This is a genomic window from Halomonas ventosae, assembly GCF_004361885.1.
GTDB classification, from domain to species: Bacteria; Pseudomonadota; Gammaproteobacteria; order Pseudomonadales; family Halomonadaceae; genus Halomonas; species Halomonas ventosae_C.
Genome location: NZ_SNWH01000009.1, coordinates 56,102 through 110,283, shown reverse-complemented (window position 1 = coordinate 110,283; position 54,182 = coordinate 56,102). Strand labels below are relative to the sequence as shown.

Below are 54,182 nucleotides of genomic sequence, written 5' to 3'. Positions count from 1 at the left end.
ACGAAGCAACAGGGCAGCGCTGTGCCGCTGCGAACATGGCCGAGGCATTAGCTTAAACTCAGGCAAATTCTGTCTTGACCGTGGGGTCCACTTTAGTCATGCCGCCCGCTAGCCTGCCAGGGAGCGCCATGAACTTCTGCAGTCATTGTGGCCATCGCGTGCGCTTCGCAATCCCCGAGGGGGACGACCGGCCGCGCTATTTCTGTGACGCATGCGGCACCATCCACTACCAGAATCCGCGCATCGTCGCCGGCACCCTGCCGGTCAGCGGCAGCCGGGTGCTGCTGTGTCGCCGGGCCATCTCCCCGCGCAAGGGCTATTGGACCCTGCCGGCGGGCTTCATGGAGAACGCCGAGACCACCGTCGAGGCGGCCGCCCGCGAGACCCGTGAGGAGGCCTGTGCCGAAGTTACGATCCACGGGCTCTATACCCTGATCAACCTGCCGCACATCGACCAGGTTTACATGATCTTTCTTGCCGATCTCGCCGGCGGCTTCGCGGCCGGGCCCGAAAGCCTCGAGGTGGCGCTGTTCGAGGAGCACGAGATTCCCTGGGACGAGCTCGCCTTCCCGACCATCGAGCGCACTCTTCGGCATTTCTACGATGATCGGCGGGATGCCAGCTTTCCGCTGCACGTCAGCGACATCACCGCCGAGGATCGCGAACGCTACGTTGGCAGTGCCTGACGGGGGCAGCGCCTGATCCCCCTCAGTCCCGATCGATGGTGAAGGGCGACCAGGTCTGGCGGGTAGGCATGACTTCCAGCCGGTTGATGTTGATGTGGTCTGGCAGTGTCGCCACGTGGAAGATCTGCTCGGCGATGTCCTCGGCCTGCAGCGGCGTGGTGCCGCGGTAGAGGGCATCCGAGGCGGCCTGGTCGCCCTTGGTGCGCACCAGCGTGAACTCGGTCTCGGCCATCCCCGGCGCAATGTCGGTGACCCTGACCCCGGTGCCTTTCAGGTCGCAGCGCAGGTTGTAGCCGAACTGCTCGACGAAGGCCTTGGTGGCGCCGTAGACGTGGCCGCCGGGATAGGGCCAGCTGCCGGCCACCGAGCCGATGTTGATGATGCTCGCCCCGGCGCCGGTGGCGATCAGGCGCGGCAGCAGGGCATGGGTGACGTTGACCAGCCCGGTGATGTTGGTGTCGATCATGGTGTGCCAGTCGGCGAGGTCTACCTCCTGGGCTGGCTGGGGCGCCAGCGCCAGGCCGGCATTGTTGACCAGGCAGGTGACCTGGCCAAGTTCGTCGGGCAGCGTCTCGACCGCGCGGGCCACCGCCTCGGCGTCCCGCACGTCCAGGGTGAGGGTCAGCACCTCCACGCTGTCGCCGAGTTCCTGCTTCAGAGCCTCCAGCCGCTCGCTGCGGCGGCCGGTGAGAATCAGCGACCAGCCGGCGGCGGCGAAGCGGCGGGCGGCGGCGCGACCGAAGCCGGAGGTGGCACCGGTGATCATGGCGATGGGCATGGGGACTCCTCCTCGAAGTAATGGTGTCTTAAATCCTCCATCATAGGCCGTATATCAAGGTGTCTCCAGCACCCGCAGGTCATGCCCGGCCAGGGAGGCGAGCCTTGTGCTGGCAGTGGCCCCGGTATCATGCACGTGGTCTAATGGGACATGATTACCTCAATTTATGGCTCGCCGGTTTCGGCACCTCGGGTAGCATCTACGCCCATTCCCCTGCGTCAGTGGTGTACGACACTGTCATGGGGCTAACTTATACGCCAGCCTTGACGGCCTCATCAGCGTCAACAGCCCCCGGCCAACCTCTACCCGGGCGGTGGAAGCCGGCACCCTGAGCCTGCGCTTCGGTCCCAGGCCGGCGACGGCGAGCTGGCCGAGCTCTGCACGCGCCTGGTGCATCTCGACACAGCTCGCAAGCCGATCCCGACCCGGCCAGTGTCGCCGCCTACGATGAGGTCCATGACCGCTATCGCCGGTGCCTGGCCGAGCGTCATTCCATTAGCTGATTCCATGGCACGATGCCTTGCACCGCAAGAGAGGAACCCCCCATGACGACCAAACTCGACAGCCTGAAGAGCCACTCTCTGGTGGTCGCGGATACCGGCGACCTTGACGCCATCAAGCGCTATCGGCCGCATGACGCCACCACCAATCCCTCGCTGCTGCTCAAGGCCTTCGACCTGCCTGGCTACCAGGCGTTGATCGACGAGGAGCTCGCCGCCGTGAAGGCCGAATACCCGGACCGGCAGGCCCCGGTCGAGCACGCCGTGGATCGCCTCGCCGTGGCCATGGGCGCCGAGATCGCCCGGCACATTCCTGGGCGCATCTCCACCGAGGTGGCCGCGCGCCTCTCCTTCGACGAGGAGACCAGCGTGCGCAAGGCCCATGAGCTGATCGAGCACTACGACCGGCGCGGCGTGAGCGGAGATCGCGTGCTGATCAAGCTGGCTTCCACCTGGGAGGGCATTCGCGCCGCCGAGCGCCTCGAGCGCGAGGGCATCCAGTGCAACCTGACCCTGCTGTTCAGCGACGCCCAGGCCCAAGCCTGCTTCGACGCCGGCGTATTCCTGGTCTCACCCTTCGTCGGACGGGTCACCGACTGGTACAAGCAGGTGACCGGCCGCGACTACCCGCCAGAGGAGGATCCGGGTGTGCGCTTCGTACGTAGTGTCTGCGAACGGGTCGGTCACGGTGGCTACGACACCGTGGTGATGGGAGCGAGCTTTCGCACCGTCGGCCAGGTGCTGGCGTTGGCCGGCTGCCCGCGGCTGACCATTTCACCGGCACTGCTCGAGCAGCTGGCAGCGGAGGAGGGCGAGGTGGCCCCGGCGGTGACGATTCCCACTGCCGGGGAGCGCCCCATGCCTCTCGACGAGCCCACCTTCCGCTGGCGCCACAATCAGGATGCCATGGCCAACGACAAGCTGGCCGAGGGGATCCGTCGCTTCGACGAGGACCAGCGCACCCTGGAGGCGCGCCTCGCCGAGCGTCTGAGCTGAGCGGTAGGCCGTCAGCTTCCGCCGACTGGCAAGCGGTGATCGAGCATCAGGAGGTCCGGGCGGGCGATCCGCTCCTCTGTGACCGTGTCGTTCACAGCGACTCCAGCCGCCAGAGGTCGAAGGCTGGCTCCTGGTAGGGGTGGGCGAGGCGCAGCGCCGCCACTGCCTCGCGGATCAACGCATCCTCGCAGACCAGCTCCACTTTGAGCTCTTCCACGTGTTTCAGGTCGCCGACCCGTCCGATATGCGGGTCGGCCCCATCCAACGGCCTGAACTGACCCGTGCCCCGGGTCTGGAAGCAGCACGCCTCATAGTCGCCGATGCGCCCGGCGCCGGTGGCGAAGATGGCGTCCTTGACGGCCTCGGCGTTGGCCAAGGGGACGAAAAATGCCAGCTTGTACATGGTTCCGGCTCTTCTCTGCTGTGGGTGTACCCTCCTTGTGCCATATCAAGGCAAAATCGTCAGCCTTTGCGACCATCACATCGGCAAGCGCGGGTCACGACTACGTGGCGGTGGATATGGCCATGCTGAGGTCGTGAACCACCGGGAAGTCGCGATGCTGATTGTCTGTAAAAAGAAGTGAGCGGTAACCAATAGGACATTGACCCTCATGGGCGGTGTTGCTAGGTTTACTGAACATACATTCATGGTTGTTTGTTACGGGTGCCGGGTAGGGACATTGCATGCAAACCAGGGGAGCGGTGTGGTGGTCAGTGTTGTTGGTGGCATCAATGCCGCTCTCGGCTGTTGGGTCGGGGCTCTTGACGCTCAAGTCCGAGAACGATGTCTACTCCAATAGTGGCGATGACGGTCATTATTCCAACGGGGTCGAGCTTATCTGGTCGTTTGAGCCGGGCAATAATCACTGGCTGCGCAGGCTAGCCGAACGGTTGCCCGGCTGGCGAGGAAGTCACGTGGAGAGTGGGGCATACCGGCTTACCCATCAGATATATACGCCGAATGATATCAGCACTCCGTCGCTGATAGAGGATGACCGCCCCTATGCAGGGCTTCTTCTCGCAGGAGTCTCGCTGTTCGATCAGATCTCGCACCGTGGTTGGCGCGAAGTCAGAGGTCTCAACATGGACGTGGGCATCGTTGGACCAGCCTCCGGTGCCGAGTGGATCCAACGTGAGTTTCATGAGTTGGTCTCGTCCACCGAACCGCGGGGCTGGGATCACCAACTCGATAATGAGCCGGTCGTCAACCTTGCCTACAAGCACGCCTGGCTCGACAGGTTCAGTATTGATGGTTATCAGGTGGAGTATGGGCCTACAGCCGGTTTTTCTCTGGGGAACCTGTATACCTATGCGTCGACCGGACTGGGGCTGCGTTTCGGAGAGAACCTCGAGCGCAGTCTGGGAATTCCCGCCATTGCCCCTGCCCAAGGGAGTTGGAGTTCTTTCCGTCCCGGTCAGGACGTTAGCTGGTATGCCTTTGCTTCGCTTGAAGGCCGCTACATGGCCCACAATCTTCTGCTCGACGGCAATACCTTTACGCAAAGCCATTCGGTGGAACGTGAGGAGTGGGTAGGCGATGCTCTTGCCGGCTTGGCGTTGACCTGGGACCGCTGGCAGCTTTCCTTTTCCTATGCCTTGCGCACCGATGAATTCACCCGGCAGGAGTCACAAGACACCGTCGGCTCCTTTATGCTGTCGCGCTGGTTTTGAACTGGAACCATTAGGGCTCGCAAGCTCCCGTGGCTAGGTCGGCCCTGAGAGCATTTCCAAGCAGGCAAGCAGGATTGTCGGCCTCTTCAGGCCATCTGGCTAATGGTTTTACGGAAACGGGTCAGTGAGATGGTGAATAGCACGCTGCCAATCACCCATAGCATTAGAAACTGTTCCCAGACCACATCAATGCCGGCACCGCGAAACAGAATGGCCTGGCTCAGCTCGACGAAATGGGTCGTAGGTGCTAGCAACATCACGTTCTGAACCAGTTCAGGCATACTTTCGCGCGGCGTGGCGCTACCAGAGAGCATCTGCAGCGGTAGCAGGAACAGGATCATCAGCATGCCGAACTGGGGCATGCTACGGGCCAGTGTCGCCAGGAAGATGCCCATTGAGGTGGTAGCGAACAGATGAAGGGCCGCACCAGCCAGGAACAAGGCTACCGAGCCTTCTATCGGTACCTGAAGCAGGCCGCGTACGATGAAGGTCAGTGATAACGTCACCGCCAGCAAGACCACGACCCCCATCGACCACACCTTGGCCAGCATGATCTGCGTTGGTGTCACTGGCATCACCAGCAGGTGCTCGATGGTACCGTGTTCGCGCTCGCGGATCAGCGCCGCCCCCGTCAGAATGATCGAGAGCATCGTGACGTTGTCGATGATAGACATCAGCGAGCCGAACCAAGATTGTTCCAGATTTGGGTTGAAGCGCGCCCGTAGTGCCAGTTCGACGGGAGGGGCAGTGCTAGCGCGATAACCCTTCACGAACTCGTTGATCTCTCCCATGACGATCTGTTGGACATAATTGTTGCCTGCGAAGGCTTGGCTCATGCGCGTGGCATCGATATTGAGCTGAAGGTCGGGCGTACGTCCCGCCAGTACATCACGCTGGAAATTGGCCGGAATGACCAGCGCGAAGGTGAAGTTTCCGGCATCCAGTCCGGGATCCATTTCCTGGAAGGTGATAATTTCCGGATGCACGAACTGCGGCGGGTAGAAGGCCGAGACGATCCGGGTAGAGAGCGGTGAGTCGTCCTCGTCGACGATAGCGATAGGCGCGTTGTTCAGCGTCTCGGGCATTGCCGTGGCGGTCGTGTAAATATCAAGGGTGAATACGTAGACGATCAGCACCAGCATTATCGGGTCGCGCCACAGGCTCCAGAATTCCTTGATGCCCAGGCGGTAAATGTTTGCAATCCTGCGCATGTCAGCTCTCCTGTTTCTTCAGCAGGACGATCGCCATTCCCATGATCACCGGTACCGCCAGCAGCATCGGCAGGAACGACCCGATAAGGTCACCTAGCCCTAGGGACTTGCTGAATACGCCGCGGCTAATGGTGAACATGTAGCTGGCTGGATAAATATTGCCGATGAAGCGTCCGGTGCCTTCCAGCGACGAGACCGGATCGATTAATCCCGAAAACTGGATGGCGGGAATCAGCGTGCCGATCATAGCGAAGAACATGGCGGCAATTTGGCTGCGGGTGATGGTCGAGGCCAGCAGGCCCATGCCGGTGGCGATGATGGAAAATACCAGGGCCGACAGCGCTAGGGTCGGGAAGCTACCGGTGATCGGTACGCCGAACAATGTGATCGCCAGCCCGGTCATCAATAAAAAATTGACCATTGCCAAGCCGATGTAGGGAATTTGCTTGCCGATCAGAAACTCGGCGCGGGTGACAGGGGTGACATAAAGGTTGATGATTGAGCCCATCTCTTTTTCACGCACCACCGAGAGTGCCGTGAGCATTGCTGGCAACATCAGCAACAGCAGTGGAATCACGGCAGGAACCATTGCTGGCAGGCTCTGAATGTCGGGATTGTAACGGTAGCGGTTCTCGATATTGACAGTTGCGGCTTCCATCGCCGCTCCAGATTGCCTTGCCCGCTCTTGAAGCCAATGCTGGTGAATGCCCTGTACATAGCCTTGCACGGTTTCGGCGCGCTGAGGCATGGCGCCGTCGATCCAGGCCCCGATCTCGACGTGACGGCCGCGCACCAGGTCGCGACCGAACCCCGGGGGAATCTCGATCGCCAGGGCCAGCTCTCCGCTGCGCATACGCCGATCCAACTCCGCATAGTCCTCAAGCGGTGGGCGTTCGCTGAAATAGTAGGGCGAACCCGATAGGTTCAGCGCGTAATCGTGACTGAGGGAGCTCTGGTCCCGGTCGAGGATGGCATAGTTGAGATCCTCGACATCCAGGCTGATGCCGAACCCTATCACGAACATCAGGATCAATGAGCCGACCAGCGCCAGGGTGGCGCGCACCGGGTCGCGGCGCAGCTCCAGGGTTTCGCGCCACATATAGCTGAGCAACCGCTGCAGGCTGAAGCGTCGGTGGCGTGGTGCGCCGTGATGCGTCTCTTTGGCGATGAGTGGGGTATCCGAGGGGGAGACGGCTTCTTGGGGCGAGGTCTCCTGTGTGGAACTCTCCTGATCGGCGCCAGCCTCGAGCAGATAACCGATGAAGGCGTCCTCCAGCGTCGCCGCTCCGCGCTTTTCGACCAGCGCCGCCGGGGTGTCACTGTCCAGAACCTTACCTGCGTGCATCATCGACATACGATCGCAGCGCTCGGCCTCGTTCATGAAGTGGGTGGAGATGAAGATTGTTACCCGGTCGTGGCGCGACAGTTCAATCAGTAGGCGCCAAAAAGCATCCCGGGCAATGGGGTCAACCCCAGAGGTGGGCTCGTCAAGAATCAGTAGCTCGGGTTTGTGAACCATCGCGACCGCTAGAGAAAGCCGTTGACGAATTCCTAGTGGCAGGTTTTCCGGCAGGGCATTGAGAACATTGCCGAGACTGAAACGCTCGACCATCTCGGCGACTCTTGCGGGTATATCTTGTGTTGCGATCTGGAATAGGCGTGCATGCAGCACGAGGTTCTGGTGGACCGTGAGTTCGCCGTACAGCGAGAAGGCCTGCGACATATAGCCGACTCGTCGGCGGGTGGCGATGTCGTGAGGATCGACCTCTTGACCGAATAGCCAGGCTCGCCCCTCGCTGGCGGCCAGCAGTCCGGTGAGCATCTTCATGGTGGTCGACTTGCCACAGCCGTTGGAGCCGAGGAAGCCGAATATCTCGCCGCGCCGGATACGGAAACTGACATGGTCGACGGCGGTGAAGTCGCCGAAACGCATGGTGAGTTCCTGAGCCTCAATGGCGGCTTCACCGTCATCCAGTTCCAGCGGTGGGATATCCACCGGCTTGTAGCCACGCTTTTTCTCTTCCGGCAGCAGCTCGATAAAGGCGGTTTCCAATGAGTCGCTGCCGGTGCGTGTCAGTAGTTCCTGGGGAGAACCGGTGGCGAGTATCTTGCCGGCGTCCATGGCCACTAGCTGGTCGAAACGCTGGGCTTCGTCCATGTAGGCGGTAGCGACGATCACGCTCATCTGCGGGCGATCGCCGCGGATGCGGGCGATCAGCTCCCAGAACTGGGCGCGGGCCAGCGGGTCGACCCCGGTGGTGGGCTCGTCGAGAATCAGCAGGTCAGGGTCGTGGATCAGCGCGCAGCATAGCCCCAGTTTCTGTTTCATGCCGCCGGAAAGCTTGCCGGCGGGGCGCTCGAGGAAGGGGAGTAGCCCGGTGCTGCGGGTCAGGTCGTCGATGCGACGCCGACGTTCTTTGGCACCGTGGCCGAATAGACGGCCAAAAAACTGCAGGTTCTCCTCGACGGAGAGTGTCGGATAGAGGTTCTTGCCTAAGCCTTGTGGCATGTAAGCAATGCGCGGGCCGACCTCGTTGCGATGGCGTTTGTTGCTCATCTCTCCGCCCAACACCGTGACCGTGCCTTCTTGGATTTTGCGGGCGCCAGCAAGCAGCGATAGCAGGCTGGATTTGCCGACGCCATCCGGGCCGATCAACCCGACCATGCATCCGGCCGGCAGGGCCAGGTCCAGCGCATCCAGGGCTATGGTGCGGCCGTAGCGCAAGGTAAGCGTGCTGACTTGGGCGACGAGCTGCGTCTCTTGGTTCATGGAATGACATTGACCTTGAGGTGTTCGGGCCAGGTGGCGTCACTGTCGAGCTTCAGGTAAGCCATACCGGGCAGGCCCGTCTTGACCTGATCGATATGCTCGAGCAGCAGGTTCGGATCGATCTGGGCGCGAACGCGAAACATCAGCTTCTGCCGTTCGCTTTCGGTTTCCACGGTCTTGGGGGTGAACTGGGCCACGCTGGATACGAAGCTGACCCTGGCGGGAATTACATAGTCCGGGGCAGCATCCAGCACCAGGTGCACTTCGTCGCCGATGGCAACCCGGCCTACCTCGCGAGTGGGCAAGAAGAAGGTCATGTAGACCTTGGTGAGGTCGACCAGATTGACTACCTTGCCCCCGGCACCCAGCACCTCGCCGGGTTCGGCCACGCGGAACTGTACGCGGGCCAGGCGGTCGCTTTTGAGCTTGCTGTCCTCCAGGTCGGCCTCGATACGTTGGATCGCGGCCTGGGTGGCTTCCACCTCCGACTCGGCCTCGATGACCTGAGATTCGGCAGCGCGGATAGCGGCCTGGGCGGAGAGCACCTGGGCATTGGCCGAGGCCAGGGCGGCCTGCTGGCTCTGGTAGTCGGCCAGGGTGTCGTCGAACTGTTGCCGAGAGATGGCATTGCGCTCCACCAGGCTGGCTGAGCGCTCGTAGCGCTTGCGTGCGGCGTTCAGCTCTGCCTGGCGCTGGTTGACCACGGCTCTTGCGGTTTCAAGTTCGCTCTGGCGCATGGCGACCATGGCTCGGGCTGTCTCCAGGGCATTCTCGGCTCGGCGGTTCTGTGCTCTGGCTTGGGCCAGCTCGGCCTCAAGTGTGTCGGTATCCATGCGAGCGACGATCTGGCCAGGCTCCACGAAATCTCCTTCGTCGACCAGTACCTCGTCGAGGCGGCCGGCGACCCGGGTGGCGATATCGATCTCGGTGGCTTCGATGCGCCCATTGCCGCTGGTGATGCCCTCACCGGGGCCCTCGGGCTGCAGTTCCCGCCAGACCAGCCAGGCCGCGATGCCAACAGCGGCAATGGCCGCCAGGCCCTTGATCAGCTTGCTTTTATGGCTTGTCTTCATATTGTCGCATCCACGATTGATGGTTGGTTAAGCGGCTAACGTTACGTATCGAGACTCTGCATCGATGGGATGGCCATCATGACGTGGCAAGCTGGGCCAGGGTCCAGTCGACCAGCTCGAAGGCAGCCCGGTCGGCGGCGCGACCGAAGGCATCGACCACGGCCTCGAGGCTGTCGTCATCGCTTGCGACCACCGCCTCGATGCGGCGGCTGGCCAGCACCTCGCGGCTGCCCTCGTCGAGCAGCTGGACCTCGAGGCGCAGCACCACCTCGGGCGTGCCCTCGCGGTAGCGGCTGTGGAAGGCTCCCAGGTGGCTCGCCAGGGCAGCGTCGCTGCGCGCCCGGCTGGTGTCGTCCACCACGGCGGCCAGGCGGCCATCGAGGCGGAAAGCCGCGAGCAGGTGGTCGCGCAGGAGTTGTGGGGCATCGTCGCGCCAGCGGGCCCTGGCATAGGCCTGGAACTCCCCGGGGGAGGGCATGACCAGCAGGCGCTGTCCATTCAGTGGCGCTCCGGCGCTGGGGGTATCGACCCGCAGAGTTAGGTCGTGGGTTACATCGGAAGCTACCGAACGTGTCGGTTCAGGCAGCATGAATAAACGTACCGGCTGCTGTTCGGGGAGCAGGCTGCAGCCCGCCAGCAGCAGAGCCATCAGCAGGGTTGGCAGTGCCGCGGCAAGGCGTGGCGAGAAGCGCAGGATCATGGGGTGAACTCCTGGATTGCGTCGCGGTTCAGCAGGGTGGCGGCGGGATTGTCCTCCAGGTCTCGCACCAGGCGGTTGAGGGCGCGCAGTGCGGCGTGCAGTTCGCGCATGGCCGGGTCAAGCTCGCCCACGCCCTGCAGACCACGGGCCAGCGAAGCTTCATGGGTATGGGTCAGGCGATCGATTCGCGCCGTAATGGCCTCCAGCGAGGCCATGGCACGCCGTGCACTCTGCAGGGTCGCGCGGCCCTGCTCGTCGAGCAAGGCGTTGGCCGTCTCGCCCAGGCGGTTGAAACCCTGCAGGGAAGCCTTGAGCTGTTCGCCAGCCTCACCGAAGCGCGCCATTACTTCGCCAAGGGTGGTGCGCTGATCGACCAGCGACTGCGAGGCGAGCTCCAGGTTGCCCAGGGTGCGCGTCAGGCGCTCGGCGTTCTCATCGGAGAGCAGCTGGTTGGCGTTGGTCAGCAACCGGTCCACCTGGGTGAAGAGCTCCTCGCTGTTGGAGAGCAGCGAACTCAGCGGCGAGGGCTCGGCCTGGATCAGCGGGGGATCCGCGCGGTCGCCCTCCAGGCGGGGACTCTGGGGTGTGCCGCCGGAGAGCTGGATGTTCATGGTGCCGGTGATATTGGCCAGCGCCAGGCTGGCGCGGGTGTCCTGCTTGATCGGGACGTCGCTGTAGACACGGATCAGCGCCCTCACCTGGCGCGGGTCCCGGGGGTCGAGGCGCAGCCTGACCACGTCGCCGACCTCGATGCCGCTGTACTGGACGGCATTGCCCTCGGAGAGCCCGCTGACCGCGCGGTTGAAGCCGACTTCGTACCAGGCATAGTCGCGATCGACGCTGGACTTGCCGAGCCACAGGGCGAACAGCAGCGCGCTGCCCAGGGTGATCACCGTGAACAGCCCGATCAGCACGTGGTGGGCGCGGGGTTCCATCGTCAGGGCTCCTCCACCGGGTGGGCCGCCCGCTGGGCGGCGCGGCCTCGGGGGCCATGGAAATAGTCGTGGATCCAGTCGTCGTCGGTGGCCGAGACGACGTCAAGGCAATCGGCGACCAACACCCGGCCACGCGACAGCACGGCCACCCGGTCGCAGGCGGTATAGAGGGTGTCCAGGTCGTGGGTGACCAGGAAGACGCTCAGCCCCAGGGCGTCGCGCAGGGTCAGGATCAGGCGGTCGAAGGCCGCTGCGCCGATCGGGTCCAGGCCCGCCGTCGGCTCGTCAAGAAACAGCACCTCCGGGTCGAGCGCCAGGGCGCGCGCCAGGGCCGCCCGCTTGATCATGCCACCGGAGAGCTCGGCAGGATACTGGATCGCCGCCTCCCCGGGCAGGCCGGCAAGCGCCAGCTTGACCCGGGCCAGGGTCTCGGCATCGGCGCGGGAGAGTCCGATATGCTCGATCAGCGGCAGGGCGACATTCTCCTGCAGGGTCAGTGAGGTGAACAGTGCCCCACGCTGGAAGAGCACCCCGAAACGGCGCTCCACCTGGGAGCGCTCCCGGGCCGAGAGACCCAGGAGGTCCTCGCCGAACACCTCGATCTGCCCGGCGCTGGGCCGCAGCAGGCCGACGATGCTGCGCAGCAGGACCGACTTGCCGGTGCCCGAACCGCCGACCACGCCGAGGATCTCGCCCGGGTAGAGGTCGAGGTCGAGCTCCTCGTGGACGCTGTGCTGGCCGAAGCGGTTGGCCAGCCCGCGGACCCGGATCAGTGGCGTTTCGTCCCTTGAGGTGCATGCCTCGCTCACCAGCCCATCTCCATGAAGAACAGCGCCGCCACCGCATCCAGCAGGATCACCACGAAGATCGACTGCACCACGCTCGAGGTGGTGTGCTCGCCCACGGACTGGGCGCTGCCGCTGACCTTGAAGCCCTCCAGGCAGCCGATCACCGCCACCAGGAAGGCGAACAGCGGCGCCTTGGACAGCCCTACCAGGAAGTGCTCGAGGGGGATGTCGCGCTGCAGGATAGCCAGGAACTGGGTGAGGGAGATGTCTAGGGCCAGCAGACAGACCAGGGCCCCACCGAGGATGCCGCTGAGCATGCCCACGAAGGTGAGGATTGGCAAGGTCAGCATCATCGCCAGCACCCGCGGCAACACCAGCAGCTCGATGGGGTCCAGGCCGAGGGTGCGCACGGCGTCGAGCTCCTCGTTGGCCTTCATGGCGCCGAGCTGGGCCGTGAAGGCGCTGGCGGTGCGACCGGCGAGCAGGATGGCGGCGAGCAGCACACCGAACTCGCGCAGGAAGGCGAAGGCGACCAGGTTGACGGTGTAGATGGTGGCGCCGAAGTCGCGTAGCACCGTGGCGCCCAGAAAGGCGATCACGGCGCCCACCAGGAAGGTCAGCAGGGCGACGATGGGCAGGGCGTTGAGGCCCGTCTGGTGCAGCTGGGCCACCACCGAGGTGAGGCGCCATCGGCCCGGCCGCCAGGCGGTGATGGCGAGGGTGGCGAGCACCTGGCCGATGAAGCCGAGCAGCTGGCGTTGCTGCTGCCAGAGCCCCTCGACGAGCTGGCCGGTCCGCGCCAGGCTGTCCCTCAGCGGCCGGACGCGGCGCGCTTCGGGCGGCCGATTGTCGGCCATCGCCTCGCCCAGGGTGCGCAGCAGGGCGCGGCGGCTCGCCGGCAGGTCGGGGGCCCAGTCGTCGATCGCGGCGAGCGGTCCGGCGCCGACTAGCTCCATCAGCAGCACGGCGCCGGCGGTATCCAGAGCGGAGAGCCGCTCGAGGTCGACCCCCTCGGAGGAGGGCTCGCGGGCCTGCGCCAGGTGCTCGACCTGGCGCTTCAGGGGCGCGTAGTGCACCAGGGTCCAGTCTCCGGCGATGGCCAGACGGCCGTCCTGCTGGTTGATGTGGCCTGGCTCGGTCATGGGCAATGGCGTCTCGGGTGTGTCATGGTAGCCGATGGTATCAGCTTTGAGTCCCTTTATATGCGGCGTTATATCAGGCTTTGATTTCAGCTCAGCCTGCGCCGATCGCCTTGAGCCAGCGTAGCCCCCGCTGCCACCAACTCGAGACCCTGCCGGCGGAACCAGGCAACAGGCCGCGCTGGGGCTGCTCGAGGAAATCGGCGATGGGGCGGACCTGGCTTGGCCGGTCGAGCATCGGGGCGTGGCCGCAACCGGGCGCCTCGAGGCTGACCAGGCCGGGCTGTGTCTTGGCCATGCGCATCACGTTTTCGGCCTTGAGCAGTGGTGAGTCCGCGCCATGCACGACCATCAGCGGGCAGCGGATCGCCGCCCAGTCGGCCCAGGTGTCCCGGGGGGTGTCGTGGACGAATTGCTCGCCGATACGCGGATCATAGTGGTAGGTCCAGCTGCCGTCGGGCAGACGCCGGGCGCTGCCCAGGGCGAGGCGTCGCCAGGCGTCGTCGCCCTCGATGCCGAAACCCGTGTAGTGGCGCCTGAGCTCGGCCTCGAGCTCGCCGAAGCGAAAGAAGCGGTGGGGCACGCCGAAGTAGCTGGCCAGGCTCGCCAGACCGTCGGGATCGAGTTCCGGGCCCACGTCGTTGAGCACCAGGCGCTCGATGCGCGATGCCGTCTCGGGCTCGGCGGCCAGCAACATGCCGATCAGCCCGCCCATGGAGGTGCCCACCCAGGGCACCTGCGCGAGCTCAAAGTGGTCGAGTACCGCCACTGCTACCTTCATGTAGTGGGTGTAAAGATAGTCGTGGGCGGGGTAGAGCGACCAGCTCGACAGGCCGCGTCCTGGTGTGTCCGGGGCCAGGACCCGCCAGTCGGGGCCCAGCACGCGGGCGAAGTCCTCGAAGTCACCGCCGTGGCGGGCCAGGCCGTGCCAGGCGACAACGGTGCGCGGCGCCTCGGGGTGCCAGATGCGCACGGCAATCTCCAGCTCCCTTACCCTGACGAGTTCCAGAGCGTCCATGGATTTTCTCTCTCAGTAGCCTATGCTGCAGGACGGCATAGCGGAATTTGCCCAGCCTTTCAGGTAGCATCCACATTTCCCGATGTCCCGGCAATGGGATTCAGCATCGAAACATGCGACAATGTATGTAAGCTGTCCGATCAGAACCCGAGGATGACTCGATGACACCTCACCGCACCCTGCGTCGTGCCCTGCTGCCGGCACTGATCGCGTCGACCTTCGCCTTGCCCCTGCAGGCGGCCGACCTGTTGACCATCACCCGCGACGCCCTGGAGTACAATGCCCAGCTGGCTGCGGCCCGTTCACAGACCGACAGCGTCGCGGCGGGGCGGGATGTGCAGCGCGCAGACCTGCTACCTCAGGTCGATGTTTCCAGTGACGTGACTCAGACACGTGACTATCAGGCTGACTCGAGTTCAAGCTCGACCTCGACCTCGAGCGATCTTTCCGCTTTAGGTGGCGTGACGTCAACATCTGGCTTGGGCGTCGAGGATGATCGCTTCACTACGACGAGTCTCTCGCTTAATGCTACCCAAGCCTTGTTTGATGCCCGCAACCGTCGCGAAGTCAACCGCGCCGAGAGTGCCCTTGACCAGCAGATCTACCAACTGGCCGCCACCGAGCAGCAGGTGCTGATTGACGTCTCCTCGGCCTACTTCGAGATCCTGCGGGCTTACGAGGTACTCGAGGCGCGGCGCGCCCAGGAGCGGGCCATCGGTCGACAGCTGGAACAGACCCGGGAGCAGTTCGAGGTGGGGCTGATCGCCATCACCGATGTGGAGGAGGCCCGGGCACGCTTCGACCAGGCCCGTGCTGAACGCATCGCGGCCGAGAGCGATCTGCAAGTCAATTTCGAGGCGCTGGAACGCCTGACCGGGAAGCGCTACGAGAGTATCGAGTCGCTGCAGGCGGCGCTTCCCGTCGAGCCACCGAGCCCCAGCGGGCGCGACCAGTGGGTCGCGCTGGCGATGGAGAATAGCCCGCTGATCCTGGCCCAGCAGGCCGGCGTGGAGATCTCGCGCGACGAGCTGTCGATCTCGCGGGCGGAGCGGTTACCGGTCGTCGAGGCCTTCGCCAACTATCGCTACAGCGATGGCAACAACCAGAGCTACGACGACAAGAGCTCACGCTCGCAGCTCGGCGTGAGTGTCTCCCTGCCGCTCTACACCGGGGGGCGCACCAGCGCCGACATTCGGCGGAGCACCTTCGACCTCGAATCGAGCCAGTATAACCTGGAGGACCAGCGGCGCAGCACCATCCAGCAGGTACGTTCCCGATATACGCAGGTCAGCAACGACGTCCTCACCGTCGAGGCGCGGGCGCAGGCCATCGTCTCCAACCGCAGCGCGCTTGAGGCCACCCGTGCCGGCTATGAGGTAGGCACGCGTAACATCGTCGATGTGCTCAACGCCGAGCAGAACCTTTACTCGGCCGTGGCCAACTACGCCGAGGCGCGCTACGACTACGTGATCGACCTGCTCACGCTTCGCCAGCAGGCGGGCACCCTGGACGTTGCCGCCCTCGAGGAGGTCAACGCCTGGCTTGACGGCGACCCTGTCGCTTTCACCCTGCCGGAGGTCAACACCGGCAGCCGCTACGATCGGGCGATGGATATCGGGGTGCCGCCGCTTCCCCGGGAATGATGTTTAGCAGTCTAAAATTTACATCCATACATGTATGGATGTAGGATTTGTTTACCTCTGACGACGCCAACGGGAACGACCGACACTATGAAAATGTTTTTCCGACACGGCCGGACGAACCTGCTCGTCTTTGCCGCGGCCCTGTTGCTGGCTGCCTGTGGCCAGGAGCAAGCCCCCCAGCAGGCTGCCGGCAACCAGGAGCAGCCGCCGCATCCGGTTGAAGTGACGACCATCGCCCGCCAAGATATCCCCTTGGATAAGACCTACCCTTCTTTGCTGCGCAGCGATAAAGAGGTCATTCTGGTGGCCCGTGTCACGGGTTTCCTCGAGCAGCGCCGTTTTGAGCCCGGTCAGTTGGTGGAAGAGGGGCAGAATCTCTACACCATCGAGCCGGACCTCTACCAGGCCGTGGTCAACCAGCGCGAGGCAGATCTGCAGAGCGCTCGCGCCGAGTTGGCCCGGGCCCAGCGGGATGCTGAGCGTTTCGAGCGGCTGCTGAGCCAGAACTCGGTGAGTCGGCAACAGTACGACCAAGCGCTGGCGGATATGCGTGTTGCCCAGGCCCGGGTCGCCCAGGCCGAGGCCGCCCTTGCCAGCGCCCAGATCGACCTGGACTATGCCGAGGTGACCGCACCGGTGTCGGGCCGGATCAGCCTCAGCCGCGTCAATGTCGGCAACCTGGTCAACCCGGGCACTGAACTCGCCATCATCACGCCCCTCGATCCCATCGAGGTTCGCTTCCAGCTACCCCAGGAGGACGCCTTCGCCCTGCGCCGCCAGCTAGGCGAGGAGTCCGTCGAGACGATCACCGCCGTGCTTCGCGTGCCCGGTGAGGAAGGTTCCGAGGGCGAGAGCCCCACCTTAGAGGGGCGCCTCGAATTCCTAGGCTCTCGGGTAGATGAGGCTACCAGCACTGTCCAGGCCAGTGCCACCTTTGCCAACCCGGGGGGTCGCGTGCTGCCCGGCCAGTTCGTGCAGGTGAGCCTGAAGGGTCTCAAGCGCTTTAACGTGCTGGCGGTACCCGAGATAGCCATCGGCCAGGGACTGATGGGCCCCCAGGTGTTCGTGCTTGATGAGCAGAATGTTGCCCGGGCCCGCACCGTGGAGCTGGGCGAGGTGGCGGGTCCCTGGCAGATCATCCGCGGCGGCCTTGAAGCTGGCGAGCGGGTGGTGGTCGGCAACCTCGCCGGCATCGAACCAGGCACGGCCATCGATCCCCAGCCCTTCAATGGCGACGCCCAGGCACTGATGGAGCGCGCCATGCAGACCGGGAAGCGGCAGCAGAGTGCTGGCGCGCCCAAAAGTGCCGACGCACAGCGTGGCCAGGCTGATACGGCGTCCGGCGCCGAGGCAGCGTCTGATAAGGCCGACGGAGGCGACAGCTGATGCCGTTCTCCAATTTCTTCATCCAGCGGCCGGTCTTCGCCACGGTGCTGGCGATCATCCTGACGTTGATTGGGGTGATGAGCATGCGGGTGCTGCCAATTGAGCAGTACCCGAGTGTGGTGCCGCCCACGGTCTCGGTGCAGGCCCAGTTCCCCGGCGCCGATGCCGAGACCGTGGCCCAGACGGTGGCCGCTCCCCTGGCTGAGGCGATCAACGGCGTCGAGAACATGCTCTACATGACCTCGACCAGCGCCGACAACGGCACCATGAGCCTCAGCGTGGCGTTCAACATCGGCACCGACGGCGACATCAATACCATCAACGTCAACAACCGCGTCCAGGGGGCGCTGTCGCAGCTGCCCGAGGAGGTGCAGGACCAGGGCGTCACCGTGGAGCTGAGCTCCAGCTCGATCCTGATGCTGGTGGCGCTTATCTCTCCAGAGGGTGACTACAACCGCATCTACATGCAGAACTACGCCACCCTCAACATTCTCGACGAGTTGCGCCAGGTACCAGGTGTTGGTAATGCCGAGGTGCTGGGCGGCGGCGAGTTCGCCATGCGCATCTGGATGGACCCGAACAAGCTGGCCCAGTACGATCTGACCCCCACCGAGGTAGCTGCCGCCATCCGTGCCCAGAACACTGAAGTGCCAGCGGGCAGCCTAGCGGCCACGCCGCAGAAGGACCCTCGCGCTTTCACCTACACCATCACCGCGGGCGGACGACTCAGCGACGTCGACGACTTCCGCGAGATATTCCTGCGTACCAATCCGGATGGCTCGTCGCTGCGCCTGCAGGATGTGGCGCGTATCGAGCTGGGTGCTTCCTTCTATGCTATCGATGCGCGCCTGAATGGCGCGACGATGACGCCGATCATCATCAATCAGCAGCCCGGCGCCAATGCGTTGGAAACGGCCGAAACCGTCAAGGCGACCATGGAGGAACTGGAAGGCCGCTTCCCGCCGGGGTTGGAGTACGTGGTGCCCTATGACACCACGCTGTTCATCGATGCCTCGGTAGAGACGGTTATAAAAACCTTCATCGAGGCCTTCCTGATCGTTGCGGTGATCCTGTTCGTGTTCCTGCAGAACTGGCGTTTCACGATCATTGCCATGTCGGTGGTGCCGGTCTCGGTGCTGGCGACCTTCGCCGGCTTCTTCGCCTTCGGCTTCTCCATCAACCTGCTGACGCTGTTCGCCCTGGTGCTCGCGATCGGCATCGTGGTGGACGACGCCATCCTGGTGGTGGAGAATGTCGAGCGGGTGCTCAGCGAGGACGAGGAGATCACCGTCACCCAGGCCACTATCCGCGCCATGAAGGAGGTGGGCGGCCCGGTCATTGCCACCTCGCTGATCATGGCGGCGGTGTTCGTGCCGGTAGCCTTCCTGGGCGGGTTTACCGGCCAGATCTATCAGCAGTTCGCGCTGACTGTGGCAATCTCGGTGACCTTCTCGGCGCTGATGGCGTTGACCTTCACCCCGGCCCTGTCGGCGATCTTCATCAAGCACAAGCCGACGGTGGGGCAATCAAGGCTGATGCGGGCTGTCTACACGCCGCTGCGTCTCTTCGATCGCTTGTTCGCCGCCATCACCGCTGCCTACATGTGGGTGGTCAAGGCCCTGGTGCGCTTCTGGGGCCTGGCGCTGTTGCTAACGGGGCTGGTGATCGGTGGCTCCTGGTGGCTCTATCAGATCACGCCCTCGTCCCTGGTGCCGGAAACCGACCAGGGCATCGTGCTGGCCAGCGTGCAGTTGCCGGATTCCGCCTCCCTGGCGCGCACCCAGGATTACATGGCCGAGCTGAGCAGCCGCGTCGAGGCGATTGAGGGGGTCCAGTACAGCTCCGCGGTGGCCGGCTATGACATCCTCTCTAGCGCCGTGAACACCGCGCGGGGCGTGATGTTCATCAACATGGACCCCTGGGACGAGCGCGAGCTCACTGCCGAAGAGCTGGTAGGCAGGATCATGCAGCTCGGCGCCCAGGTGCCCGGCGGCTCGGCGATGGCCTTCAACATGCCGCCGATCGTTGGGCTCTCCACCACCGGGGGCTTTACCGGCTACCTGCAGTCCTTCGAGGGGGCGAATTCCGAGGAGTTGTTCCAGGCTTCGATGAAAGTGATGCAGGCCGCGGACGAGCATCCGGCCCTGCAGCGGGTGTTCACCACCTTCAACGTCAACGTGCCGGGCTACCGGGCCGAGATCGACCAGCAGAAAGCGCTCAGCTACGGTGTGGCGCTGGAAGACCTCAACGCTACCCTGTCGAATACCTTCGGCAACGGCTTCGTCAACTACTTCAGCTACCAGAACCGCAACTTCCAGGTCTACCTGCAGAACGAGGACGAGTTTCGCCGGACCCCGGACGACATCAACAACGTCTATGTGCGCGGCGGCAACGGCGAGCGGATCCCGCTCTCGGAGTTCGTGACCCTCGAGCGCCAGGCCAAGCCGACGGTGGTATCGCGCTTCGGGGTCTATCTGGGCGCCCAGTTCCAGGGCAGCCCGGCACCGGGCTACAGCTCCGGCGAGGCGATCGCCGCCATGGAGGAGATCGTCCAGCAGACCCTGGGCAGCGACTGGGGCATGGGCTGGACCGGCACCGCCTACCAGGAGACACAGATGGGCAGTACTGCCAATCTGGCGATCGTCTTTGGTCTGCTGATGGTGTTCCTGATCCTGGCGGCCCAGTACGAGAGCTGGTCGCTGCCGCTGGCGGTGCTCACCGCGACCCCGTTTGCGTTCCTCGGTGGCATCGGCGGCATCGCCCTGCGTGGGCTCGACATCAGTGTTTACGTGGAGATCGGCATGCTGGTGGTGGTGGGGCTGGCGGCCAAGAACGCCATCCTGATCGTCGAGTTTGCCGAGCTGCAGCGTAAGGAGGAGGGCAAGTCGATCCGCGAGGCGGCCATCACGGCGGCCCAACTGCGCTTCCGGCCCATCGTGATGACCTCGCTGGCCTTCATCCTCGGCACCCTGCCTTTGGCACTGGCCACTGGGGCGAGCGATACCAGTAGCCACCATATCGGCACCACCGTTGCCATGGGCATGGGGGCTGTGGCGATGTTGGGAAGTCTCTTCGTGCCGACCTTCTATGCCATGATCGCGGTGGTTTCTGACTGGCTGCAGCGCAAGGTGTTGGGAGGTGGCGGAGAGCATCGCCAGGTGGCAGGTACAGACCAGCCTTGAAGCCTGAGGCAAAAGCCTGGCGCTGGCCCCATGGCATCACGCAACAATAAAAGGGGCGCCCGCATCGCGGGCGCCCCTTTTTCCTATCAAGGGCCGGCCGGTGCACTTGCGAACCGGTCCATGACTCACATCAGGGCGGTGCGTTCTACTCCCACCATGGTCTACGCTGTAAAGAGAGACTCATTCGTTGGCAAAGTATTGCCGGGAGGTCCCCCATGGAAAACGTACGACAGATTGCCCTGAGCTTCCCGGTGGTGTTGTTTAGCGCGCTGCTGGCACTCACCGCCCTCTACTGGCTGCTGGTAGTCTTGCGACTGGCACCGGTAGAATTCTTCGAACACGATAGCCTCAAGGGCGACCACCTGGCCAGCACTTTGGTGGCACTGGGTTTCGCCGGGGTGCCGGCCTCCTTCGCGTTGACGGTGCTGCTGGTACTGGCGGGGGCCATCAGCCTGGGGGTGGAACTCGCCGTGCTGCGCTGGCTGCCGCTGGGGCTGTTCCGTATCCCGGTCGGGGTGGCGGTGCTATGGGGAGCCTTCGCGCTCGCCTCGCCGCTGGCCGCGGCGTTGTGCCATGGCCTGCATCGCTGGTTCCATCGTCATGCTCTGCAGCGGCGCTGCCTGCTGGGCGAAAAGGTAGAGGTGAGGGAAGAGGCGGATGCCGATGGCTGGGCCACGGCGAGACTGGTCGACGACCCGGCATGGCAGGTGCGCCTGCATGGCAAGCCCGGCAACCTGCCGCAGGTCGGCGAGCGTCGGGTGCTGGTCAAGTACGTGGCCGGGGAGGACGCCTACCGCAGCGTGCCGGAGGTCGAGTATCGCGAGGCACGGGCCCACCTCAGCCGGCTGCGCCTGCGCCAGGAGCGGGGTGGCCGGGGGAGGGACGGCGCCGCGGCCTCATCCTGACGCCGTGGCACGCATCAATGCCAGTTCGGTATCCAGCAGCAGCGTGCCGCGTTCAAGAAGCGAAAATTGCTCGTGGTTGCGCAGCCAATCGTAGAAGAGCCCGCCGAGCATCGCCTGCAACAGCTCGCCGGCCACCTCGGGGTCGAGCCCCGAACGCAACTGACCCAGCCGGGCCGCGCAGGTGAAGTAATCGGCCAGGGCACCGCAGGCTTCCTCGGCCATCTCGTTCTGCATGGCCAACGGGTCGATATCGCCGAAGACCTCGCAATGGTGGACAAGGATGGCATGCACGCGCCGATAGCGGGGCTGCTCGAGGCGCTCGAAACCCTTCAGGCAGGCCAGGCGGATCGCCTCGAGGGGACGCTCGGTAACGCTCGGGTCGCCGATTTCCTCCACCAGCTCCTGGAAGGGCATGCGAACGCGCTGCAGCATGGCCTGGAAAAGGTCGGCTTTGTTGCGAAAGTGCCAGTAGATGGCGCCGCGGGTCATGTCGGCATGACGGGCGATCTGTTCCAGAGAAGTACGTGCGACGCCCTTTTTGAGGAAGACCTCCTCGGCGGCGTCGAGTAGTGCTTCCCGCGTGGCGGCGGCCTCAGTCTTGGTGTGTCTGGCCATGTAAGCGGGCTCTCCAGCGTTTTGTTGATGCCTTTATTCTATCCGAGTTCTCTTGTTCTATCCGAGTTGTCTCGCTACTTACATACACTCTTGTATAGATGGCAACCTGCCGATCCGGTCGCACGCTCTCGTCTTTGGTGCGGCAGTAGCGTATAAGGAAGCCTTGAAAAACCCTGTTTTGTGATGCAAGGAGCGGCCATGGCTCGTGCCCCCTTCGAACTTGCCGATATCCGCGTGGCGGCGGGTTCGCGTACCCTGATCGACGTGCCGGTGGCGCGCTTATATACCCATGCACCACTCTACATTCCCGTCGAGGTGGTGCATGGACGTCAGTCGGGCCCAGTGCTGCTGGTGTGCGGCGGGATCCATGGCGATGAGATCAACGGCGTGGAGATCGTGCGTCGCCTGCTGCGCTCGAAGCAGATACAGGGATTGCGCGGTACCCTGATTGCAGTGCCGATCGTCAATGTTTTCGGTTTCGTGCAGCACAGCCGCTACTTGCCGGACCGCCGCGACCTCAATCGGTGCTTTCCGGGCAGCGAGTCAGGCTCCTTAGGTGGCCGTGTGGCAGCGCTGTTCCGCGAGCAGATCGTCGATCACGCCAGTCACATCATCGACCTGCACACTGGCGCTATCCACCGCACCAACCTGCCGCAGATTCGTGCCCAGCTGACGAGGGAGGGTGACACCGAACGCATGGCCAACGCCTTCGGGGCGCCGGTGATCCTCAACGCCGAGCTGCGCGAGGGCAGCCTGCGTCACTACGCCCAGAACCGTGGCATTCCGGTGCTTACCTACGAGGCCGGCGAGGCGCTGCGCTTCGATCAGTGGGCGATCACTCCCGGCGTGCGGGGCGTGCTACGGGTGATGCGTCGGCTGGGCATGCTGACCGGCGAGCATCGCCGCCGACCGGTGCCGGCTGCGGAGGTGGCCAACGGCTCGAGCTGGGCGCGGGCACCCATCGACGGCATCCTGCGTCCCCAGGTGCGCCTCGGTGCCCGGGTGGCCAAGGGCGAACTGCTGGGGCGCGTGGCCGACCCCTTCGGCAATGCCGAGGGCGAGGTGCGCGCGGTAGCTGATGGCATCGTCATCGGCATGAGTCGACTACCGCTGGCTAACGAGGGTGAGGCGCTCTTTAATATCGCCCGCTTTGACGCCATCGAGGAGGCCGAAAGTGCCATCGAGGACTTTCAGTCCAGCCTAGAGCCACCGCCCGACGCGCTCTATTGACACGCCTCGCCATGCCGTCGGTAACGGGCGCTCGAGCGCCGTTCGCATTCAGGGCACGGGAGCTGCCTCGCGTATGGGGACCAGCCCCAGGGCGTCGTCGAAGACCTGAAGGCCGGCGCCTTCACGATGGGCGTGCTCGGAGAGGTGGCGGCGAAACTTGCGGCCCCCCGGCTGGCTCTGGAAGAGCCCCAGCAGGTGGCGGGTGACATGATTGAGCTTGGCACCTTCCCCGAGGCGGCGGGCGATATAGGGGCGCAGCGCGCGGGCTGCGGCGTGGCGGCTTCCTGCCGGGCCAGGCTCGCCGTAGATATCCGCGTCGACGCCAGCCAGTAACCAGGGGTTCTGGTAGGCTTCGCGACCGACCATCACGCTGTCCACGAGATTGAGCTGTTCCCGGCACGCTTCCAGGGTCTTAAGGCCGCCATTGATGCCGATGTGCAGCTTGGGATGGCTCGCCTTGAGCCGATGGACACGGCCGTAATTGAGCGGTGGCACGTCGCGATTCTCCTTGGGGGAGAGCCCCTCGAGCCATGCCTTGCGAGCATGCACGATGAAGGTGTCGCAGCCAGCGTCGGCGACGGTGGCGATGAAGCGCTCGAGATCGGCATCCTCGTCCTGGTCGTCGATGCCGATGCGGCACTTGACCGTGACCGGGATCGACACTGCCTCGCGCATGTCGCGCACGGCGGCGGCCACCTTCTGCGGGTGGCCCATTAGGCAGGCGCCGATCAGGTTGTTCTGCACCCGGTCGCTGGGGCAGCCGACGTTAAGGTTGACCTCATCATAGCCCCACGCCTCGGCGATGGCCGCACACTCGGCGAGCTCGGCGGCGTCGCTACCGCCGAGCTGCAGGGCGAGGGGGTGCTCGACGTCGTCGTGGCCGAGGAATCGGTTACGCGGGCTGCCGTGCAGGATGGCGCCGGTGGTCACCATTTCGGTATAGAGCAGGGCGCGCCGAGTCAGGGTTCGGGCGAACGCGCGGTAGTCGCGGGTCGTCCAATCCATCATGGGGGCCACGGAGAAGGTTCTGTCGAGCTCAGTCATTAGCATCGCGGGAGTGTCGGTCAGGAAGGCGACTATACTAGCAGCACTGTTAAACTTCTGGTCAATGCTGACAGGTCATATGCTCGCAAGCCTTGAGGGCCTTTGCTGATGGATGAAATCCGGACACAAACAAACACCAAGGCCCGCATCAGCGGGCCTTGGTGGCTGGCGTCTTGCGGCGCCATGGGTCTGTCTGATCGGTATCAGAGAGCTTCGATGTTCGAAGCCTGCAGGCCTTTCTTGCCCTGAACCACATCGAAGGAAACCTGCTGGCCATCCTGAAGGGACTTGAAGCCGTCTGCCTTGATCTCGGAGAAGTGGGCGAAGAGGTCATCGCCACCGTCGGTAGGAGTGATGAAGCCGAAGCCTTTTGCGTCGTTGAACCACTTGACTGTGCCAGTAGACATGGTGAGTCTCCTTTCGCGCTGTGCGCTTGTTACAAATGACCGGGTAATGCCCCGAGTGCTAGTGGGTCAAACAAGGGGATATAACCAGACAACCGAAAGGATTCGACTACTACTGACAATATGCATCTTGCTTACCAACTGACGTCACTATGGCATGGATAAGGGCCGGGGTCAATGCCTTGTGCGACATCTGCTCGTCCCTACATGATAGAGCCTCCCCGTTTGCACTTGGCGTCTCTCGTCCATACTGAGCAACACTCATTTTCATGGCCACCGCATTCATGGCCACCAAAGGAGCCGAGCATGAGCGACGATCTCACTGAAAACCAGATGGAGCTGCTGGCGCGCGTGCTGCAGCATGGCGGGACCCTGGCCTCTCCGTTCGGACATCCGGGTGAGGACAGCCTGCTGGAGGAGGTGCTGGAAGATATCGATACCTTGGAGGCGAGGGGGTTGATCATGGTCAACCGGACGCGTGGCAGCGAAGAGCCTGAGCGTATCACCCTGAGTAGGGCGGGTTATGATGCCTTGGGGATGGCCTGAGACGGCATTCTCGTCTTGGCATGTCACGCAACCACGCCTCCCTCGTTGGCACACCAGCGCAGCGAGGGCGTTGGTCGCGGATCCTCCGTAGCGCCAGCAGCGATATGCTGTTTCATCAGGAATCGCAGTAAGCAGGGCAGTGTCCCTTCGGCAAGACCATTCATCACAGGAGGCAAGAGCATGACGGATCGAAAACAGCAACTGGAAATGTTGCGTGACGAGCTGATTGATCGGTTTAACCGCTACAAGGCCCACAAGGAGCAGCGGGGCGGTCCGCTGGACAAGGACATGGAGGAGCAGTCCATCGAGTTGCAAAATGATAATGTGATCGAGGCGCTCCAGCAGGAGGCTGAAGACGAACTCCGCCAGGTGGTACATGCGCTCGAGCGCATCGATGATGGCGAGGGCGATTGCTGTGAGCAGTGCGGCGAGGTCATCGATGCGCGCCGCCTGGCCGCTTTGCCCCAGACCACACTCTGTCGCGACTGCGCCGAGCGTACGCACTAGGGGTGGCAATGATGCTAGTCTGACCGCTCATCGACCGGGTGGGAGGCATGCATGATGGCGTGGTATCGAGCTATGGGAAGCGGCCTGCTGCTAGGATGGCTGGTCGGCTGTAGCAGTGGCGAGGAACAGGCGGTGTCAGCGCCAGCCGAGACGAATGCCGCTGCCGAGGTTCGCGAGCCAGCGTCGGAGGCCTTGCCCGAGGCGCCCGCCGTGCCGCCCTTCGACCAACCGGTGAATATCGATATTGATTCCCGTCTGGGCGCGGATCGGCGCCTGACGGTGGAAGGCGACACTAACCTCCCCGACGAGACCCGCCTGCAGGTGATCTTGGAGCGTGAGTTCAGTGGGATGCGCTGGCGAGAGCGTGTGTCAGTGACGGAGGGCGGCTTCGTGGCCGGGCCTTTCGGGCCCGGCAGTGGTCTACCGGACGGCGGCTATCGCGTCAGGGTCGATGTCCAGGCGGGCAGCGTTCAACCGCACTCGGTGCGTGAGCGGCTTGGCGAGAAAAACGAGCATCTCAGCGGCCCTCTGGTGGAGCGCTCACCCCATGGCCTGGGCAAGGTGGCTCGCTACAGCCAGCGCTTCCTGGTGGGTAACGAGACCCGGCACACGCTTGATCACGTTGAGGTGAAGGAGGTGGAATGAAGACTCATAGCGGATGGACGCGCCAGATCGCGACCAGCTTGCCGACCAGGTGGCAGTCTGGCGTCCATGCCATCGCGTGATCACAGATTTCTGACTGGAGGGTTAGTTCTCCGGTGGTACTTTGTTCGACTCGGCGTACCGTCAGCGTATCGTCATCCTTGATGAGATAGAGACCGGGCTGGCGGAAGAGATCGCTGGGCGCGATAGCGACCAGATCACCCTCTTCGAGAAAGTCGAAGCATTCGCCTGGGGCGGGTGTAACCAGCTGGCAGTCACCGTCCCAGTATTGATTGGGAATCATCTCGATGGGTAGATCGATGCCCTTGTGCTGGCCTTGCTGCCAGGGCAGCGGCAGGTTGCTGCGCAGGTAGAGCGGCGTGATCTTGGTGCTGGGCTCCTCGAGCAGCCTCGATAGCGGGCAGTTCAGGGCCTGGGCCAGAGCCACCAGGCGTTCGTGGCCGATCTGTCGGATGGCACCAGACTCCCAGTAAGAGATGGTCACGTCGGACACGCCAACTCTGCGCGCGAGAGCCGCCTTGTTGAGCTTGGCCTCCTGCCTGAGTTCCTTGATCCGAGGGCCGAGTGTAGCCATTGCAGCTCCCTGTAGGTGAATGCGTTGGGCGATCATCTGTGATCGATTCTTGACGTGCAAGGCCGTGCCTCAACGCTAATTCCGCCCTATTTCAGGCGGCCCTAGCGCGCCGGATCAGGGAGGAGAGTGGCCGGTACGGCTGCCCGGCGCCGGTGAGGTGCGTATAATGCGGGGGCATTCGCCTGCTCGCCAGGGCAAGTCCCACCCCATCGATAGGACCAAGGACGACATGACCGTACGCACCCGTATCGCGCCCTCACCCACTGGCGACCCCCATGTGGGCACCGCCTATATTGCCCTGTTCAACCTCTGCTTCGCCCGCCAGCATGGGGGGCAGTTCATCCTGCGCATCGAAGATACCGACCAACTGCGCTCGACCGAGGAATCCGAGCAGATGATTCTCGATTCGTTGCGCTGGCTGGGGCTGGAGTGGGACGAGGGGCCGGATGTGGGTGGCCCCCATGGCCCCTATCGCCAGAGCGAGCGTGGCGACATCTACGCGGAGTACGCCCGGCAGCTGGTGGAGGCCGGTCATGCCTTCAAGTGCTACCGCACCAGCGAGGAGCTCGACGAGCTGCGCGAGGCGCGCAAGGCCGCTGGCATGCACGTGGCCCTCAAGCCCGCCGACCTCGCCCTGCCTGCCGAGGAGCATGCGCGTCGCGAGAAGGCCGGCTGGCCGCATGTGGTGCGCATGCAGGTACCCGCCACCGGCAGCTGCGTGATCGAGGACATGCTGCGTGGCCAGATCGAGGTTGATTGGGCTCAGGTGGATGCGCAGATCCTGCTCAAGTCGGATGGTATGCCCACTTACCACCTGGCCAATGTGGTTGATGACCACCTGATGGGTATCACTCATGTGCTACGTGGCGAGGAGTGGATCAACTCGGCCCCCAAGCATCAGTTGCTCTATGAGTATTTCGGCTGGCCCATGCCGCGACTCTGCCACATGCCACTGCTGCGCAATCCCGACAAGTCAAAGCTCTCCAAGCGCAAGAATCCAACTTCCATCAACTACTACCGGCGCATGGGTTTCCTCCCCCAGGCGGTGATCAACTACCTGGGCCGCATGGGTTGGTCGATGCCGGACGAGCGCGAGAAGTTCAGCCTCGACGAGATGATGAGCCACTTCGATATCCAGCGCGTGTCGCTAGGCGGGCCGGTATTCGACCTGGAGAAGCTGACTTGGCTTAATGGGGTCTACATTCGCGAGGATCTCGATAACAAGGCCTTCCTTGAGGCGCTGATGGAGTGGGCCTTCAATGAGGAGTATGTCAGCCAGATCCTGCCCCAGGTGCGCCCGCGGGTAGAGACGCTTTCGCAGGTAGCGCCCCTGGCCGGCCACTTCTTCTCAGGTCTGCCGTCCATTGATGAGGCGAGCTTCGAAGAAGTCAAGCTTTCCCGCGAGGAGATGCTCAAGCTGTTGCAGTTCCTGATCTGGCGCTTCGAGCTCGTTCCATCCTGGTACAAGGAGGCGCTGCTGGAGGAGGTCAAGACCCTGGCCGGGCACTTCGAGCTGAAGATGAAAGTCTTGCTTGCGCCGGTGTTCATTGCCATCACCGGCTCCTCCACGAGTACTTCGGTGATGGACGCCATGACAATCCTTGGCTCCGACATGACCCGGGCGCGCCTGCGCCACGCCATCGAAGTGCTGGGTGGTATCTCCAAGAAGCAGGCCAAGCGCTTCGAGAAGGAATTTCGCGAGCTGGAGTGATTTCCTGTTGACGAAGATGGGGCTTATCAGTAACCTACGCTCCGTCTTCAAGAGATTGGGGCCTTAGCTCAGCTGGGAGAGCGCGACACTGGCAGTGTCGAGGTCAGCGGTTCGATCCCGCTAGGCTCCACCATTATCTCGCACTGAAGGCGCTGCGTCCCATTCGTCTAGTGGTCTAGGACACCGCCCTTTCACGGCGGTAACAGGGGTTCGAACCCCCTATGGGACGCCATTCTCCTCTGATGTCATTTTCCTCTTTAACCGCATTATTTTGTTTTGGCATTTTGCCCAGCAGTTTTGCGGATCCCCTGCCGAGCCCTGATGCATTTCCCTGGCTGACTTGTCGCCTCGTCAGATGCGCTGTCATGTCAGTATATCTCGTATCCAGAGGCTAAATTTGCGGCGATTGCGGCTTGACATCGTCTTTGACTTGTCCACTTTCCCTCATGTCGCCGACCGGCCTGTGCATAGTCATCCCGCTAACCCGCATGGTTGCGGCCTTTCTGATTTAATTCTTTTATTTCAATGAGTTATGATAGATCAAAAAATGATCAATCTAAGCCAGTCCCGCTCCCCATGGCGATTGTGCGACCTTTTCGAGAGGTTTTGAACAGGCTTATCCACAGAATGTGTGGAAAACAGCAAGGCCCCCGAGGAGCGGGTATCGGGGTAAAAGTCAACCAGAATGAATGCCCTGTCCCGTACTTGGCGGTGAGGGTAAGGAGCTGACGCAATGCTGGCAAATACACAAAAGCCGCCCGGAGGCGGCCTGCTGGTCAGTGTCGTCGCGAGTCGTTGTGTGGTTCAGCGTGCTGGGTAGTCGCGCTGGGTGTGGCCGGTGTAGAGCTGACGCGGACGACCGATCTTGTAGCTATCGCTGAGCATCTCGTGCCAGTGGGAGATCCAGCCGATGGTGCGAGACACGGCAAAGATCACCGTGAACATGTTCTTGGGGATGCCCATCGCCTTGAGGATGATGCCGGAGTAGAAGTCGACATTCGGGTACAGCTGGCGCTCAATGAAATAGTCGTCCTCCAGGGCGATCTGCTCCAGGCGCTTGGCGATCTTCAGCTGCGGGTCGTCGGCCATGCCCAGTTCGGCCAGCACCTCGTCGCAGGTCTCCTTCATCACCTTGGCGCGCGGGTCGAAGTTGCGGTACACGCGGTGCCCGAAGCCCATCAGCTTGAAGGGGTCATCCTTGTCCTTGGCGCGGTCGATGAAGCGCTGGATGTTCTCCTCGGAGTCGTCGCCGATTTCGTCAAGCATGTTCAGCACCGCCTCGTTGGCGCCGCCGTGAGCCGGGCCCCACAGAGCGGCGATGCCGGCACTGATGCAGGCGAAAGGGTTGGCACCAGTGGAGCCCGCCAGGCGCACCGTGGAGGTGGAGGCGTTCTGCTCGTGGTCCGCATGCAACATGAAGATGCGGTCCATGGCCTTGGCGTAGACCGGGTTTATCTGGTATTCCTCACAGGGATTGCTGAACATCATGTAGAGGAAGTTCTCTGCATAGTTCAGGTCGTTGCGCGGGTAGTTGAAGGGCTGGCCGATGTTGTATTTATAGGACATTGCGGCGATGGTCGGCATTTTGGCGATCAGGCGGATGGCACTGATCTCGCGATCCTTCTGCACCGTGATGTCCATGTGGTCGTGGTAGAAGGCGGCTAGGCCGCCGACTACGCCACACAGGATCGACATCGGATGAGCATCGCGGCGGAAGCCCTTGAAGAAGTTGTTGATCTGGTCGTGGACCATGGTGTGATTACGGATCCGCGACGCGAAGTCATTGTACTGGGCGTCGTTGGGCAGCTCGCCGAACATCAGCAGATAGCTGAGCTCAACGAAGTTGGATTCCTTGGCTAGCTGATCGATCGGGTAGCCGCGGTGCAGCAAAACTCCTTTGCCGCCATCGATATAGGTGATCGCCGACTGACAGGAGGAGGTTGCCATGAAGCCGGGATCGTAGGTGAAGAGGCCTTCGGCGACGAGTTTGCGTACGTCGATCACGTCAGGTCCCAGGGTGCCAGAGTAGATCGGTAGTTCAATCGGCTGATCCAGACCGTCTACCGTCAGTGTCGCTTTCCTGTCAGCCATGCTGGCCTCCTCTCGGGTTCATGATGGGACGATACAGGGGTGATTCCGCTGCTGCTGCCGGCGAAATGAGATGCTGCCGGCGAAAAGATCAGCCCACTATAGAAGCGTGCCAGCGATTGTCAATTCCCCTTACGAGCAGGCGTCAATGTACGTTAGCTTTATCATTTGTAATATATCTGTATGAATAATGGTGCTTTGCACCATGGCGGTGCGCTTTGGCGACGGTCAACGCTGGCGAAGGCCTGGGTAAGCGCTGCCAGCGCCGAAAAATCAATCTTCCACCATGGTCGAGTGCCTTCGGCGGTCATTTGTCATGGTCGGGAGATGTCCCTATAATATTAGCGTGTGACTGGCAGGAAACGGTTCTCGTGTCCAACTCGGCCACGACAATGACCCTTCCCGAAACCACCGCCCGCTCGGGCCTTGTACGACCACCGAAAAGCGGGCCAAGAGAGTGTGTAGAGCCGTGAATAGCAAACGACCCGTAAATCTGGATCTGTCCACGATACAGTTTCCCCTTCCCGCTCTGACGTCGATCGCTCATCGCATCACCGGCGTCATCCTCTTCATCGGCCTGATCTTCGCCTTATGGGCGCTTGACACGTCGCTCTCCTCGTCGGCTGGCTTTGCCGCCGTGAGTGACGCACTGGCCCACAATTTTCTCGCCAAGTTGGTGGCCTGGGGGCTGCTGTCGGCCTTGGCCTTCCACTTTGTGGCCGGGATCAAGCACCTGCTGATGGACATGGACATCGGCGTGACCCTCGAGGGGGGTGTCAAGAAGGCGCAGATCACCGTGGTGGTGAGCGTGGTTCTGATCATTCTGGCTGGAGTCTGGGTATGGTAACCAATATCACGAACCTTGGTCGCAGCGGTCTCTCCGACTGGCTGCTTCAGCGCGTCTCCGCCGTTATCCTGGCGCTCTATACGCTTTTCATGGTTGGCTATCTGCTGCTCAGCCCCGGCCTGGACTATGCGGCCTGGAGCGGACTCTTCGCCCATACCTGGATGCGCATCTTCTCCCTGCTGGCCTTTATCTCGCTGGCTGCCCATGCCTGGATCGGGCTGTGGACCGTGACCACCGACTATCTCAAGCCGACCGGCATTCGTATCGCCGTCCAGCTCATCATCATCCTGGCCATCTTCGTGTTTTTGGTCTGGGGCATCACCGTTCTGTGGGGAGCTTGATACATGTCTACCATGCGTAGCCTGTCTTTCGACGCCATCATCATCGGTGGGGGTGGTGCCGGCCTGCGGGCCGCCCTCGAGCTGGCCAAGTCCGGCAAGAAGACCGCCGTGCTGTCCAAGGTCTTCCCGACCCGTTCGCACACCGTCTCCGCCCAGGGCGGCATCACCTGTGCTATCGCCGCAGCGGACCCTGATGACGACTGGCGCTGGCATATGTACGACACCGTCAAGGGCGGTGACTACATCGCCGACCAGGATGCCTCCGAGTACATGTGTTCCGAGGGTCCCAAGGCGGTCTTCGAGCTCGAGCACATGGGCCTGCCGTTTTCGCGCTTCGACAATGGTCGCATCTACCAGCGGCCGTTCGGTGGCCAGTCCAAGGACTTCGGCAAGGGTGGCCAGGCGGCGCGGACCTGTGCCGCTGCCGACCGGACCGGCCACGCCCTGCTGCACACGCTTTATCAAAATAACCTGAAGAACAACACCACTTTTCTCAATGAGTGGTACGCCGTCGACCTGGTTAAGAATGCCAACGGCGACGTGGTGGGCTGCATCGCCATGGATATCGAGACCGGCGAGGTGGTACACGTCAAGTCCAAGGCTACTGTCATAGCCACCGGTGGGGCAGGGCGCATTTTCGCCTCCACTACCAATGCCCTAATCAACACCGGCGATGGCATCGGCATGGCGCTGCGCGCCGGTTTCCCGATGCAGGATATGGAAATGTGGCAGTTTCACCCCACCGGCATCTACGGTGCGGGCACCCTGGTGACCGAGGGCTGTCGCGGCGAGGGGGGCTATCTGATCAACAAGGATGGCGAGCGCTTCATGGAGCGCTATGCCCCCAACGCCAAGGATCTGGCCGGTCGCGACGTGGTCGCGCGCTCCATGGTCATGGAAATCCTCGAGGGCCGCGGCTGTGGCGAGAAGGGCGACCACGTCTTCCTCAAGCTGGATCACCTGGGCGAGGAGGTTCTCGGCAAGCGACTGCCGGGCATCGTCGAGCTCTCCAAGACCTTCGCCCACGTGGACCCCGCCCAGGATCCGATCCCGGTGGTTCCGACCTGCCACTACATGATGGGCGGGATTCCCACCAATGTGCATGGCCAAGCGATCATGCAGGATGCCGAGGGCAACGACCAGATTGTGGGCGGCCTGTTCGCCTGTGGCGAGGCGGCCTGCGTATCGGTTCATGGCGCCAACCGCCTGGGCGGCAACTCACTGCTCGACCTGGTGGTGTTCGGTCGTGCGGCCGGCATGTTCATCGAGGGCGCGCTCAACGAGGGCATCGAGTACCTCGACGCCTCCTCGTCCGACGTTGAATCCGCCATGAAGCGCATCACGCGCTGGAACGAGTCTGAGAGTGGTGAGACCGTTCCCGAGCTCAAGCGCGAGCTGCAGGACATCATGCAGACCTCCTTCGGCGTGTTCCGCGAGGAGAAGAACATGGTTGAGGGCGTCGAACGCCTCGATCAGCTGCGCGGACGCATCGCCAGCGCCTACCTGCCGGACAAGTCCAACGCCTTCAACACCGCACGTGTTGAGGCGCTGGAGCTGGACAACCTGATGGAAGTGGCCGAGGCTACCGCCATCGCTGCCCTGGAGCGCAAGGAGAGCCGCGGTGCCCACTCCCGCTACGACTACCCGGACCGTGACGACGCCAACTGGCTGAAGCACTCGCTCTATTTCCCAGCCGACAAGCGACTGGGCAAGCGTGATGTGAACTTCGCACCCAAGACCGTCGACATGTTCGAGCCGAAAGTTCGCACCTACTGAGTTCGCACCTACTGAGTTCGCATCTACTGAGTCAGCACCTACTGAAGGGGTAGTCACGATGTCCAAGCTTCAGGTATCCCTGTACCGCTATAACCCGGAAACCGACTCCGCGCCCTACATGCAGGAGTTCCAGGTCGACACCCAGGGTCGTGACCTGATGGTGCTCGACGTCCTGCACCTGGCGAAGGAACAGGACAACGGTCTGGCCTATCGCCGCAGCTGCCGCGAGGGCGTGTGCGGTTCCGACGGCATGAACATGAACGGCAAGAACGGCCTGGCCTGCATTACACCGCTTTCCGAGGTGGTCAAGGGCAATGAGTTGACCCTGCGTCCGCTGCCGGGGCTGCCGGTCATCCGCGACCTGGTGGTCGACATGGGGCTGTTCTACAAGCAATACGAGCGTATCCAGCCCTACCTGCAGAACAACGAGCCGGCGCCCGCTATCGAGCGTCTGCAGTCACCGGAGGAGCGCGACAAGCTCGATGGACTCTATGAGTGCATTCTGTGTGCCTGCTGCTCCACCGCCTGCCCGTCGTTTTGGTGGAACCCGGAAAAGTTCGTCGGCCCGGCTGGCCTGCTGCAGTCCTATCGTTTCCTTGCCGATTCCCGGGATACGGCGACCCGCGAGCGACTGGCCGAGCTTGAGGATCCGTTCTCCGTGTTTCGTTGCCGCGGCATCATGAACTGTGTCGCGGTCTGTCCCAAGGGGCTCAACCCGACCCGTGCGATTGGCAAGATCCGCGAGATGCTGCTGGCCAATGCCACTTAAATCGTGGCGTTCAGCTTGTTATCATGGACGCTACGCTAGGGCTGCGGCGGCAGGTCGCAGTCGAGCCCGGTGCAGCGCATGACGCATAGAGCCGGTGCCCTTGGCACCGGCTCTTGACCATGGATTTCAGGATACCCTGCTGAAGGCAGGGTGCCCCCGATGTCGATGCGGTCGAGTCGTGTCGGCGTTGATACCACCCCCATCAGTGCAGGGTGACCAAGTGATGCAACAAGGCATAATGGAGTTGATGTGGCGCTCCTCTCATGTGAGTGGCGGCAACGCCCACTATGTGGAAGCGCTCTACGAACAGTACCTCGATGATCCTTCCGCCGTTTCCGATGAATGGCGCCAGTATTTCGATCAGTTGCCTCGACCCGAAGGGGGGGCTAGTCATGATGTCCCGCTTGCCCCGGTCCGCGAGCAGTTCTACCAGCTGGGTCGCCATCGACGTACTGCCCAGGTCGTTGCTGACAGTGGCGAGAACAAGAAGCAGGTCAAGGTTCTCCAGCTGATCAACGCCTACCGCTTCCGCGGGCACCAGAAGGCCGACATCGACCCCCTTGGCCTGCGCAGCCCCACCCCCGTCCCCGATCTCGATCTCTCCTTCCATCAGCTCTCGAAGGCTGACCTGGATACTGAGTTCCATACCGGTTCCTTCTTCCTGGGCATGGACAAAGCGCCGCTCAAGGAAATTATCTCTGCCCTGGAGCAGACTTACTGTCGTTCCATTGGCTGCGAGATCATGCACATCGTCGACACCGAGGAGAAGCGCTGGCTGCAGCAGCGTTTCGAGTCTGTGCGCTCGTCACCCAAGTTCAGCCCCGAGGTACGCAAGCACGTGCTGGAGCGGTTGACGGCCGCCGAGGGCCTGGAGAGCTACCTGGCCTCCAAGTATCCCGGAACCAAGCGCTTTGGCCTCGAGGGTGGTGAAGCCTTCATTCCGATGATGGACGAGCTAATCCAGCGTGCTGGTGGCTACGGGACCAAGGAAGTGGTGATCGGTATGGCTCACCGTGGGCGCCTCAACATGCTGGTCAACATCCTCGGCAAGAACCCCTCGGACCTGATCGACGAATTCGATGGCAAGCGGGTCATCGAGCGCGGCTCGGGCGACGTCAAGTACCACCAGGGATTCAGCTCTAATGTCATGACGCCGGGAGGCGAGGTGCATCTGGCACTGTCGTTCAACCCCTCGCACCTGGAGATCGTGGCCCCGGTGGTCGAGGGATCGGTGCGGGCCCGCCAGGACCGTCGCGATGACCCGATCGGCAACAAGGTGCTGCCGATCAACGTCCATGGCGACGCGGCCTTCGCCGGCCAGGGTGTGGTCATGGAGACCTTCCAGATGTCCCAGACCCGTGCCTACAAGACAGGTGGCACGGTACATATCGTCATCAACAACCAGGTGGGCTTTACCACCTCGCATCCCCTGGACGCGCGCTCCACCGAGTACTGCACCGACATCGCCAAGATGGTCCAGGCACCGATCTTCCACGTCAACGGCGATGACCCCGACGCTGTGCTGCATGTTACCCAGGTGGCACTGGACTATCGCCAGCAGTTCAATCGCGACGTGGTCATCGACCTGGTGTGCTATCGCCGCCGCGGCCACAACGAGGCCGACGAGCCTTCCGGCACTCAGCCGATGATGTACAGCAAGATCAAGAATCATCCCTCCTCGCGGACTCGTTACATCGAAAGACTGGCCAGCGAGGGGTTGCTCAGTGAAGACGACGCCAAGGCGATGATGGAGAAGTACCGCGATGACCTGATGGCTGGCAACCACGTGGCCAATGCCCTGGTGCAGGAGCCCAACACCTCGCTGTTCGTCGACTGGACCCCTTACCTGGGACACGAGTGGACCGGACATGCCGATACCAGCGTGGAGATGAAGCGCTTGCAGCGTCTCGCCGGCAGGATGTGCGAAATTCCCGACGGGATCGAGGTCCAGCGCCAGGTAGCCAAGATCTACGACGATCGGCGCAAGATGCAGGCCGGAAGTCTGGTGGCTAACTGGGGCTTCGCCGAGACCCTGGCTTACGCCACGCTGCTCGACCAGGGCCATGCAGTGCGCATCACCGGCCAGGACGTTGGGCGCGGCACCTTCTCTCACCGCCATGCGGTGATACACAATCAGAAGGACGGCAGTGCGTACGTACCTCTGCAGCACATGGCCGATGGTCAGCCGCGCTTCACCATCCATGACTCGATCCTCTCGGAAGAGGCGGTGCTGGCCTTCGAGTACGGCTATGCCACCACGGCGCCCAACGACCTGGTGATCTGGGAAGCCCAGTTCGGTGACTTCTTCAACGGCGCCCAGGTGGTGGTTGACCAGTTCATTTCCTCCGGCGAGACCAAGTGGGGGCGTCTGTGTGGCCTGACCATGCTGCTGCCTCATGGCTACGAGGGGCAGGGCCCGGAGCACTCATCGGCGCGTCTTGAGCGCTTCCTGCAGATGAGTGCTGAGCACAATATGCAAGTCTGCGTGCCGACCACGCCGGCGCAGATTTTCCATCTGCTGCGCCGTCAGGTAATCCGCCCGCTGAGAAAACCGCTGGTGGTGATGACGCCCAAGAGCTTGTTGCGCCACAAGTCGGCGACCTCGACCCTCGAGGAGTTGTCGGGGGGCAGCTTCCAGATGGTGCTGCCCGATCAGGGCAATCTCGAGGCCGAAAAGGTCGAGCGCATCATCCTCTGTGCCGGCAAGGTCTACTATGATCTGGCCAACTGGCGCGAGGACAACGAGCGAGACGACACGGCGATCCTGCGCATCGAGCAGCTCTATCCTTTCCCTAAGGAAGAGCTGCTGGAGGCGATCAAGGATTATACTAATGTTACCGACGTGGTGTGGTGCCAGGAAGAGCCACTCAACCAGGGTGCCTGGTATTCGAGCCAGCATCACATGCGATCTGTCTTCGACCAGCAGCGTGACGGCCTGGGCGACAAGCTCAAGTTCGCCGGTCGACCGGCCTCCGCGGCACCCGCGGCGGGCTACATGTCCGTGCATATCGAACAGCAGCGCCAGCTGGTGGAAGACGCCTTCAACCTCTGAAGCGCCCACCGGGACGAGAGAGAACAGACAAGGGATACGACATGGCTACCGATATCAAGGCACCTACCTTTCCGGAATCCGTCGCCGAGGGCAGCGTGGCGGCCTGGCACAAGAAAGTCGGTGACAGCGTCGAACGTGACGAGCTGATTGTCGAGATAGAGACCGACAAGGTGGTGCTCGAGGTCGTGGCCCCGGAGGCTGGCACACTCAGTGAGGTGCTGGTGGAAGAGGGCGACACCGTGGAGTCAGAACAGGTGCTGGGTCGCCTCGGCGAAAGTAAGGCCGAGAAGAACAAGGAGGAAGCCGAGTCCCAGAAGAAGGGCGAGGACACGTCTGACAAGAAAAACGAGAACAAGGCCGATAAGAAGAATACCGCCGAGAAGGCTGACGCCGAGAACGCCGAGAAGAAGGACGATTCCGCGCCAGCCTCCGGCGACAAGATTCACGAGATCAAGGCGCCGACTTTCCCCGAGTCGATCCAGGAAGGCACCGTGGCCAGCTGGAACAAGCAGGTCGGCGAGGCGGTCAAGCGCGACGAGGTGCTGGCCGAGATCGAGACCGACAAAGTCGTGCTTGAGGTCGTCGCGCCGACCGACGGTGCGCTCACCGAGATCAAGGCCGAGGAGGGCAGTCAGGTCACTTCCGAGCAGGTGCTGGCGATCTTCAGCGAAGGCGCCGGCGGTGATGCCGCCCCGCAGATCGGTGAAGGCAAGGCGGCAGCCTCCGCCGATGACGGCGCGAGCGACGAGAAAGTGGGCGACAAGATCCTTGCCCCGGCGGCGCGCAAGCTGGTCGCTGAGCACGACCTCGACGTCAATGCCATCGAGGGCACCGGCAAGGGTGGCCGCATCCTCAAGGAGGACGTGCAAAAGGCCGTGAAGGAGGGCTCGGCGAAGAAAAAGACCGCCAAACCAGAGACTCGGTCGACCAGTGGTGCCCAGACCGCTGCCGCCACGACCGCTCCGGCAGTGGAAGGCGAGCGTCCTGAGAAGCGCGTGCCGATGAGCCGCCTGCGCCAGACCATCGCCAAGCGCCTGGTGCAGGCCCAGCAGACCGCCGCCATGCTGACCACCTACAACGAGGTGGACATGGGCGCGGTGATGGACCTGCGGGCCCAGTACAAGGACACCTTCCTCAAGTCCCATGAAGTCAAGCTCGGCTTCATGGGCTTCTTCGTCAAGGCCGCAAGCGAGGCGCTCAAGCGCTTCCCGGACGTCAACGCTTCCATTGACGGTACCGACATCGTCTACCATGGCTACCAGGATATCGGTGTCGCCGTATCCACCGATCGGGGCTTGGTGGTACCGGTGCTGCGCGATACCGACAGTATGAAGATCGCCGACGTCGAGAAGGGTATCGTCGATTTCGGGAAACGAGCCCGTGATGGCAAGCTCGGCATCGACGAGATGCAAGGGGGTACCTTTACCATCACTAACGGCGGCATCTTCGGCTCGTTGATGTCTACGCCGATCATCAATCCACCGCAGACCGCCATCCTGGGCATGCACAAGATCCAGGAGCGTCCCATGGCGGTGAACGGCAAGGTCGAGATCCGTCCGATGATGTATTTGGCGGTCTCCTATGATCACCGCATGATCGATGGCAAGGATGCGGTCCAGTTCCTGGTGACCATCAAGGAGCTGCTCGAGGATCCGGCACGCCTGCTGTTGGACATCTGAACCCCGCGCCCACTGCGTTCTTCAGCGACAAGCAACGAAGGAGCCAACATGGCTGACAAGTTTGAAGTAATCGTGATCGGTGCAGGCCCCGGGGGCTACGTGGCCGCCATCCGCGCCGCCCAGATGGGGTTGAAGGTCGCCTGCGTCGAGAAGTGGATCGGCAAGCAAGGCAAGGTCGTTCATGGCGGAACCTGTCTGAACGTGGGCTGTATCCCTTCCAAGGCGCTGCTGGAGGCCTCCCACAAATTCGTCGAGGCCAAGCACGACTTCGATGATCTGGGGATCAAGACGGGCGATGTCAGCATGGACATCAAGAAGATGATGGCCCGCAAGGACACGATCGTGAAGAACCTGACCGGCGGCATCTCCGCTCTGTTCAAGGCCAACGGCGTCACAGCCATCGAGGGCACCGGCAAGGTGATCTCGTCCAAGCAGGTCGAGGTAACCGACCAGGATGGCAAGGCGACCACCTATGACGCCGATAATATCGTCATTGCCGCTGGTTCCGTGCCGGTGGAGATTCCGCCGACTCCGCTGAAGGATGACCTGGTGGTCGATTCCACCGGCGCCCTCGAGTTTCAGGAGGCCCCGAAGCGCCTGGGCGTGATCGGTGCTGGGGTGATCGGCCTGGAGCTCGGCAGTGTGTGGAATCGCCTGGGTAGCGAAGTGACCATGCTCGAGGCGCTGGATGACTTCCTGCCGATGGTCGACACGGCCATCGCCAAGGAGACCCAGAAGCTGCTCAAGAAGCAGGGGCTGGACATCAAGCTGGGCGCACGGGTCACCGGCTCCGAGGTCAAGGGCGACGAGGTCGTCGTCAAGTACACCGATGCCGAGGGCGAGCAGGAGATGACCTTCGACAAGCTAATCGTCTGCGTAGGCCGCAAGCCCTACACCAAGGGCGTGGTCGCCGATGGTGTCGAGGTCAACCTGGACGAGCGAGGTTTCATCCATGTCGATGACCAGTGCCGCACCAGCCTGCCGGGCGTCTACGCCATCGGTGACTGCGTGCGCGGCCAGATGCTGGCCCACAAGGCCTCCGAGGAAGGCATCATGGTCGCCGACATCATCGCCGGTCACAAGGCCGAGATGAACTACGATGCCATTCCCTGCGTCATCTATACCTTCCCTGAAGTGGCCTGGGTGGGCCTTACCGAGCAGGAAGCCAAGGCCAAGGGCATCGAGGTCAAGACGGGCACTTTCCCGTTCGCGGCGAGTGGCCGCGCCATGGCCAACAATGCTACCGAGGGCCAGGCCAAGATCATCGCCGATGCCGAGACCGACCGCGTGCTGGGCATGCATATTGTCGGACAGCACGCCGGCGAGATGATCGCCCAGGGCGTGATCGCGCTAGAGTTCGGTTCCAGTGCCGAAGATCTGGCCTTGACCTGTTATGCCCACCCGACCATGTCGGAAGCGGTGCATGAGGCCGCCCTAGCGGTAGAAGGTCATGCCATCCACATGGCCAACCGCAAGAAGAAAAAGAAGTAAGCACAACAAGCGCCACCGAAAGGTGGCGCATCGCTTCCGGCCACGTATCGGAGGCGAACGGTGGTGACGCGGCGAGCGCTGCCCGGAGGCGGCGAGTCCTGTCACCGTTCGAGTCACATGCAACCAATGGCATGAACCGATGAACCTTCACGAGTATCAGAGCAAGCAGCTGTTTGCCGACTATGGCCTGCCGGTGTCCAAGGGCTTCGCCGTCGACACCCCCGAGGAGGCGGCGGAAGCCTGCAAGAAGATCGGTGGCGATAAGTGGGTGGTCAAGGCCCAGGTCCACGCCGGAGGCCGCGGCAAGGCCGGTGGCGTCAAGCTGATCAAGAGCCCGGAGGAGGCCCAGGCCTTCGCCGAGTCTTGGCTGGGCAAGAACCTGGTGACCTTCCAGACCGACGAGAAGGGTCAGCCGGTCACCAAGATCCTGGTCGAGACCTGCACCGACATTGCCAACGAACTCTACCTGGGCGCCGTGGTCGATCGTGGCACCCGTCGCGTGGTGTTCATGGCCTCCACCGAGGGCGGCGTGGAGATCGAGAAGGTCGCGGAGGAGACCCCCGAGAAGATCCTCAAGGCCGAGATCGACCCACTGGTTGGCGCTCAGCCCTACCAGGCACGCGAGCTGGCCTTCGCCCTGGGGCTTAGCGGCAACCAGGTCAAGCAGTTCACCAAGATCTTCCTGGGCCTGTCCAAGCTGTTCCACGACAAGGACTTGGCGCTTCTGGAGATCAATCCGCTGGTGGTAACCGACGAGGGCAACCTCCACTGCCTGGATGCCAAGATCAACCTGGACGGCAACGCCCTGTATCGCCATCCGGACCTACAGGCGATGCGTGACCCGTCCCAGGAAGACGAACGCGAGGCCGAGGCGGCCGCCTGGGAGCTCAACTACGTGGCCCTGGAAGGCAACATCGGCTGCATGGTCAACGGTGCCGGCCTGGCCATGGGCACCATGGACATCATCAAGCTCAACGGCGGCCAGCCGGCCAACTTCCTCGACGTGGGCGGCGGTGCCACCAAGGAGCGTGTGGCCGAGGCCTTCAAGCTCATCCTCTCCGACGATTCCGTAAAGGCCGTGCTGGTCAACATCTTCGGCGGCATCGTGCGCTGCGACATGATCGCCGAGGGCATCATCGGTGCCGTCGAGCAGGTGGGCGTCAACGTGCCGGTGGTGGTGCGTCTGGAAGGTAACAACGCCGAGCTGGGTGCCGAGAAGCTGGCGTCCAGTGGTCTGAACATCATCGCGGCTACCAGCCTGACCGATGCGGCTCAGCAGGTCGTCAAGGCAGCGGAGGGCAAGTCATGAGCATCCTGATCGACAAGAACACCAAGGTCATCTGCCAGGGCTTCACCGGCGGGCAGGGGACCTTCCACTCCGAGCAGGCAATCGCCTACGGCACCCAGATGGTCGGCGGCGTGACCCCGGGCAAGGGCGGCCAGGAGCACCTGGGCCTGCCGGTGTTCAACACCGTCAAGGAAGCCGTGGCCGAGACCGGCGCCGAGGCCAGCGTGATCTACGTGCCGGCCCCGTTCTGCAAGGACTCCATCCTCGAGGCCGCCAATGCCGGCATCATGCTGATCGTCTGCATCACCGAGGGCATCCCGACCCTGGACATGCTCGACGTCAAGGTGAAGTGCGACGAGCTGGGCGTGCGCCTGATCGGCCCCAACTGCCCCGGCGTGATCACCCCGGGCGAGAGCAAGATCGGCATCATGCCGGGGCACATCCACCAGCCGGGCAGGGTCGGCATCGTGTCGCGTTCCGGCACCCTGACCTACGAAGCCGTCAAGCAGACCACCGACCATGGCTTCGGCCAGTCGACCTGCGTGGGCATCGGCGGTGATCCTATCCCGGGCTCCACCTTCATCGACATCCTCGAGCAGTTCGAGAAGGACCCGGCGACCGAGGCGATCGTGATGATCGGCGAGATCGGCGGCACCGCCGAGGAAGAGGCGGCGGCCTACATCAAGGCCAACGTCTCCAAGCCGGTGGTCTCCTACATCGCCGGCGTCACCGCACCTCCCGGCAAGCGAATGGGCCATGCGGGGGCCATCATCGCCGGTGGCAAGGGCACCGCGGACGAGAAGTTCACTGCCCTGGAATCGGCAGGCGTGAAAACCGTGCGTTCGCTGGCCGAGATCGGTGACGCGCTGAAAGCCGCTACCGGCTGGTAAGCCGGGCGCCGGCAGCAGACGGCAACACGAGAGGGCACCTTCGGGTGCCCTTTCGCGTAGGTGGCTGGCCAACAGCTTGGCTCAGCTGACCATCTCCTCGACCTTTCGCCGCAGCATGCGCCTTATTGGGGGAACACGGCATGCAAGCGCTGGGTTGCTGAAGTAGTAGCGTCATTTCGTGAGATGGGAAGGCTCTTAGCTTTCCTCGGGGGCGGACGTCGCACTAGGCGATAGGTCGATATCTGGGCGTGGCACATAGGGCGAACTTGGATGTTAGTTCGATGCCCAGTGCTCCGCGCTGCCCAAGCCGGCCGGGCCCGGCCAGCCAGCATCAAGCGCAGCCGAGCGGCGTTGAGGTTCCAGCACAGGACTGCCATCAGCAGCATCAGGGCGAGTACGCCCAGCGGGAAGCGCTTGACCGCTTCCAGGGTGCCGGGCCCACCCAGCCCGGAGGTAACCAGCAGCGACGCCATCAGTGCCAATACGATCCCGTGCTGCGCTCGCCAGCGCGGCAAGGAGCGGCGAGAATCAGCCGTTTCGGTGGAGGGCATGGCGCTCACTGCCGTGATGCAGTTGCCGATAGTGTCCCAGCAGGTCATCGATGACCCGCTCCCAGTCGAAGTGGCGCTCGACGTGTCGGCGGGCATGCCGGCCCATGGCGACAGGGTCATTGAGGAACAGCTCTCGCACAGCGCGGGCCATGGCGTCGGGATCACGTGGTTGGCAGAGGATCCCGGCACCCAGCGGCACATACTCCTTCAGGGCACCAGCCCTCGCGGCTACCACCGGTAGCCCGCAGGCCATGGCCTCCTGGGCTACCAGGCCGAAGGTCTCGCGGGTGCCTGCGTGCAGCATGGCATCGGCGCTAGCCAGAGCGGTGGCGACTTCGCTGGGTGGGCAGTAGCAGGACACGACGCTGACGTTGTCGGGGACGCGAGTGGGCATCTCCGGCCCCATCAGCAGCAGGTGGTAATCGGCACCCAGCCGCTGCATCACGTTGAGCAGCACCTCGATGTGCTTCTCCGGCGAGTGGCGACCGGCAAAGACCAGCAGGCGTTGGTGGTCGCCCAGACCCAGGCGTCGGCGTAGTCCGGGGTCACGATGCTGCGGGTGGAAGGCCTCGAGGTCGACGCCCAGCGGCTGTACGCGCACCTGTTCCACGCCCCAGTCGGCCAGTCGCTCAGCCATAGCGGTGCAGGGTGCCAGCACGCTGTCGAAGTGGCCATAGAGGTCGCCCACGTAGCGCTGCAGGCGTTGGCGAACACCGGCTCCGAAGCGATCACCCATCAGCCTCGGTAGGTCGGAGTGGAAGAAGCCCACCGTGGGCACCCCCTTGGCCTGGCCGGCCTCCACGGCGGCCCAGGCGGTGACATAGGGGTCGCCGGCCTCGATCAGGTCGGGGGCCATTGTTATCAGGGCATCGCGCCAGGGGCGGCGGCGCAGCGGGAAACGGTAGCCCTGGCCAAGGGGAATCTGCGGGGCGGGGAGGGTATGCACCCCACCGAGCGAGCTTCGCTCGGCGCCAGGCACCAGCAGGCTGGTGCGCAGGCCCGGCCGGGCGGCCAGCACGCGATGCTTGGCCTCAAGGTAGGTGCGCACCCCGCCGCTGGCAGGCGCGTGGAACATGGTGACGTCGACGATATGCAAGGCCCCCTCCTGGCGCTGGTGTGCTCTGCCAGCCTAGGGCGGCCATGCGACAGTTGTGCGACAGCCGCAACGCGAGACGGCGACCCGAGGGTCGCCGTCCAGTGCTGCCTGTCGTTGCCGAGCGGTCAGTCCGCGGGGCGCCCCACCAGCGAGCGGGTCTCCTCGCGGGCCTCGGTCAGCACCACGTGGATCACGTCGCCGAGCTTGAAGCGCTCCTCACCCTCGATCTGGATGCGGCCCTCCTTGTCGTCGATCGCCACCTTGGTGCGGTCGCTGTGCATCAGTGGCGCCGGGATGAAGGCGGTGGCGCCGTTGGCGGTCAGGCGTACCCGCATGCCGCCGCGGTTGACGTTGACGATCTCGGCCTCGAAGGTCTGCTGGGTCTGGGCGGCCGGCGTCAGGTAGCGCACGTAGAGCCAATCCTTGACGTCGCGCTCGGCCATGCGGTTCAGGCGGCGACGCTCGGTGAGCTGCTCGGTGAGCTGCTGGCTGGCCTCGGCGGGGGCCTGCTCGCCCTTGAGGACCCGCTTTATCAGCCGATGGTTGACCATGTCGCCGTACTTGCGGATCGGTGAGGTCCAGGTGGCATAGGCGGCCAGTCCCAGGCCGAAGTGCGGGCCGGGCTGGGCGGACATGCTAGTGAAGCCCTGGAAGCGGCGCAGGCGGGCATCCAGCCAGGCGTCGTCGCGGCCCTCGAGCTCGCGCTTGAGCTCGGTGTAGCGGGGCAGCTCGGTGAGTTGCTCGCGCTCCACCTGGATGTCCTGGCTGGCCAGGAACTCCTGGGCGGCCTCGGCCTTCTCCGGCTCGAAGGCGCGGTGGACGTTGAAGATGCCGTGGCCGACATGCTCGGCGAGCAGGTGCGCGCAGCAGGCGTTGGCGGCGATCATCGACTCCTCGATCATGCGGTTGGCGATGCGCCGATGCTCGGTGCGGATGTCCAGCACGTTGCCGGCCTCGTCCAGCTCGAAGACGAAGTCGGGCCGGTCCTTGAACACCAGGGCGTGGGCCGCCCGCCAGGCGCTGCGCGCCTCGGTCATGGCTTCGAGTGCCTTGAGCTGTTCGCCGATCTCCTCCGCCGGCGCCCAGTCGCCCTGGCCCTCTAGCCAGTCGGAAACGCGGTCGTAGGCGAGCTTGGCATGGGAGCGCGCGGTGGCGGCGAAGAAGCGGTAGTCGCCGAGGCTGCCGTCTGCGCCGATGTCCAGGGTGCAGGCCAGCACCGGGCGATCCTTGCCCTCCCACAGCGAGCAGAGGTCGTCGGCCAGCTGTTCGGGCAGCATGGTTACGTTCTGGCCCGGTAGATAAACGGTGAAGGCGCGGGTGCGGGCCTCAAGGTCGGCGGCGTGGCCTTCCTCCACGTAGGCGGTGGGATCGGCGATGGCCACCGTCAGCGACCAGCCGCCATCCTCGCGGGGCCGGATGCGCAGGGCGTCATCCATGTCGCGGGTCTTCTCACTGTCGATGGTGAAGAAGGGCTCAGCGGTCAGATCTTCGCGCACCAGACCCTCGTCGCGCAGCGGCCAGTCGTCGCTGGCGTCCGGGCACTCTTGCTCCAGGGCATGGCGGGCCAGGGTCACCCGCCACGGCACGGCCGGGTCGTCGGTCTTGGCCACCAGTTCGTCGATCTGGGTGAAGAAGGCGCGGTCGTCGGGCTTGAGAGGGTGACGTACCAGGCGGGCCACCACCCAGTCGCCGTCGCCGATGCTCGCCTCGTCGAGGCTGCGCTTGATGCGCGCCTTGAGGGCGGTCTTGATCGAGGGGTGATCGGGAATCACCGCCAGACGAGCGTCGCGCTTCTGCACCCGGGCGATGAAGCGCTGCATGCCGGTCTCGATCAGGGTGTCGGGCTCGACCGAGGTCTTGTCACCCTCCTCGTGGAGAATAGCCCCGACGCGGTCACCATGCAGCACCAGCTTCATGGCGGGAGGCGGCACGAAGTAGGAGTTGCCATCGTCGGTCTCGAGGAAACCGAAGCCCCTGTCGGTAGCCTTGATCACGCCCTCGACGCGAGGGGTGTTGGAACGGATTTGTTGCTTGAGCTGGGCAAGCGCCGAGTTGTTCTGCAGCATGGTCACGATCGGTTGGCGGGTAGAAGGGCTACTATACGGATTCGCGACCCTGCCGCCAAACGGTCTGCAGGGCACTAAAGGGAATCAGGCGCTTGAGATGGCAGCCTGGCCGAGGTGAGGCAGGGAAGACAGGCGGGAGTACCTTCGGTAGCCTGAAGACTACACGATACGCGGAAGGCCCCATGACCCCACGACTGATCGTCTCCGACCTCGACGGCACCCTGCTCGGGGCCGACCATGACCTGCACCCGACCACCGTCGAGACGCTGCGCACCCTGGCGGGGCGGGGCCACCACCTGGCCTTCGCCTCGGGACGCCACTTCCGGGACATGCAGCGCTTCCGCGAGCGCCTGGGCGTACCGGTGCATGTAATCAGTACCAACGGCGCCTATACTCACGACCCCAACGACGGCCTGGTTGAGGCTCGCCATCTGCCGGCGGAGCTGGCCCGCGAGCTGATCGATCTGCCCCGCCCCGCCGGGGTACGCCTCAATCTCTATCACGACGACGAGTGGTTGATCGATGCCGAGGCCCCGGCGCTGCTGGCGCTGCATGCCCATACCGGCTTCGGCTATCGGGTCGCCGACCCCCGGCGAACTCGACGGTGAGGGGGTCGGCAAGGTGCTGTATATCGGCGACCCGTTCGAGGTTCGCCGGCTGGCGGCGACGATTCGCGCCCACCATGGCGAGCGGCTGCACCTGACCTGGTCGATGGCCACGTCGCTGGAGATCATGGCCAGGAGCGTCAACAAGGGCACCGCCCTCGCCGTGCTACTCCAGCGTTTGGGGCTCGGCCCCGAGGCGTGCCTGGCTTTCGGCGACAACCTCAATGACATCGAGATGCTCGCCCTGGCCGGCGAGGCTCACGTCATGGCCAATGCTCATCCCGAACTGGCCGGCCGGCTCCCCGCGGCCGAGCGCATCGGCCATCACGACCTCCAGGGGGTGGCCGAGCGGCTGCGCGCACGCTTCGACCTGAGGTCGCGGCCATGACTACCCTTCCCGCTACTCTGATCGTGGTCGACGACGACCCCGAGATCCGCGAGCTGCTGGCCGACTACCTCGGCCGCCACGGCCTGCGTGCCCTGATGGCCGAGGATGCCGAGGCACTGCGTCGGCTGCTGGAGATCGAGACGCCGGACCTGCTGATCGTGGACCTGATGATGCCCGGCGACGACGGCTTCACCCTCTGCCGGGAGCTGCGTCGCCACAGCGACGTGCCGATCATCATGCTGACCGCCAGCGCCGACGAGACCGACCGCATACTGGGCCTGGAACTGGGCGCCGACGACTACCTGGGCAAGCCTTTCAACCCCCGCGAGCTGCTGGCGAGGATCAAGGCCGTGCTGCGTCGCGCCAGGGGCCACCAGGAGGAGCCGGTGAGTCCGGCCCAGGCACGGCGGGTGGCCTTCGGCGACTGGCGACTGGATCGCCTGACCCGCGAGCTGGTCGATGACCAGGGAGGGCACATCCCGCTGTCCGGCGCGGACTTCCAGCTGCTGCAGGTGTTCCTCGAGTATCCTGGGCAGGTGCTGTCGCGGGATGCACTCTTCGAACTGACCCGCGGGCGACCGGCGCCGCCCCTGGACCGTTCCATCGATGTGCATGTGTGTCGCCTTCGACGGCGCCTCGGCGAGGATGCCCAGCACTCCCAGCTGATCCGCACGGTGCGCGGGGCGGGCTACGTGCTCACCGCCCGGGTTGAGGTCCTTCCATGACCGCCGACACCCGGTGGCGACGGCTGCGCCGGCGGTTGGCACGTAGCCTGCCGGGTACCCTGCGCGGTCGCTTTGTGCTGATCATGGTGGTCGGGGTGCTGGCTGCGCAGCTCGCCAGCTACGTGATCTGGACCTCCCAGGTGCGCGACAGCCGCCTGGCCCAGCTCGAAGAGTTGTCCAGCAATGTGGCCTTCAGCGTGGCGTCCACCATGCGCTTCTTCCGGTCGCTGCCGAGGGAATACCGGCACATCGTCCTGGACCAGCTGCGCGATATGGGCGGACCTCGCTTCTTCGTCAGTGTCAACGAGAAGCGCTTGGACGTGGCCGATATCGGCGAGGGGCCTGAGAAGGCCCGGGTGGTGGAGACCTTCCGCCGCATCCTTACCGAGCAGCTCGACATCGACGCGGTGAGCGTGGAGTTCTCACGCCCCGAGACCCTGCGTGTCTTCAACAACGAGGTGCTGCTGAAGGACCTGCCGCCGCGTTGGGGTCAGCACAGCCTGCTGATGGAACCCCTCTCACCGCCGATCCTGGTCGTGCAGCTCGAGCTCGAGCCCGCGACCTGGCTCTATCTGGCCACCATCCTGCCGATCGCCGAGGTATTCGAGAAGCGCGCCTGGCTCTCCGGTGAGCGCCTGCTGGCCGGGCTGTTCTATCTGCTGCCGCTGGTGGTGATGCTGATCACCTCGGTGAAGCCCCTGGCCAATCGCATCGCCGTGATGCGTGATGGTCACATCCTGCAGCTGGGCACGCCGGACGAGGTCTATAACGACCCGGTCGATATCTTCGTCGCCGGCTTCATGGGCTCCCCCTCGATGAACTTCATCACCACCACCCTGGAGGGGCAAGCGGGGGACTACCGGTTGCGGATTGCCACCGCGGGCGAGAAGGACTTGATACTGCCCTGGCCGACATCGCGGGAGACCCCGGCCCTGCCCGAACGTGTCGGTCAGCCGGTGATCCTGGGATTGCGGCCGGAGCACTTCAGCGAGGAGGACCGACGGCTGAGCGAACAGGCCGAAGGCACCCTGCTGGAGGCGCGGGTCAGCGTGGTCGAGCCGACCGGGGCGGACATCCTGCTGAATATGCCGCTGGGGGAGAGCGAGGTCACCGCCCGGGTGGGTCCCAAGTGCCGGGTGGCAGCGGGGGAGCGGTTGTCCCTGCGGGTCGACATGGGACGCGCCGTGCTCTTCGATAGCGAGAGCCAGCGGCGGCTGGCCTGACCGGTGTTCAGCGCACGCTGATCACGGTGCAGTCGACGGCGCGGTCCACAACCCGATGGTCGATGGATTCGCGCTTCTCCCGCAAGGCCTCGATGGCGATGGCTCCGATGTCCCAGAACCGGCGTCTCAGGGGCGAGTTGCTCGGGAATATGCAGCAGGTTCAAGGATGGTGGGCCTTGGCGCTTTCCTCGCCGGCTTCCAGGCGGCGCAGCTGCTGCCACAGATCGCGGCGCAGGCCGGCCATGCGCGGGGCCTCGTCCGCGGCGAATTCCAGTGGCCGGGCCAGGCGCTGGGTACGCAGTCCCAGGCGCGCGCCCAGCAGCCCGACGCCGAGGCCCTGGGCGGCACGCGTCGAGAGCTTGCCGGCCAGGTCCATCGACAGCATCTGCATGCTCGCCTCGCTGGCGATCTCGCTGGCCCCGGCGAAGGCCATCTGGTAGAGCACGCCACGTAGCAGCCGCAGGCGTGCCGCATAGCCCAGTTCCAGTCCGTAGAGGCGACACAGGCGGTCGACCATCGCCAGATGACGCCAGGCGACCAGTGCCATGTCGACCAGGGTCAATGGGCTCACCGCCACCATCACCGCCGTCTCGCCGGACATCCGCGAGATCAGCCGGCGGGCCTCCCTGTCGCGGGGGGCGAGCAGGTGATGGGTGAGCAGTGCCCGGGTGTCGCGCCCATCATGGTGGGGCTCGCGGGCCGCCAGGAAGGCCTGCCAGTGGGGATGGTCGTCGTCCAGGCCAAGGTCGCGGCGCAGCTGCTCGGCCAGCGCCTGCGCCCGGGCCGGGGTGGCCTCGGGCAAAGCAGCGAGACGCTCGCGCAGCCGGGCGTGGCGAGTCAGGCGGCGCAGGCGCCAAAGCTCGCGCAGCAGCGCCGAGCCGCCGAGGCCCAGGGCCAGCAGCAGCAGCAGGCTCCAGCCGCCGGCCAGCCAGTCGCTACCGAGGCTGGCGGCCTGCAGGGTCCGACCGGCCTCCAGCGCGCCCAGGCCCAGGCTGCCGCCGAGTAGCATAAGCAGCCCCCAGCGCCGCTTGCGCGGGCGCATCAGGCCATCCCCCAGCGCTCGTTCGCTGGCGGGCGCATCGGCCTGTGGCTCGGCCAGCGGCTGGCTCGGCGCTCCGGTCTCGAAGTGCCGCCCGGGCTGGGGATCCCGGGTGTCGGCCTCCGCGGTTGAGGCGTCATCGAGGGTGAAGCGCTCGCCCGGGCGGGGATCCTGTTCGCGGGTAGGGGTCATGACAGCTTGTCTCCGATCAGCCAGTCCAGGGCGGCATCCATGCGGATGTGGGGCAGCGGTGCCCCCTTCTCGCGGGGCAGGGGGCGAAAGGCCGTGAAGTTGAAGCCCTGGCGGGTCCAAAAGTCTGCCTCCGGCAGCCGGTCGGGCACCTCGCCGGGAAACAGCAGCAGCGATTCGCCGGTCAGGGCAGTGCCGCGCAGGGCCGGGGAGCGTCGCCCTTGCCGGGTTACCTCGCGGCTCTGGGTGGCACGGATTGCCGCCAGCGACAGGGCCCGGACTGGCACGTCGGCGAAGCGCAGCTCCTTGAGCGGATCGGCGAGCAGCGCCTCGAGCAGGGTGACCAGGCGGCCGTGTTGTTCGGGGGTGACATGGTCGGCCTTGGTGGCGGCGATGGCCAGTCGGTCGATGCGCGGGGCGAACAGACGTGTCAGCAGGCTGCGTCGGCCGTAGTCGAAGCTCTGCATCAGGTTCGACAGGGCGCGAGAGAGATCCTCGAAGCGCTCCGGGCCGGCATTGAGGGCGCCGAGCACGTCGACCAGCACGATCTGGCGGTCGAAGCGGCGGAAGTGCTCGCGATAAAAGGGCCTGACGATATGCTGCTGGTAGTGGCGAAAGCGCCGGGCGAGGGTGGCATAGAGGCTCTCGGCCGGCAGCGCGGCGAGCGTGTCGCGGTCGGCCTCGCCGATGCCCGGCAGAGGGAAAAACTGCAGCACCGGGGCTCCTTCGAGTTCCCCGGGCAGCAGGAAGCGTCCTGGCTGTAGGTCGGCGAAGCCGGCCTCTCGGGCCGCCTGCAGTCCCCGGGCATACAGCTCGGCGATCTCGGCCAGGCGCGTCTCGTCGACCTCCTCGGCGGGGTCTAGGCTGGCCACCGCACGGTGCCAGTCGGCGAACAGGGCGGCGCGCTCGCTGCCGTCGTCATGGCGCTGGGTCTGGCTCCAGCTCAGGTAGTCGTGCCCCAGCAGAGGCAGGTCGAGCAGCCACTCGCCGGGGTAGTCGAACAGGTCCAGGGTCAGCTGGCGGGTCTCGGCACCGAGCAGGCCGCGCCGAGCTGGTCGGTAGCGGATCGCCAGACGCAGCTCGCTGATGCCGCGGGTCGGCTCGGGCCAACGCGGTGGCTGGTCGTCCAGGGCTTGCATGGCCTGGTCGTAGGGAAAGCGCGGTACGCCGAGGTTCTGCTGCTGCACCCGCCGTGCCCCGAGCAGGCGCCCCTCGCGGGCGACCGGCAGTAGGTCGAGCTGCGCCTCGAGGCCGGCATGGCGCAGCTGGTTGACTAGCGAGGTGAGGAAGGCCGTCTTGCCCGAGCGCGACAGGCCGGTCACCGCCAGGCGTAGCTGGCGGTCGCGGCCGCGCTCGAGCAGATCATGTAGTTCACGGGTCAGCGGGTTGTGCATGGGGCATCCTTGCAGGGTCGTATGCTGCCCTAATGTGCGGGTCGGACATTCACCAGACAAGGTGCAGGGCATGAAGCGACACTGCCTAGCGTGTCGGCAGGGCGCCGACCGGAACGGGTTCGACCAGGCCGAGGAGCTGCACCAGCACCGGCGTTGCAGCGATCAAGAAGCCCAGCGCCGCCAGCCCCCGGCCGAGCAGGCGGCGGTCGGGGCGCCGGGCCAGTGTCAGGCCGCCGATGCAGACTAGCAGGCCGAGGATGTTGAAGGCGTAACCCAGTATCTGTAGTAGTTCGTAGGTAGTCATGTAGCTCCCTTCGGTGGTGGACAGCGCGTGGGGCGGCTAATCTGTGATGATATCAGCTCTACTCGGGGCGAATAGGAGATCATCATGGAGGAGCGTCGCCCGGAAGCGGTGATCGACTTCTGGTTCAGGGAGCTCGCGCCCGCCCAGTGGTTCCGCAAGGATCCCGCCCTGGATGCCGAGATTGCCCGGCGCTTTGGCGACTGGCTGGCCGCCGCGGGGCGTGGCGAGTTCTGGCAGTGGCGGGGCTCTGCCCGCGGCCGTCTGGCTGAGGTGATCATGCTCGATCAGTTCCCGCGCCACATTTATCGGGGCGCGGCCCAGTCATTCAGCTGGGATCCCCTGGCCCTGGTGCTGGCCCAGGAGGCAGTCGCTCAGCGCGCGGACCGGCTACTGGACGTGCCCTGGCGGGCCTTCCTGTTCATGCCTTACATGCACAGCGAGTCGCTGATCATCCACGACGAGGCGCTGCGCCTGTTTGCCCAGCCGGGGCTGGAGGAGAGTCTGCGCCACGAGCATCGCCACCGCGAGGTGCTCGAGCGTTTTGGTCGCTATCCTCAACGTAATGCGGCGCTCGGTCGCGACTCGACTTTCGAGGAGCGAGCCTTCCTCGCGCAACCGGGTAGCGCATTTTGAGCTTTCCTCCTGGCGCTCGGGGAGGCACCATCGAGACGTTTTGTTCCGTTGCGTTCTTCACCAAGCACATATAAGGAGTGTCTGTCATGGGAATCATTGCCTGGTTGATCATCGGGGGCCTGGCCGGCTGGATCGCCGGCCATATCATGCGCGGCGGCGGCTTCGGCATCCTCGGCAATATCGGGGTCGGCGTGGTGGGGGCCGTGATCGGCGGCGGCCTGTTCAGCCTGCTGGGTCTCAAGGCTGGTGGCTTCATCGGCTCGCTGGTCACCGCCATCGTCGGCGCCGTGCTGCTGCTGTGGGTGATCGCCAAGGTCAAAAAGGCCTGACGCGCCGCAACGCACCCTCGCTCCAGCAAGCGGCCAGGGCGAGGGTGTTTTGCCTGTCGCCTCGCCATCGGCCTGGCCAGGCCGTATCAAGGAAAACCCATGGATGTACTGAAGCGATTCGGCGCGGTACTCATTCGCGGCGTGGCCGACATGGGCTGGGGGGTGCTGGGTCTGTTGCTGGTTGCCTACCTGCTGCTCGCCTGGCTCGGCCTGACGCTGACCGGCGAGACGGCCCTGATCGACTCGCCGACCACCTTTCTCTACTACATGATCGTCACCATCTCCACCGTCGGCTATGGGGACTACTCCCCCGTGACCGAAGGCGGGCAGCTGATGGTCGTGTTCTTCATTGTTCCGGTGGGCATCGGCCTGTTTGCCACCCTGCTGGGCAAGGCCTCCGCCCTGGTGATCTCGCAGTTCACCCGGCGCCTCAACGGGGAGCAATCGATCGTGCAGAAGGACCATATCGTTATCGTCGGCTTTAATGCCTACACCGAATCCCTGGTCGGGCAGGTCCGCGAGGAGGCGCGGCCCGGGCAAGTGGTGGCGCTCTGCGTGGATGCCAACGCCCCGACGCGCAATCCCTTCCTCGAACAGGGAGTAGAGTACTTCCGGGCCGCCTCCCTGTCGGACGAGACGCTCTATGAGCGCGCCTCGGCAAGGGACGCCTCGCTGGTGGTGGTCGACGTCGAGGACGACAGCGAGACCAACCTGGTCTGCATGCATCTCTCCGCCCTCGTCGAT

48 protein-coding genes and 2 tRNA genes (1 of these 50 cut by a window edge) are annotated in these 54,182 nt (G+C 64.0%); 30 read left to right on the top strand and 20 right to left on the bottom strand.

All coding sequences use genetic code 11. The features are described 5' to 3' along the window. The first annotated feature begins 128 nt into the window (after positions 1 to 128). The gene (locus DFO68_RS08985; protein WP_133483320.1) at positions 129 to 686 is read left to right on the top strand and encodes an NUDIX hydrolase; all 558 of its coding nucleotides are present in this window, start codon (positions 129 to 131) and stop codon (positions 684 to 686) included. Between the two features lie 22 nt (positions 687 to 708). Here DFO68_RS08985 and DFO68_RS08980 read toward each other — a convergent pair whose 3' ends face one another. Next, complete coding sequence (locus tag DFO68_RS08980) at positions 709 to 1,464, bottom strand: SDR family NAD(P)-dependent oxidoreductase (RefSeq protein ID WP_133483319.1); 756 nt, start codon at positions 1,462 to 1,464, stop codon at positions 709 to 711. A 545-nt stretch (positions 1,465 to 2,009) separates the two neighbouring features. On the opposite strand from DFO68_RS08980, the gene tal reads away from it, so the two are divergent. Then, a complete protein-coding gene (gene tal / locus DFO68_RS08975) occupies positions 2,010 to 2,960 on the top strand; it encodes a transaldolase (RefSeq protein WP_133483318.1) in 951 nt (316 codons plus the stop codon). A 91-nt stretch (positions 2,961 to 3,051) separates the two neighbouring features. Here tal and DFO68_RS08970 read toward each other — a convergent pair whose 3' ends face one another. Further along, positions 3,052 to 3,363: a YqfO family protein gene (locus DFO68_RS08970; protein ID WP_133483317.1), complete on the bottom strand. Its 312-nt coding sequence runs from the start codon at positions 3,361 to 3,363 to the stop codon at positions 3,052 to 3,054. Positions 3,364 to 3,644: 281 nt separating this feature from the next. On the opposite strand from DFO68_RS08970, the gene DFO68_RS08965 reads away from it, so the two are divergent. Next, complete coding sequence (locus DFO68_RS08965) at positions 3,645 to 4,631, top strand: lipid A deacylase LpxR family protein (protein WP_133483316.1); 987 nt, start codon at positions 3,645 to 3,647, stop codon at positions 4,629 to 4,631. 86 nt (positions 4,632 to 4,717) lie between these two features. Here the strand turns inward: DFO68_RS08965 and DFO68_RS08960 are convergent, their stop codons facing one another. From DFO68_RS08960 to DFO68_RS08925, 8 genes are all read right to left on the bottom strand, one after another. Continuing rightward, positions 4,718 to 5,842 carry an ABC transporter permease gene (locus DFO68_RS08960; RefSeq protein ID WP_133483315.1) on the bottom strand — a complete coding sequence of 375 codons (1,125 nt, stop codon included), beginning with the start codon at positions 5,840 to 5,842 and terminating at the stop codon, positions 4,718 to 4,720. Between the two features lies 1 nt (position 5,843). After that, positions 5,844 to 8,612: a ribosome-associated ATPase/putative transporter RbbA gene (rbbA, locus tag DFO68_RS08955; RefSeq protein ID WP_133483314.1), complete on the bottom strand. Its 2,769-nt coding sequence runs from the start codon at positions 8,610 to 8,612 to the stop codon at positions 5,844 to 5,846. Further along, the gene (locus tag DFO68_RS08950; RefSeq protein ID WP_133483313.1) at positions 8,609 to 9,685 is read right to left on the bottom strand and encodes an HlyD family secretion protein; all 1,077 of its coding nucleotides are present in this window, start codon (positions 9,683 to 9,685) and stop codon (positions 8,609 to 8,611) included. The genes rbbA and DFO68_RS08950 overlap by 4 nt, the downstream gene beginning before the upstream one ends. Before the next feature lie 76 nt (positions 9,686 to 9,761). Further along, positions 9,762 to 10,385: an ABC-type transport auxiliary lipoprotein family protein gene (locus DFO68_RS08945; RefSeq protein ID WP_133483312.1), complete on the bottom strand. Its 624-nt coding sequence runs from the start codon at positions 10,383 to 10,385 to the stop codon at positions 9,762 to 9,764. Further along, on the bottom strand, positions 10,382 to 11,320 hold the full coding sequence (locus tag DFO68_RS08940) for an MlaD family protein (protein ID WP_133483311.1): 939 nt from the start codon (positions 11,318 to 11,320) through the stop codon (positions 10,382 to 10,384). The genes DFO68_RS08945 and DFO68_RS08940 overlap by 4 nt, the downstream gene beginning before the upstream one ends. 2 nt (positions 11,321 to 11,322) lie before the next feature. Then, positions 11,323 to 12,129 (bottom strand): ABC transporter ATP-binding protein, encoded by an 807-nt coding sequence (locus DFO68_RS08935; protein ID WP_166637546.1) that lies wholly within the window; start codon positions 12,127 to 12,129, stop codon positions 11,323 to 11,325. Further along, entirely contained in the window at positions 12,126 to 13,250 is a 1,125-nt protein-coding gene (locus DFO68_RS08930) for an ABC transporter permease (protein ID WP_133483310.1), read from the bottom strand. The genes DFO68_RS08935 and DFO68_RS08930 overlap by 4 nt, the downstream gene beginning before the upstream one ends. 91 nt (positions 13,251 to 13,341) lie before the next feature. Further along, entirely contained in the window at positions 13,342 to 14,265 is a 924-nt protein-coding gene (locus DFO68_RS08925; protein WP_133483309.1) for an alpha/beta fold hydrolase, read from the bottom strand. A gap of 161 nt (positions 14,266 to 14,426) precedes the next feature. Here DFO68_RS08925 and DFO68_RS08920 point away from each other — a divergent pair, with 161 nt between their 5' ends. The 4 genes from DFO68_RS08920 (at position 14,427) to DFO68_RS08905 (ending at position 21,381) form a co-directional block, all read left to right on the top strand. Beyond that, positions 14,427 to 15,908: a TolC family outer membrane protein gene (locus DFO68_RS08920; RefSeq protein WP_133483308.1), complete on the top strand. Its 1,482-nt coding sequence runs from the start codon at positions 14,427 to 14,429 to the stop codon at positions 15,906 to 15,908. A gap of 87 nt (positions 15,909 to 15,995) precedes the next feature. Further along, positions 15,996 to 17,294, top strand: a complete 1,299-nt coding sequence (locus DFO68_RS08915; RefSeq protein ID WP_133483307.1) for an efflux RND transporter periplasmic adaptor subunit — start codon at positions 15,996 to 15,998, stop codon at positions 17,292 to 17,294. Continuing rightward, a complete protein-coding gene (locus tag DFO68_RS08910) occupies positions 17,294 to 20,476 on the top strand; it encodes an efflux RND transporter permease subunit (RefSeq protein WP_133483306.1) in 3,183 nt (1,060 codons plus the stop codon). Before DFO68_RS08915 ends, DFO68_RS08910 begins: the two co-directional genes overlap by 1 nt. A 215-nt stretch (positions 20,477 to 20,691) precedes the next feature. Then, positions 20,692 to 21,381 carry a hypothetical protein gene (locus tag DFO68_RS08905; protein ID WP_133483305.1) on the top strand — a complete coding sequence of 230 codons (690 nt, stop codon included), beginning with the start codon at positions 20,692 to 20,694 and terminating at the stop codon, positions 21,379 to 21,381. Here the strand turns inward: DFO68_RS08905 and DFO68_RS08900 are convergent. Further along, a complete protein-coding gene (locus tag DFO68_RS08900; protein ID WP_133483304.1) occupies positions 21,373 to 21,996 on the bottom strand; it encodes a TetR family transcriptional regulator in 624 nt (207 codons plus the stop codon). The two genes, DFO68_RS08905 and DFO68_RS08900, sit on opposite strands and share 9 nt — an antisense overlap. A 198-nt stretch (positions 21,997 to 22,194) precedes the next feature. On the opposite strand from DFO68_RS08900, the gene DFO68_RS08895 reads away from it, so the two are divergent. Next, complete coding sequence (locus DFO68_RS08895; RefSeq protein WP_133483303.1) at positions 22,195 to 23,226, top strand: succinylglutamate desuccinylase/aspartoacylase family protein; 1,032 nt, start codon at positions 22,195 to 22,197, stop codon at positions 23,224 to 23,226. A 48-nt stretch (positions 23,227 to 23,274) separates the two neighbouring features. On the opposite strand, the gene dusA is transcribed toward DFO68_RS08895, so the two are convergent. Both dusA and DFO68_RS08885 read right to left on the bottom strand, forming a co-directional pair. Continuing rightward, positions 23,275 to 24,270 (bottom strand): tRNA dihydrouridine(20/20a) synthase DusA, encoded by a 996-nt coding sequence (dusA, locus tag DFO68_RS08890; protein WP_133483302.1) that lies wholly within the window; start codon positions 24,268 to 24,270, stop codon positions 23,275 to 23,277. Positions 24,271 to 24,473: 203 nt separating this feature from the next. Next, entirely contained in the window at positions 24,474 to 24,677 is a 204-nt protein-coding gene (locus DFO68_RS08885; protein WP_133483301.1) for a cold-shock protein, read from the bottom strand. A 303-nt stretch (positions 24,678 to 24,980) separates the two neighbouring features. On the opposite strand from DFO68_RS08885, the gene DFO68_RS08880 reads away from it, so the two are divergent. The 3 genes from DFO68_RS08880 to DFO68_RS08870 all read left to right on the top strand — a co-directional run bounded on the left by DFO68_RS08880 (position 24,981) and on the right by DFO68_RS08870 (position 26,372). After that, positions 24,981 to 25,220: a hypothetical protein gene (locus tag DFO68_RS08880; RefSeq protein WP_133483300.1), complete on the top strand. Its 240-nt coding sequence runs from the start codon at positions 24,981 to 24,983 to the stop codon at positions 25,218 to 25,220. Positions 25,221 to 25,400: 180 nt separating this feature from the next. Beyond that, the gene (locus DFO68_RS08875) at positions 25,401 to 25,727 is read left to right on the top strand and encodes a TraR/DksA family transcriptional regulator (RefSeq protein ID WP_133483299.1); all 327 of its coding nucleotides are present in this window, start codon (positions 25,401 to 25,403) and stop codon (positions 25,725 to 25,727) included. A gap of 51 nt (positions 25,728 to 25,778) precedes the next feature. Further along, on the top strand, positions 25,779 to 26,372 hold the full coding sequence (locus tag DFO68_RS08870; RefSeq protein WP_133483298.1) for a hypothetical protein: 594 nt from the start codon (positions 25,779 to 25,781) through the stop codon (positions 26,370 to 26,372). Positions 26,373 to 26,376: 4 nt separating this feature from the next. Here the strand turns inward: DFO68_RS08870 and DFO68_RS08865 are convergent, their stop codons facing one another. Then, positions 26,377 to 26,964, bottom strand: coding sequence for a helix-turn-helix domain-containing protein (locus DFO68_RS08865; protein WP_166637545.1), 588 nt, complete (start codon positions 26,962 to 26,964; stop codon positions 26,377 to 26,379). 229 nt (positions 26,965 to 27,193) lie between these two features. Here DFO68_RS08865 and gltX point away from each other — a divergent pair, with 229 nt between their 5' ends. The 3 genes from gltX to DFO68_RS08850 all read left to right on the top strand — a co-directional run bounded on the left by gltX (position 27,194) and on the right by DFO68_RS08850 (position 28,907). Beyond that, complete coding sequence (gene gltX, locus DFO68_RS08860; RefSeq protein WP_133483296.1) at positions 27,194 to 28,675, top strand: glutamate--tRNA ligase; 1,482 nt, start codon at positions 27,194 to 27,196, stop codon at positions 28,673 to 28,675. A 57-nt stretch (positions 28,676 to 28,732) separates the two neighbouring features. Beyond that, positions 28,733 to 28,808, top strand: a tRNA-Ala gene (locus tag DFO68_RS08855). Between the two features lie 23 nt (positions 28,809 to 28,831). Continuing rightward, positions 28,832 to 28,907: transfer RNA gene (locus tag DFO68_RS08850), tRNA-Glu, on the top strand. A 572-nt stretch (positions 28,908 to 29,479) separates the two neighbouring features. On the opposite strand, the gene gltA is transcribed toward DFO68_RS08850, so the two are convergent. Then, positions 29,480 to 30,766 (bottom strand): citrate synthase, encoded by a 1,287-nt coding sequence (gene gltA, locus DFO68_RS08845; protein WP_133483295.1) that lies wholly within the window; start codon positions 30,764 to 30,766, stop codon positions 29,480 to 29,482. 466 nt (positions 30,767 to 31,232) lie between these two features. On the opposite strand from gltA, the gene sdhC reads away from it, so the two are divergent. From sdhC to sucD, 9 genes are all read left to right on the top strand, one after another. Next, positions 31,233 to 31,610 carry a succinate dehydrogenase, cytochrome b556 subunit gene (gene sdhC, locus DFO68_RS08840; RefSeq protein ID WP_208107394.1) on the top strand — a complete coding sequence of 126 codons (378 nt, stop codon included), beginning with the start codon at positions 31,233 to 31,235 and terminating at the stop codon, positions 31,608 to 31,610. Next, the gene (sdhD, locus tag DFO68_RS08835) at positions 31,604 to 31,951 is read left to right on the top strand and encodes a succinate dehydrogenase, hydrophobic membrane anchor protein (protein WP_133483293.1); all 348 of its coding nucleotides are present in this window, start codon (positions 31,604 to 31,606) and stop codon (positions 31,949 to 31,951) included. Before sdhC ends, sdhD begins: the two co-directional genes overlap by 7 nt. Before the next feature lie 3 nt (positions 31,952 to 31,954). Next, positions 31,955 to 33,727, top strand: a complete 1,773-nt coding sequence (gene sdhA, locus DFO68_RS08830; RefSeq protein ID WP_133483292.1) for a succinate dehydrogenase flavoprotein subunit — start codon at positions 31,955 to 31,957, stop codon at positions 33,725 to 33,727. 58 nt (positions 33,728 to 33,785) lie between these two features. Beyond that, complete coding sequence (locus DFO68_RS08825) at positions 33,786 to 34,496, top strand: succinate dehydrogenase iron-sulfur subunit (RefSeq protein WP_133483291.1); 711 nt, start codon at positions 33,786 to 33,788, stop codon at positions 34,494 to 34,496. Positions 34,497 to 34,719: 223 nt separating this feature from the next. Next, positions 34,720 to 37,548 (top strand): 2-oxoglutarate dehydrogenase E1 component, encoded by a 2,829-nt coding sequence (locus DFO68_RS08820; protein ID WP_133483290.1) that lies wholly within the window; start codon positions 34,720 to 34,722, stop codon positions 37,546 to 37,548. Positions 37,549 to 37,589: 41 nt separating this feature from the next. Further along, complete coding sequence (odhB, locus tag DFO68_RS08815; protein ID WP_133483289.1) at positions 37,590 to 39,227, top strand: 2-oxoglutarate dehydrogenase complex dihydrolipoyllysine-residue succinyltransferase; 1,638 nt, start codon at positions 37,590 to 37,592, stop codon at positions 39,225 to 39,227. 48 nt (positions 39,228 to 39,275) lie between these two features. Then, the gene (lpdA, locus tag DFO68_RS08810; RefSeq protein ID WP_133483288.1) at positions 39,276 to 40,718 is read left to right on the top strand and encodes a dihydrolipoyl dehydrogenase; all 1,443 of its coding nucleotides are present in this window, start codon (positions 39,276 to 39,278) and stop codon (positions 40,716 to 40,718) included. Between the two features lie 139 nt (positions 40,719 to 40,857). After that, positions 40,858 to 42,027 (top strand): ADP-forming succinate--CoA ligase subunit beta, encoded by a 1,170-nt coding sequence (gene sucC, locus DFO68_RS08805; RefSeq protein ID WP_133483287.1) that lies wholly within the window; start codon positions 40,858 to 40,860, stop codon positions 42,025 to 42,027. After that, a complete protein-coding gene (sucD, locus tag DFO68_RS08800) occupies positions 42,024 to 42,896 on the top strand; it encodes a succinate--CoA ligase subunit alpha (RefSeq protein WP_133483286.1) in 873 nt (290 codons plus the stop codon). Before sucC ends, sucD begins: the two co-directional genes overlap by 4 nt. 528 nt (positions 42,897 to 43,424) lie before the next feature. Here the strand turns inward: sucD and DFO68_RS08790 are convergent. Then, positions 43,425 to 44,543, bottom strand: a complete 1,119-nt coding sequence (locus DFO68_RS08790) for a glycosyltransferase family 4 protein (RefSeq protein ID WP_133483285.1) — start codon at positions 44,541 to 44,543, stop codon at positions 43,425 to 43,427. Positions 44,544 to 44,668: 125 nt separating this feature from the next. Next, complete coding sequence (locus DFO68_RS08785) at positions 44,669 to 46,609, bottom strand: exoribonuclease II (protein WP_133483284.1); 1,941 nt, start codon at positions 46,607 to 46,609, stop codon at positions 44,669 to 44,671. A 182-nt stretch (positions 46,610 to 46,791) separates the two neighbouring features. Here DFO68_RS08785 and DFO68_RS15990 point away from each other — a divergent pair, with 182 nt between their 5' ends. Genes DFO68_RS15990 through DFO68_RS08770 form a run of 4 tightly spaced genes read left to right on the top strand, consistent with a single transcriptional unit; the run spans position 46,792 to position 49,550 of the window. Beyond that, a complete protein-coding gene (locus tag DFO68_RS15990) occupies positions 46,792 to 47,217 on the top strand; it encodes an HAD family hydrolase (RefSeq protein ID WP_347813125.1) in 426 nt (141 codons plus the stop codon). Then, positions 47,162 to 47,602, top strand: coding sequence for an HAD family hydrolase (locus DFO68_RS15985; protein WP_347813124.1), 441 nt, complete (start codon positions 47,162 to 47,164; stop codon positions 47,600 to 47,602). The genes DFO68_RS15990 and DFO68_RS15985 overlap by 56 nt, the downstream gene beginning before the upstream one ends. After that, entirely contained in the window at positions 47,599 to 48,327 is a 729-nt protein-coding gene (locus DFO68_RS08775) for a response regulator (RefSeq protein WP_133483283.1), read from the top strand. Before DFO68_RS15985 ends, DFO68_RS08775 begins: the two co-directional genes overlap by 4 nt. Next, positions 48,324 to 49,550 carry a TOBE domain-containing protein gene (locus DFO68_RS08770; protein ID WP_243726471.1) on the top strand — a complete coding sequence of 409 codons (1,227 nt, stop codon included), beginning with the start codon at positions 48,324 to 48,326 and terminating at the stop codon, positions 49,548 to 49,550. The genes DFO68_RS08775 and DFO68_RS08770 overlap by 4 nt, the downstream gene beginning before the upstream one ends. A gap of 160 nt (positions 49,551 to 49,710) precedes the next feature. Here the strand turns inward: DFO68_RS08770 and DFO68_RS08765 are convergent, their stop codons facing one another. The 3 genes from DFO68_RS08765 to DFO68_RS08755 form a co-directional block, all read right to left on the bottom strand. Beyond that, on the bottom strand, positions 49,711 to 50,781 hold the full coding sequence (locus tag DFO68_RS08765; RefSeq protein WP_133483282.1) for a TIGR01620 family protein: 1,071 nt from the start codon (positions 50,779 to 50,781) through the stop codon (positions 49,711 to 49,713). Next, positions 50,778 to 52,172, bottom strand: coding sequence for a YcjX family protein (locus DFO68_RS08760; RefSeq protein ID WP_133483281.1), 1,395 nt, complete (start codon positions 52,170 to 52,172; stop codon positions 50,778 to 50,780). The genes DFO68_RS08765 and DFO68_RS08760 overlap by 4 nt, the downstream gene beginning before the upstream one ends. Before the next feature lie 85 nt (positions 52,173 to 52,257). Then, positions 52,258 to 52,476: a hypothetical protein gene (locus DFO68_RS08755; protein WP_133483280.1), complete on the bottom strand. Its 219-nt coding sequence runs from the start codon at positions 52,474 to 52,476 to the stop codon at positions 52,258 to 52,260. A gap of 84 nt (positions 52,477 to 52,560) precedes the next feature. Between DFO68_RS08755 and DFO68_RS08750 the strand changes: the two genes are divergently transcribed. From DFO68_RS08750 to DFO68_RS08740, 3 genes are all read left to right on the top strand, one after another. Further along, positions 52,561 to 53,109: a DUF924 family protein gene (locus tag DFO68_RS08750; RefSeq protein ID WP_133483279.1), complete on the top strand. Its 549-nt coding sequence runs from the start codon at positions 52,561 to 52,563 to the stop codon at positions 53,107 to 53,109. Positions 53,110 to 53,195: 86 nt separating this feature from the next. Continuing rightward, entirely contained in the window at positions 53,196 to 53,438 is a 243-nt protein-coding gene (locus tag DFO68_RS08745) for a GlsB/YeaQ/YmgE family stress response membrane protein (protein ID WP_133483278.1), read from the top strand. Positions 53,439 to 53,537: 99 nt separating this feature from the next. Then, a protein-coding gene (locus tag DFO68_RS08740) for a potassium channel protein (protein ID WP_133483277.1) crosses the window boundary here: on the top strand, positions 53,538 to 54,182 show its 5' portion. Its footprint extends 420 nt past the window's final position; only the first 645 of its 1,065 coding nucleotides appear in the window; it begins with the start codon at positions 53,538 to 53,540; its stop codon lies off the right edge, out of view.

What these genes read in the sequence shown, in the direction of transcription:
- DFO68_RS08985 (WP_133483320.1), top strand. Translation starts at nt 129, where the DNA reads ATGAACTTCTGCAGTCATTGTGGCCATCGCGTGCGCTTCGCAATCCCC.
- DFO68_RS08980 (WP_133483319.1), bottom strand. Translation starts at nt 1,464, where the DNA reads ATGCCCATCGCCATGATCACCGGTGCCACCTCCGGCTTCGGTCGCGCC.
- tal (WP_133483318.1), top strand. Translation starts at nt 2,010, where the DNA reads ATGACGACCAAACTCGACAGCCTGAAGAGCCACTCTCTGGTGGTCGCG.
- DFO68_RS08970 (WP_133483317.1), bottom strand. Translation starts at nt 3,363, where the DNA reads ATGTACAAGCTGGCATTTTTCGTCCCCTTGGCCAACGCCGAGGCCGTC.
- DFO68_RS08965 (WP_133483316.1), top strand. Translation starts at nt 3,645, where the DNA reads ATGCAAACCAGGGGAGCGGTGTGGTGGTCAGTGTTGTTGGTGGCATCA.
- DFO68_RS08960 (WP_133483315.1), bottom strand. Translation starts at nt 5,842, where the DNA reads ATGCGCAGGATTGCAAACATTTACCGCCTGGGCATCAAGGAATTCTGG.
- rbbA (WP_133483314.1), bottom strand. Translation starts at nt 8,612, where the DNA reads ATGAACCAAGAGACGCAGCTCGTCGCCCAAGTCAGCACGCTTACCTTG.
- DFO68_RS08950 (WP_133483313.1), bottom strand. Translation starts at nt 9,685, where the DNA reads ATGAAGACAAGCCATAAAAGCAAGCTGATCAAGGGCCTGGCGGCCATT.
- DFO68_RS08945 (WP_133483312.1), bottom strand. Translation starts at nt 10,385, where the DNA reads ATGATCCTGCGCTTCTCGCCACGCCTTGCCGCGGCACTGCCAACCCTG.
- DFO68_RS08940 (WP_133483311.1), bottom strand. Translation starts at nt 11,320, where the DNA reads ATGGAACCCCGCGCCCACCACGTGCTGATCGGGCTGTTCACGGTGATC.
- DFO68_RS08930 (WP_133483310.1), bottom strand. Translation starts at nt 13,250, where the DNA reads ATGACCGAGCCAGGCCACATCAACCAGCAGGACGGCCGTCTGGCCATC.
- DFO68_RS08925 (WP_133483309.1), bottom strand. Translation starts at nt 14,265, where the DNA reads ATGGACGCTCTGGAACTCGTCAGGGTAAGGGAGCTGGAGATTGCCGTG.
- DFO68_RS08920 (WP_133483308.1), top strand. Translation starts at nt 14,427, where the DNA reads ATGACACCTCACCGCACCCTGCGTCGTGCCCTGCTGCCGGCACTGATC.
- DFO68_RS08915 (WP_133483307.1), top strand. Translation starts at nt 15,996, where the DNA reads ATGAAAATGTTTTTCCGACACGGCCGGACGAACCTGCTCGTCTTTGCC.
- DFO68_RS08910 (WP_133483306.1), top strand. Translation starts at nt 17,294, where the DNA reads ATGCCGTTCTCCAATTTCTTCATCCAGCGGCCGGTCTTCGCCACGGTG.
- DFO68_RS08905 (WP_133483305.1), top strand. Translation starts at nt 20,692, where the DNA reads ATGGAAAACGTACGACAGATTGCCCTGAGCTTCCCGGTGGTGTTGTTT.
- DFO68_RS08900 (WP_133483304.1), bottom strand. Translation starts at nt 21,996, where the DNA reads ATGGCCAGACACACCAAGACTGAGGCCGCCGCCACGCGGGAAGCACTA.
- DFO68_RS08895 (WP_133483303.1), top strand. Translation starts at nt 22,195, where the DNA reads ATGGCTCGTGCCCCCTTCGAACTTGCCGATATCCGCGTGGCGGCGGGT.
- dusA (WP_133483302.1), bottom strand. Translation starts at nt 24,270, where the DNA reads ATGACTGAGCTCGACAGAACCTTCTCCGTGGCCCCCATGATGGATTGG.
- DFO68_RS08885 (WP_133483301.1), bottom strand. Translation starts at nt 24,677, where the DNA reads ATGTCTACTGGCACAGTCAAGTGGTTCAACGACGCAAAAGGCTTCGGC.
- DFO68_RS08880 (WP_133483300.1), top strand. Translation starts at nt 24,981, where the DNA reads ATGAGCGACGATCTCACTGAAAACCAGATGGAGCTGCTGGCGCGCGTG.
- DFO68_RS08875 (WP_133483299.1), top strand. Translation starts at nt 25,401, where the DNA reads ATGACGGATCGAAAACAGCAACTGGAAATGTTGCGTGACGAGCTGATT.
- DFO68_RS08870 (WP_133483298.1), top strand. Translation starts at nt 25,779, where the DNA reads ATGATGGCGTGGTATCGAGCTATGGGAAGCGGCCTGCTGCTAGGATGG.
- DFO68_RS08865 (WP_166637545.1), bottom strand. Translation starts at nt 26,964, where the DNA reads ATGGCTACACTCGGCCCTCGGATCAAGGAACTCAGGCAGGAGGCCAAG.
- gltX (WP_133483296.1), top strand. Translation starts at nt 27,194, where the DNA reads ATGACCGTACGCACCCGTATCGCGCCCTCACCCACTGGCGACCCCCAT.
- gltA (WP_133483295.1), bottom strand. Translation starts at nt 30,766, where the DNA reads ATGGCTGACAGGAAAGCGACACTGACGGTAGACGGTCTGGATCAGCCG.
- sdhD (WP_133483293.1), top strand. Translation starts at nt 31,604, where the DNA reads ATGGTAACCAATATCACGAACCTTGGTCGCAGCGGTCTCTCCGACTGG.
- sdhA (WP_133483292.1), top strand. Translation starts at nt 31,955, where the DNA reads ATGTCTACCATGCGTAGCCTGTCTTTCGACGCCATCATCATCGGTGGG.
- DFO68_RS08825 (WP_133483291.1), top strand. Translation starts at nt 33,786, where the DNA reads ATGTCCAAGCTTCAGGTATCCCTGTACCGCTATAACCCGGAAACCGAC.
- DFO68_RS08820 (WP_133483290.1), top strand. Translation starts at nt 34,720, where the DNA reads ATGCAACAAGGCATAATGGAGTTGATGTGGCGCTCCTCTCATGTGAGT.
- odhB (WP_133483289.1), top strand. Translation starts at nt 37,590, where the DNA reads ATGGCTACCGATATCAAGGCACCTACCTTTCCGGAATCCGTCGCCGAG.
- lpdA (WP_133483288.1), top strand. Translation starts at nt 39,276, where the DNA reads ATGGCTGACAAGTTTGAAGTAATCGTGATCGGTGCAGGCCCCGGGGGC.
- sucC (WP_133483287.1), top strand. Translation starts at nt 40,858, where the DNA reads ATGAACCTTCACGAGTATCAGAGCAAGCAGCTGTTTGCCGACTATGGC.
- sucD (WP_133483286.1), top strand. Translation starts at nt 42,024, where the DNA reads ATGAGCATCCTGATCGACAAGAACACCAAGGTCATCTGCCAGGGCTTC.
- DFO68_RS08785 (WP_133483284.1), bottom strand. Translation starts at nt 46,609, where the DNA reads ATGCTGCAGAACAACTCGGCGCTTGCCCAGCTCAAGCAACAAATCCGT.
- DFO68_RS15990 (WP_347813125.1), top strand. Translation starts at nt 46,792, where the DNA reads ATGACCCCACGACTGATCGTCTCCGACCTCGACGGCACCCTGCTCGGG.
- DFO68_RS15985 (WP_347813124.1), top strand. Translation starts at nt 47,162, where the DNA reads ATGCCCATACCGGCTTCGGCTATCGGGTCGCCGACCCCCGGCGAACTC.
- DFO68_RS08775 (WP_133483283.1), top strand. Translation starts at nt 47,599, where the DNA reads ATGACTACCCTTCCCGCTACTCTGATCGTGGTCGACGACGACCCCGAG.
- DFO68_RS08770 (WP_243726471.1), top strand. Translation starts at nt 48,324, where the DNA reads ATGACCGCCGACACCCGGTGGCGACGGCTGCGCCGGCGGTTGGCACGT.
- DFO68_RS08765 (WP_133483282.1), bottom strand. Translation starts at nt 50,781, where the DNA reads ATGACCCCTACCCGCGAACAGGATCCCCGCCCGGGCGAGCGCTTCACC.
- DFO68_RS08760 (WP_133483281.1), bottom strand. Translation starts at nt 52,172, where the DNA reads ATGCACAACCCGCTGACCCGTGAACTACATGATCTGCTCGAGCGCGGC.
- DFO68_RS08755 (WP_133483280.1), bottom strand. Translation starts at nt 52,476, where the DNA reads ATGACTACCTACGAACTACTACAGATACTGGGTTACGCCTTCAACATC.
- DFO68_RS08750 (WP_133483279.1), top strand. Translation starts at nt 52,561, where the DNA reads ATGGAGGAGCGTCGCCCGGAAGCGGTGATCGACTTCTGGTTCAGGGAG.
- DFO68_RS08745 (WP_133483278.1), top strand. Translation starts at nt 53,196, where the DNA reads ATGGGAATCATTGCCTGGTTGATCATCGGGGGCCTGGCCGGCTGGATC.